The sequence below is a fragment of the Jatrophihabitans sp. genome, assembly GCA_036399055.1.
In the GTDB taxonomy this organism is placed as follows: Bacteria; Actinomycetota; Actinomycetes; order Mycobacteriales; family Jatrophihabitantaceae; genus Jatrophihabitans_A.
Genome location: DASWNX010000004.1, coordinates 56,248 through 113,918, shown reverse-complemented (window position 1 = coordinate 113,918; position 57,671 = coordinate 56,248). Strand labels below are relative to the sequence as shown.

At 67.8% G+C, this 57,671-nt stretch carries 52 protein-coding genes and 1 tRNA gene (2 of these 53 only partly in view); 17 read left to right on the top strand and 36 right to left on the bottom strand.

Features of this window, described 5'->3' with window-relative positions; all coding sequences use genetic code 11:
• The 4 genes from VGB75_01480 to VGB75_01465 form a co-directional block, all read left to right on the top strand.
• Nucleotides 1-864, top strand: the 3' portion of a protein-coding gene (locus VGB75_01480; GenBank protein HEY0165688.1) for a DUF362 domain-containing protein. 333 nt of this gene lie to the left of the window's left edge; 864 of the gene's 1,197 nt are visible here — the last part of the coding sequence; its start codon lies off the left edge, out of view; it ends in the stop codon at nt 862-864.
• Nucleotides 865-868: 4 nt separating this feature from the next.
• Nucleotides 869-2,227, top strand: a complete 1,359-nt coding sequence (locus VGB75_01475) for an anthranilate synthase component I family protein (GenBank protein ID HEY0165687.1) — start codon at nt 869-871, stop codon at nt 2,225-2,227.
• Nucleotides 2,224-2,826, top strand: coding sequence for an aminodeoxychorismate/anthranilate synthase component II (locus VGB75_01470; GenBank protein HEY0165686.1), 603 nt, complete (start codon nt 2,224-2,226; stop codon nt 2,824-2,826). Before VGB75_01475 ends, VGB75_01470 begins: the two co-directional genes overlap by 4 nt.
• 79 nt (nt 2,827-2,905) lie before the next feature.
• Nucleotides 2,906-3,745 (top strand): ATP-dependent sacrificial sulfur transferase LarE, encoded by an 840-nt coding sequence (locus VGB75_01465; protein HEY0165685.1) that lies wholly within the window; start codon nt 2,906-2,908, stop codon nt 3,743-3,745.
• A 69-nt stretch (nt 3,746-3,814) separates the two neighbouring features.
• Here VGB75_01465 and VGB75_01460 read toward each other — a convergent pair whose 3' ends face one another.
• The 6 genes from VGB75_01460 to VGB75_01435 all read right to left on the bottom strand — a co-directional run bounded on the left by VGB75_01460 (nt 3,815) and on the right by VGB75_01435 (nt 11,700).
• Entirely contained in the window at nt 3,815-5,062 is a 1,248-nt protein-coding gene (locus tag VGB75_01460; GenBank protein HEY0165684.1) for an ATP-grasp domain-containing protein, read from the bottom strand.
• Nucleotides 5,063-5,080: 18 nt separating this feature from the next.
• Nucleotides 5,081-5,701, bottom strand: coding sequence for a DsbA family protein (locus VGB75_01455; protein HEY0165683.1), 621 nt, complete (start codon nt 5,699-5,701; stop codon nt 5,081-5,083).
• Nucleotides 5,702-5,707: 6 nt separating this feature from the next.
• Nucleotides 5,708-6,556 carry an isocitrate lyase/phosphoenolpyruvate mutase family protein gene (locus tag VGB75_01450; protein ID HEY0165682.1) on the bottom strand — a complete coding sequence of 283 codons (849 nt, stop codon included), beginning with the start codon at nt 6,554-6,556 and terminating at the stop codon, nt 5,708-5,710.
• A complete protein-coding gene (locus tag VGB75_01445) occupies nt 6,553-7,662 on the bottom strand; it encodes a branched-chain amino acid aminotransferase (protein ID HEY0165681.1) in 1,110 nt (369 codons plus the stop codon). The genes VGB75_01450 and VGB75_01445 overlap by 4 nt, the downstream gene beginning before the upstream one ends.
• Before the next feature lie 306 nt (nt 7,663-7,968).
• On the bottom strand, nt 7,969-9,639 hold the full coding sequence (locus tag VGB75_01440) for a class I adenylate-forming enzyme family protein (GenBank protein HEY0165680.1): 1,671 nt from the start codon (nt 9,637-9,639) through the stop codon (nt 7,969-7,971).
• 258 nt (nt 9,640-9,897) lie between these two features.
• Entirely contained in the window at nt 9,898-11,700 is a 1,803-nt protein-coding gene (locus tag VGB75_01435) for a BTAD domain-containing putative transcriptional regulator (GenBank protein ID HEY0165679.1), read from the bottom strand.
• 306 nt (nt 11,701-12,006) lie between these two features.
• On the opposite strand from VGB75_01435, the gene larB reads away from it, so the two are divergent.
• Complete coding sequence (gene larB / locus VGB75_01430) at nt 12,007-12,732, top strand: nickel pincer cofactor biosynthesis protein LarB (GenBank protein ID HEY0165678.1); 726 nt, start codon at nt 12,007-12,009, stop codon at nt 12,730-12,732.
• Complete coding sequence (gene larC / locus VGB75_01425; protein HEY0165677.1) at nt 12,729-13,940, top strand: nickel pincer cofactor biosynthesis protein LarC; 1,212 nt, start codon at nt 12,729-12,731, stop codon at nt 13,938-13,940. Before larB ends, larC begins: the two co-directional genes overlap by 4 nt.
• Before the next feature lie 63 nt (nt 13,941-14,003).
• Here the strand turns inward: larC and VGB75_01420 are convergent, their stop codons facing one another.
• The 6 genes from VGB75_01420 to VGB75_01395 all read right to left on the bottom strand — a co-directional run bounded on the left by VGB75_01420 (nt 14,004) and on the right by VGB75_01395 (nt 20,700).
• Nucleotides 14,004-15,332: a hypothetical protein gene (locus VGB75_01420; protein ID HEY0165676.1), complete on the bottom strand. Its 1,329-nt coding sequence runs from the start codon at nt 15,330-15,332 to the stop codon at nt 14,004-14,006.
• A 136-nt stretch (nt 15,333-15,468) separates the two neighbouring features.
• Entirely contained in the window at nt 15,469-16,011 is a 543-nt protein-coding gene (locus VGB75_01415) for a hypothetical protein (GenBank protein HEY0165675.1), read from the bottom strand.
• Nucleotides 16,012-16,169: 158 nt separating this feature from the next.
• Complete coding sequence (locus VGB75_01410) at nt 16,170-16,853, bottom strand: hypothetical protein (GenBank protein HEY0165674.1); 684 nt, start codon at nt 16,851-16,853, stop codon at nt 16,170-16,172.
• Between the two features lie 203 nt (nt 16,854-17,056).
• The gene (gene uppS, locus VGB75_01405) at nt 17,057-17,776 is read right to left on the bottom strand and encodes a polyprenyl diphosphate synthase (GenBank protein HEY0165673.1); all 720 of its coding nucleotides are present in this window, start codon (nt 17,774-17,776) and stop codon (nt 17,057-17,059) included.
• Nucleotides 17,777-18,572: 796 nt separating this feature from the next.
• Nucleotides 18,573-19,088, bottom strand: coding sequence for a DUF4430 domain-containing protein (locus tag VGB75_01400; GenBank protein ID HEY0165672.1), 516 nt, complete (start codon nt 19,086-19,088; stop codon nt 18,573-18,575).
• Nucleotides 19,089-20,187: 1,099 nt separating this feature from the next.
• Nucleotides 20,188-20,700 (bottom strand): DUF4430 domain-containing protein, encoded by a 513-nt coding sequence (locus tag VGB75_01395; protein ID HEY0165671.1) that lies wholly within the window; start codon nt 20,698-20,700, stop codon nt 20,188-20,190.
• Nucleotides 20,701-23,264: 2,564 nt separating this feature from the next.
• On the opposite strand from VGB75_01395, the gene VGB75_01390 reads away from it, so the two are divergent.
• The 3 genes from VGB75_01390 (at nt 23,265) to VGB75_01380 (ending at nt 29,959) form a co-directional block, all read left to right on the top strand.
• Nucleotides 23,265-24,584: a site-specific integrase gene (locus VGB75_01390; protein ID HEY0165670.1), complete on the top strand. Its 1,320-nt coding sequence runs from the start codon at nt 23,265-23,267 to the stop codon at nt 24,582-24,584.
• A 2,271-nt stretch (nt 24,585-26,855) separates the two neighbouring features.
• Nucleotides 26,856-27,278 carry a hypothetical protein gene (locus tag VGB75_01385; GenBank protein HEY0165669.1) on the top strand — a complete coding sequence of 141 codons (423 nt, stop codon included), beginning with the start codon at nt 26,856-26,858 and terminating at the stop codon, nt 27,276-27,278.
• 92 nt (nt 27,279-27,370) lie between these two features.
• A complete protein-coding gene (locus VGB75_01380; GenBank protein ID HEY0165668.1) occupies nt 27,371-29,959 on the top strand; it encodes a ParB N-terminal domain-containing protein in 2,589 nt (862 codons plus the stop codon).
• Nucleotides 29,960-30,270: 311 nt separating this feature from the next.
• On the opposite strand, the gene VGB75_01375 is transcribed toward VGB75_01380, so the two are convergent.
• The 6 genes from VGB75_01375 to VGB75_01350 form a co-directional block, all read right to left on the bottom strand.
• Nucleotides 30,271-31,227 carry a nucleotidyl transferase AbiEii/AbiGii toxin family protein gene (locus VGB75_01375; GenBank protein HEY0165667.1) on the bottom strand — a complete coding sequence of 319 codons (957 nt, stop codon included), beginning with the start codon at nt 31,225-31,227 and terminating at the stop codon, nt 30,271-30,273.
• Entirely contained in the window at nt 31,217-31,777 is a 561-nt protein-coding gene (locus tag VGB75_01370; protein HEY0165666.1) for a type IV toxin-antitoxin system AbiEi family antitoxin domain-containing protein, read from the bottom strand. Before VGB75_01370 ends, VGB75_01375 begins: the two co-directional genes overlap by 11 nt.
• A 132-nt stretch (nt 31,778-31,909) precedes the next feature.
• Entirely contained in the window at nt 31,910-32,185 is a 276-nt protein-coding gene (locus tag VGB75_01365; protein HEY0165665.1) for a helix-turn-helix transcriptional regulator, read from the bottom strand.
• Nucleotides 32,186-32,222: 37 nt separating this feature from the next.
• Nucleotides 32,223-32,666 (bottom strand): hypothetical protein, encoded by a 444-nt coding sequence (locus VGB75_01360; GenBank protein ID HEY0165664.1) that lies wholly within the window; start codon nt 32,664-32,666, stop codon nt 32,223-32,225.
• Nucleotides 32,667-32,909: 243 nt separating this feature from the next.
• Nucleotides 32,910-33,053, bottom strand: a complete 144-nt coding sequence (locus VGB75_01355) for a hypothetical protein (protein HEY0165663.1) — start codon at nt 33,051-33,053, stop codon at nt 32,910-32,912.
• A gap of 119 nt (nt 33,054-33,172) precedes the next feature.
• Nucleotides 33,173-33,523 carry a hypothetical protein gene (locus VGB75_01350; protein HEY0165662.1) on the bottom strand — a complete coding sequence of 117 codons (351 nt, stop codon included), beginning with the start codon at nt 33,521-33,523 and terminating at the stop codon, nt 33,173-33,175.
• 43 nt (nt 33,524-33,566) lie between these two features.
• Between VGB75_01350 and VGB75_01345 the strand changes: the two genes are divergently transcribed.
• Nucleotides 33,567-33,821 (top strand): hypothetical protein, encoded by a 255-nt coding sequence (locus VGB75_01345; GenBank protein ID HEY0165661.1) that lies wholly within the window; start codon nt 33,567-33,569, stop codon nt 33,819-33,821.
• A 297-nt stretch (nt 33,822-34,118) separates the two neighbouring features.
• Nucleotides 34,119-39,479 (top strand): RHS repeat-associated core domain-containing protein, encoded by a 5,361-nt coding sequence (locus VGB75_01340; GenBank protein ID HEY0165660.1) that lies wholly within the window; start codon nt 34,119-34,121, stop codon nt 39,477-39,479.
• 460 nt (nt 39,480-39,939) lie between these two features.
• Here VGB75_01340 and VGB75_01335 read toward each other — a convergent pair whose 3' ends face one another.
• The 16 genes from VGB75_01335 to VGB75_01260 form a co-directional block, all read right to left on the bottom strand.
• Nucleotides 39,940-40,575 carry a hypothetical protein gene (locus VGB75_01335; GenBank protein ID HEY0165659.1) on the bottom strand — a complete coding sequence of 212 codons (636 nt, stop codon included), beginning with the start codon at nt 40,573-40,575 and terminating at the stop codon, nt 39,940-39,942.
• 4 nt (nt 40,576-40,579) lie between these two features.
• Complete coding sequence (locus VGB75_01330) at nt 40,580-40,876, bottom strand: hypothetical protein (GenBank protein ID HEY0165658.1); 297 nt, start codon at nt 40,874-40,876, stop codon at nt 40,580-40,582.
• Nucleotides 40,873-41,478 carry a hypothetical protein gene (locus VGB75_01325; protein ID HEY0165657.1) on the bottom strand — a complete coding sequence of 202 codons (606 nt, stop codon included), beginning with the start codon at nt 41,476-41,478 and terminating at the stop codon, nt 40,873-40,875. Before VGB75_01325 ends, VGB75_01330 begins: the two co-directional genes overlap by 4 nt.
• Entirely contained in the window at nt 41,475-42,596 is a 1,122-nt protein-coding gene (locus VGB75_01320; GenBank protein ID HEY0165656.1) for a TraM recognition domain-containing protein, read from the bottom strand. Before VGB75_01320 ends, VGB75_01325 begins: the two co-directional genes overlap by 4 nt.
• Nucleotides 42,593-42,988, bottom strand: coding sequence for a hypothetical protein (locus tag VGB75_01315; protein ID HEY0165655.1), 396 nt, complete (start codon nt 42,986-42,988; stop codon nt 42,593-42,595). Before VGB75_01315 ends, VGB75_01320 begins: the two co-directional genes overlap by 4 nt.
• The gene (locus tag VGB75_01310) at nt 42,988-44,277 is read right to left on the bottom strand and encodes a hypothetical protein (protein HEY0165654.1); all 1,290 of its coding nucleotides are present in this window, start codon (nt 44,275-44,277) and stop codon (nt 42,988-42,990) included. Before VGB75_01310 ends, VGB75_01315 begins: the two co-directional genes overlap by 1 nt.
• Nucleotides 44,278-44,324: 47 nt before the next feature.
• Nucleotides 44,325-45,866: an SCO6880 family protein gene (locus VGB75_01305; GenBank protein ID HEY0165653.1), complete on the bottom strand. Its 1,542-nt coding sequence runs from the start codon at nt 45,864-45,866 to the stop codon at nt 44,325-44,327.
• Nucleotides 45,863-47,359 (bottom strand): hypothetical protein, encoded by a 1,497-nt coding sequence (locus VGB75_01300; GenBank protein ID HEY0165652.1) that lies wholly within the window; start codon nt 47,357-47,359, stop codon nt 45,863-45,865. The genes VGB75_01305 and VGB75_01300 overlap by 4 nt, the downstream gene beginning before the upstream one ends.
• A complete protein-coding gene (locus VGB75_01295; GenBank protein HEY0165651.1) occupies nt 47,356-48,207 on the bottom strand; it encodes a hypothetical protein in 852 nt (283 codons plus the stop codon). Before VGB75_01295 ends, VGB75_01300 begins: the two co-directional genes overlap by 4 nt.
• Entirely contained in the window at nt 48,207-48,347 is a 141-nt protein-coding gene (locus tag VGB75_01290) for a hypothetical protein (protein HEY0165650.1), read from the bottom strand. The genes VGB75_01295 and VGB75_01290 overlap by 1 nt, the downstream gene beginning before the upstream one ends.
• Nucleotides 48,348-48,543: 196 nt before the next feature.
• Nucleotides 48,544-49,272, bottom strand: coding sequence for a hypothetical protein (locus VGB75_01285; protein HEY0165649.1), 729 nt, complete (start codon nt 49,270-49,272; stop codon nt 48,544-48,546).
• A 793-nt stretch (nt 49,273-50,065) separates the two neighbouring features.
• A tRNA-Ala gene (locus VGB75_01280) sits at nt 50,066-50,142 on the bottom strand.
• Between the two features lie 89 nt (nt 50,143-50,231).
• Nucleotides 50,232-50,969, bottom strand: coding sequence for a hypothetical protein (locus VGB75_01275; GenBank protein HEY0165648.1), 738 nt, complete (start codon nt 50,967-50,969; stop codon nt 50,232-50,234).
• A gap of 190 nt (nt 50,970-51,159) precedes the next feature.
• Entirely contained in the window at nt 51,160-51,783 is a 624-nt protein-coding gene (locus VGB75_01270; protein ID HEY0165647.1) for a GNAT family protein, read from the bottom strand.
• 1 nt (nt 51,784) lies between these two features.
• On the bottom strand, nt 51,785-53,125 hold the full coding sequence (glp, locus tag VGB75_01265) for a gephyrin-like molybdotransferase Glp (GenBank protein HEY0165646.1): 1,341 nt from the start codon (nt 53,123-53,125) through the stop codon (nt 51,785-51,787).
• A 72-nt stretch (nt 53,126-53,197) separates the two neighbouring features.
• Nucleotides 53,198-54,118, bottom strand: a complete 921-nt coding sequence (locus VGB75_01260; protein HEY0165645.1) for a UTP--glucose-1-phosphate uridylyltransferase — start codon at nt 54,116-54,118, stop codon at nt 53,198-53,200.
• A gap of 18 nt (nt 54,119-54,136) precedes the next feature.
• Here VGB75_01260 and VGB75_01255 point away from each other — a divergent pair, with 18 nt between their 5' ends.
• The 4 genes from VGB75_01255 to mscL all read left to right on the top strand — a co-directional run bounded on the left by VGB75_01255 (nt 54,137) and on the right by mscL (nt 56,505).
• Nucleotides 54,137-54,688, top strand: coding sequence for a 5-formyltetrahydrofolate cyclo-ligase (locus tag VGB75_01255; GenBank protein HEY0165644.1), 552 nt, complete (start codon nt 54,137-54,139; stop codon nt 54,686-54,688).
• A 123-nt stretch (nt 54,689-54,811) separates the two neighbouring features.
• Complete coding sequence (locus VGB75_01250) at nt 54,812-55,228, top strand: FmdB family zinc ribbon protein (GenBank protein HEY0165643.1); 417 nt, start codon at nt 54,812-54,814, stop codon at nt 55,226-55,228.
• A gap of 104 nt (nt 55,229-55,332) precedes the next feature.
• Entirely contained in the window at nt 55,333-56,007 is a 675-nt protein-coding gene (locus VGB75_01245) for an SAF domain-containing protein (protein HEY0165642.1), read from the top strand.
• Between the two features lie 57 nt (nt 56,008-56,064).
• On the top strand, nt 56,065-56,505 hold the full coding sequence (mscL, locus tag VGB75_01240; protein ID HEY0165641.1) for a large conductance mechanosensitive channel protein MscL: 441 nt from the start codon (nt 56,065-56,067) through the stop codon (nt 56,503-56,505).
• A gap of 21 nt (nt 56,506-56,526) precedes the next feature.
• Here mscL and VGB75_01235 read toward each other — a convergent pair whose 3' ends face one another.
• Nucleotides 56,527-56,673 carry a hypothetical protein gene (locus VGB75_01235; GenBank protein ID HEY0165640.1) on the bottom strand — a complete coding sequence of 49 codons (147 nt, stop codon included), beginning with the start codon at nt 56,671-56,673 and terminating at the stop codon, nt 56,527-56,529.
• A 118-nt stretch (nt 56,674-56,791) separates the two neighbouring features.
• Here VGB75_01235 and VGB75_01230 point away from each other — a divergent pair, with 118 nt between their 5' ends.
• Both VGB75_01230 and VGB75_01225 read left to right on the top strand, forming a co-directional pair.
• The gene (locus VGB75_01230; protein HEY0165639.1) at nt 56,792-57,304 is read left to right on the top strand and encodes an Rv0909 family putative TA system antitoxin; all 513 of its coding nucleotides are present in this window, start codon (nt 56,792-56,794) and stop codon (nt 57,302-57,304) included.
• Entirely contained in the window at nt 57,304-57,546 is a 243-nt protein-coding gene (locus VGB75_01225) for a MoaD/ThiS family protein (GenBank protein HEY0165638.1), read from the top strand. Before VGB75_01230 ends, VGB75_01225 begins: the two co-directional genes overlap by 1 nt.
• 87 nt (nt 57,547-57,633) lie before the next feature.
• Here VGB75_01225 and VGB75_01220 read toward each other — a convergent pair whose 3' ends face one another.
• Nucleotides 57,634-57,671: the 3' portion of a molybdenum cofactor biosynthesis protein MoaE gene (locus VGB75_01220; GenBank protein HEY0165637.1), read on the bottom strand. Its footprint extends 382 nt past the window's final position; the window shows 38 of its 420 coding nt (coding positions 383-420); the start codon falls outside the window, past its right edge — the gene reads right to left on this strand; the stop codon is at nt 57,634-57,636.

Below are 57,671 nucleotides of genomic sequence, written 5' to 3'. Positions count from 1 at the left end.
GACGACCTGCCGCTGCGGATCACCAGCATTGCGGAGGCGACCTCGCTGCGGGTGCCGATCGCGGTGCCGGAGCTCATCCTCGACTGCGACTACTTCATCGGGGTGCCCCAGTTGCGCACGCATGCCAGCGTCATCTACTCCAACGCGATGAAGAATCTGGTCGGGCTGCTGCCCGGGTACACCACCCGGATCGTGCACATGGCCGGCGTCGACGAGTCGACGGTCGACCTCAACCTGATGCGACCGCAGGACCTGGTGATCTGCGACGGGACGACCGTGATCGAGGGCAACTACCCGATGGACGGGCAGGCGCGCGCGGTGGGTTTCCTGGCCGCGAGCCGCAACGCGGTCGCCCTCGACGTCGCGGTCGGCGACCTGGCCGGATTCGACCCCCGGGAGGTGGCCTACCTGCGCGACGCGCATGCCCGCGGGATGGGACCGATCGATCTGGCCGACATCGAGATGCTGGGAACGGCCCCGCAAGAGCTGGCTTTCGACATGGTCAAGGCCCCGGTCCAGATCCGCTCGCCCAGGGTGGGGATCCACGTGTACGCCGAGCACGCCTGCCGGGCCTGCAGCCGGTTCCTGGCCGGGGCGCTGCACGCGCTGGCCGAGGAGATGCTGGCCTGGGACGGGGAGATGACGATCCTGTGCGGACCGCAGATCGAGACGCCGACGTTGCGTGGCGCTGTCGTCCTGGTCGGCAACTGCCTGTACGAGAATCGAGAACTCGGCATCTACATCGAGGGTTGCCCGCCGCGGGCGATCCAGAAGGCCGCCTTCAGGTACGCGATGGGTCAGACCGTGAGCGCGCACGAACGGACCCAGTTCCGGGCGCCGAGCCTGGTGGGGGGCAGGGCGTGACCCATTGACGATCTCCTCGACCCTGCGTCCCGGTTCGCGGCTGTACCGGCATGTCCTGCCGCTGCAGCCGGTGCAGCCGGTGGCCGCGGCCGCCGCGCTGCGCCCGGCCGGTCGGGTCATGCTCAGTTCCGGGACCGGCGGCCGGGGACCGGTCACCCTTGCCGTGGGCGAGCTGGCCGTGCTGTCGCATCCGGGTGGCGCCGGCTCGGCGCCGCTGGCCGACGCCGTGGACTTCCTCGCCGGGCTGGAGCTGCAACCGGACAGTCCCGACTGGGAAGCGGCCTGGTACGGCGTTCTCGGCTACGACGCAGTGCGCGACATGGAGCGGCTGCCCAGCCGGCACCCCGCCGAACCGCTGCCGGTGTATGAGTTCTTCCTGCCCGAGGTGCTGGTGCGCTTCGAGGACGGGCACGCTCAGGTGATCGGCCGGGGGTCCTCACCGGCGGCGGCACGCGCCGCGGCCGGGCAGGTGGTGCGGATCCTCGACCGGCTCAGCGTGACAGCGCTGGGCGAGGTCAGCATCGGCGCGGGCCGGTTCAATCTCAGTTACGAGGAGTACGCCGACGCCGTCTGCCAGGCGCAGCAGCACATTCTTGACGGTGACGTCTTCCAGCTCGTGCTGTCGCTCAGCTGGACCGCGCCGGCCACCACGGACGCGCTGACCATCTACGACCGGCTGACGTCGATCAACCCGTCCCCGTATCACTTCTGGTACGCCGGTCCGCAGTTCGAGGTTGTCGGCGCCTCACCGGAGCCGTGCCTGACCCTGGGCGGCGGGACGGCCCTGATCCGCCCGTTGGCCGGGACCCGCCCACGCGGCCTAGACCGGCCGAGCGACCGGTTGATCGAGGCTGAATTGCGTTCCTCGGTCAAGGAACTGGCCGAGCACCGCATGCTGGTCGACCTGGCCCGCAACGACCTGGGGCGGGTCTGCCGGCCGGGAAGTGTGCGGGTGGACCGGCTGATGGAGGTGGAGCGTTACTCCCACGTCATGCACCTGACCTCGGATGTGCGCGGCCGCATCCTCGCGGGCAGCCGGACCGACGAGTTGATCCGGGCGACGTTCCCGGCAGGCACCATGACCGGCACTCCCAAGGTCCGGGCGATGGAGATCATCGACGATCTCGAGCCGAACCGCCGCTGGCTGTACTCCGGCGCCGTCGGCTCCTTCGGCCTGGCCCACGTGGACCTCTTCCTGACGATCCGCAGCCTCGTCCTGTGGAACGGGCTGATCCGCCTGCAGGCCGGCGGCGGAATCGTCCATGACTCACAGCCCTCCGACGAGTACGCCGAATGCCTGGCCAAACTCGGCTCCGCCGCGCGCGTCATCGGCGTGTCCGTAGCAGAAGAAGCAGCCGCATGATCTGCGTGATCGACAACTACGACTCGTTCGTCTACAACCTCGTGCAATACACGGGGGAACTGGGCGCCGAGCGCGTCGTGCACCGCAACGACGAGGTGACGGTGCAGCAGGTCGCCGACCTCGCGCCCGACCTGATCATCATCTCGCCGGGGCCGGGTGACCCGTTCGACGCGGGCATCTCGGTCGAGGTGGTGCGACAACTAGGTCCGCGGATACCGGTTTTCGGAGTCTGCCTGGGCCACCAGGCGATCGCCGCGGCGTTCGGGGGCCGAATCCGGCACGGGGCCGAGCCGATGCACGGCAAGTGCTCGACGATCACCCATGACGGAGAGGGCGTCTTCGACGGGGTGCCGCAGCTGATAACGGTGGCGCGGTACCACTCGCTGGTGGTCGAGGCCGAAGCCTTGCCGGCCGAGCTGGTCGCGACCGCCTGGACCGACACCGGCGAGATCATGGGCCTGCGGCACCGCACCCTGCCAATCGAGGGCGTCCAGTTCCACCCCGAATCGTTGTTCACCGAGCACGGCATGCAGATGGTCGGCAACGCGCTGCGCTGCCTGCAGAGCCGGGTCCGGGCAGAAGGGATCGTGACCGCGTGAGCGCGACTGTCACCGCACCGCAGGCCCCATCGACGGCCAGACTCGAGCGCGTCGTCCTCGACGGCGGACGGCACGTGCAGTGACCGAGGTGGCGCAGGATCCCGGCGAGCTGTCAGAGCGGCTGCTTGCCCGGATGCGGATGCTCGACGGCGTCGTCGTGGCCTTCTCCGGCGGGGTCGACTCCGCCCTGGTGCTTGCCGCGGCCCTGCGGGCGCTGCCTGCCGACCGGGTCCGGGCCGCGATCGCCGACTCCCCCAGCCTCGCCCGCACCGAGCTGGCGCTCGCCCGCGAGGTGGCCGGGGAGCTGGGCGTCGAGCTGATCGAGATCGGCACTGACGAGCTGGACGTGCCCGGCTACCGCAGCAACGCCGGAGACCGCTGCTACTTCTGCAAGCACACCGTCCTGACCGCCGTGTCCGCTGTGGCCGCCCGCCAGGGCATCCACCACGTGGCCACCGGCACCCACGCCGACGACCACCGGGCCGCACACCGGCCGGGGCTGCGGGCAGCCCAGGAGCTGAAGGTGATCGAGCCGCTGGCCGAGGCCGGCCTGGGAAAGCAGGAGATCCGCCTGCTGGCCAGGTCCTGGTCCCTGCGGGTGGCCGACAAACCAGCCATGCCCTGTCTGGCCTCACGGATCGCCGTCGGGGTACCGGTCTCGCTGACCCGGCTGAACCTGGTCGAGCGGGCCGAGGCGGCGCTGCGCGAACAGCTGACCGGAGCCGGTCTCACCCCCCGCGACCTGCGAGTCCGGTTACTGGGTCAGGGTTTCCGGGTAGAACTGGACCAGGCTGCGCACGATGCGCTCATGACCCGGCCGGCCCTGGTCGATCAGGTGCTGGTCCGTCTGCAGGAGCTGATCCGGACCGGTCCGGGGCAGCTGTCGACCTACCGGGCGCCGGCCACGTCCGGACCCTGACCGGCGCCGGATCACCAAGGCGCCGGATCACCAGCAGGCCTGGCGCGCGGGCCATCGAGCGTGCATCGGTCATGCTCGGCCGGTGGTCACCACGATCTGGGCGGCCGCGGTCTCGGCCAGACGCTGTGCCAGGTAGGGGTCATCGGCGGTGGCCAGGACGTGGCCGATCCGGTCCTCGTTCACCCGCAACGGCCGCACGCTCATTCCCGGGGCGAGGTAGACCACGGCTTCCTGCACGCCCGGAACCGCCCGGGCGATATCCAGACCGCTCACACTGTCCACGACGCCGGGATCTGCGCTCAGGTACCGGATCGCCGCTCCGGAGACGGGCCCGGTGACCGGGCCGACGGACTCGCCGAGGTATTGGCGGACCACGAGTTCCATGCTCGCCACACCGAGGCTGCGGTCCATCAACTCGGTGATCCGCCCACCGGCCGGGCGCGGGTTGATCTCGACCAGCTTCGGACCGTCGGCGGTGTACTTCAGCTCGACGTGGGCGATCCCCAGGTCGAAGTCCACGGCCCGGGCCGCGGCCACGGCGGCGCCGGCGAGGTCCTCCCGCACCCCCTCGGGCAGGACGGAGGGAAAGGTGTGGCCGAGCTCGACGAATCGGTTGCCTGCGCTGACAGTCTTGTCGGTCACCCCCAGGACGCTGTGCGAGCCGCCCTGGGCCAGTACCTCGACGCTGACCTCGAACCCGACCAGGCACTCCTCCACCAGGACCTCCGGACGCGTGGCCTGCCCGCGCCGGTTGGTGGGCCGGGCCACGATGGCGGAGAAGGCCATGCTCACCTCGTCCACCGTGGTGCAGCGCACCACGTGAACCCCGCTGGTCTCATCCGCGGCCTTGACCACGCAGGGCAGGCCGATCTCCTCGGCCGCCGCGGACGCCTCCGCGAGCGTGGTCACGACCTGGAAGGCCGGCCCGGGCACCCCCCGCTCCCGGCAGCGGCGCCGCTGGTCGACCTTGTTGCGGGCGATGCTGATCCCGTCCGGGTCCGGGCCGGGCAGGCCGAGCTGGCGAGCGGCCTGCGCGGCCGGCACGACTTCGTACTCCGCGACCGACAGCAGCGCGCTCAACGGCGCCTGCGCGTCGACCTCCTTGACTGCCTCCATCAGCGGGGCCAGTTCATGCGTCTGACAGGACACGAACTCGTCCACGCAGGTCCGCAGGACCTCGGTGCCACCGGCCGCCGCGTGGTACCGGTCCAGACCGCAGTTGAAGAAGACGACGTGCAGGCCCAGCTTGCGCGCGGCCCGCAACGCGTCGAAGCCGGAGCCGGAGAGGTTGGACTCGACGAATCCGATCCGTCTCATGAGTGAGACTCCTTTCGGTCAGTCGTAGTTCAAGCCACCGGAACGGGCACGCTTGATCTCGAAGAAGTGGGGGTTGCGCGCCAGGGCCAGGGCAGCGTCGAAGACCTCGACCGCCTCATCGCCGCGCGGGATCGCGTTCAGCACCGGACCGAAGAACCCGATCCCGTCGATGTGGATGGCCGGTGTGCCGAGGTCCTCACCGACCGGGTCGAGGGCCCGGCGGTGGCTGGCCCGCAGTTCCTCGTCGTAGTCGGTGCTGCCGGCCGCCGCGGCCAGCTCGGCCGGCAGCCCGACCTCGGCCAGCGCCTGGGGGATGACTTCGGTGTAATCCTTGTTGCCACCGTTGTGGATCCGGGTCCCCAGCGCCGTGTACAGCTCACGCAGCACACCGTCGCCGTGATCCTTGGCCGCCGCGACACAGACCCGCACCGGCCCCCAGGCCCGGTCGCAGAAGGCGCGATACCAGTCCTCGATCTCGCGGTGCTCGTTGAGGACTGACAGGCTCATCACCTGGAAGCTCAGGTCGATGTCACGCTTCTGCTCGACCTCGAGCATCCACCGGGAGGTGATCCAGGCGAAAGGACAGGCGGGGTCGAAGTAGAAGTCCACCTTCGGAATGGCGGACGCAGACAGAGACATGGTGATCTACTCCTTGGTCGGGACGGTGGGAAGGAGGGCGTTCAGCGAGTCGTAGCCGAGCCAGGGCGAGGAGGCGGTCAGGGTGCCGGAGTCGAGCAACTCGTGGGCCAACTCACTGGCCGTGGTGTAGGCGGCCCGGGCCAGAGCCGGGCCCACGGTGATCCGGCGGACTCCGGCGGCCTGCAGTTGCGCGACGCTGGCGCCACCGGCGGTGGTGACCACGCTGATCGGCAGCGGGGAACGCCTCACCAGGTCAGACAGGACCTGCAGGTCCGACAGGGCCGGGACGAACACGCAGTCGGCGCCGGCAGCGGCGAAGGCGTGGGCCCGGCGCAGCACTTCGGCCGGGCGCTCGGCCGGGTCGCCGATCCCGCGCATGTACACGTCGGTCCGGGCGTTGATCACCAGGTCGGGGACGCCGGCGGCGACCGCGGCATCCCGGGCGGCGGCGACCCGACCGGCGGCGACCGGCAGATCGAACAACCCGCTTCCACCCGGAGGGGCGTCCTCGATGTTGATCCCGACGACCCCGGCCTCCAGGACCGCGGTGACGGTCTGGCCCACCTGGGACTCATCCGCACCGAAGCCTGCCTCGATGTCCGCGCTGACGGGCACGTCGACCACCTCGGCGATGCGGCGCAGCAGCCGGAACAAGTCAGCCCGGGGCACCTGCTCGCCGTCGCGGTAGCCCAGGCTCCAGGCCAGGCCCGCGCTGGTGGTGGCCACGGCACGGGCGCCGGCCTGTGCGAACACGGCGGCGCTGGCCACGTCCCACGCGTTCGGCATCACCAGCACCCCGCTGGAATGCAGCTGGAGCAGCAGCTTCGCCCGGTCCTGCGGGCCGAGGCGACTCATGTGGTCCTCGTTTCGGTGTCCACGGTCTGCATCCAGCCGAAGGTGTCTGGCGCCTGGCCGTATTGGATGTCGGTCAATTCCTGTCGGAGCTGGGCCATCACCGGACCGGGACGGCCGTCCCCCACCGTCCACTCACGACTGTCGGAAAGCACCTCAACCACGGGCTGGACGACGGCGGCGGTCCCGGTCGCGAAAGCCTCGATGAAGCGTCCGTCCCGGCATCCCTGTTCCCACTCGTCAAGGGCCACCCGTTCTTCGCTCACCTGATACCCGGCACGCTCGGCCAATCGCAGGACGGAGTCGCGGGTGACGCCGGCCAGCAGCGTGCCGGTCAGCGGAGAGGTGATGATGCGGGGTCCGGCGTCGGTCCGCTCCACGAAGAACAGGTTCATCCCGCCGGACTCCTCGATGTGGCGGCGTTCGTGCGCGTCCAACCAGACCACCTGGTCACAGCCGCGCGCGAGCGCCTGCCGCTGGGCGATGTAGGCGCCGCCGTAATTGCCTCCGCACTTGATCTCCCCGGTGCCGCCGGGAGCGGCGCGCACGTACTCGGTGGAGGCCAGCAGCCGAAGCGGCTTGGGACCGGAGGAGAACGACGGGGTGCCGAGCACCGTGAACAGGAACTGCTCTGCCGACCGGTTACTCAGGTGAGTCTCCGAGGCGATCATGAACGGCCGCAGGTAGAGGCTGTGCCCGCGGGTGGACGGAACCCAGGCCTGGTCGACCCGCAGCAGCGCTCGCAGCGCCGCCACGAAGTCCACCTCCGGCAGGGTCGGCATCGCCATCCGAGTGGCCGAGCGGTTGAACCGGGCCGCGTGATCGTCCGGACGGAACAGGGCCCGCTGCCCGTCCGGTCGCCAGAACGCCCTCAGACCCTCGAAAATCGTCTGACCGTAGTGGAAGGCCATGGTCGCCGGGTGCAACGAGAACGATTCCAGCGGCCGGACCAGGGCGTCGTGCCAACCGCGATCAGGCTGCCATTGAATGGTCACCATGTGATCGCAGTACGTGGTGCCGAACCTCGGTTGTGCCAGCAGTTCAGAACGTCGTTCGGGCGAGACCGGCTGCGCGGGCTGCCAGGTGAACTCCAACCCGGTGACGGTCATGCGGACTCCTTGTGGACGAGGTCGAGGTCGAGGCGGCCCCGGGCCGATCGACCAGCCCCGCGCTGATTGGGGTATATCTTGCCGGATCGATCAGATCGGACAGGTCCGACTCCTCCCGATCGCAGCCCGACGGCGCACCCCCGTCCGGCGACGGCTCCCCCGATCACGGTCGCGCACCCGCCGGAACGGCAGGCTGGACGGCCTCCGGATCAGCGACCGGCAGCAGCTGGACGTGGTTGTGGGGCACAGTGACCTCTCTGGAAAAGAAGGAGACGCGGCCCGGACCGGCTCCGGGGCGCACCTCGATCAGGTGACCGAGTCGCTCGTGGCGAGGTTCTTGCCGGCGCGGTTGCTCAGGTACGTGGGCAGGTCGGCGTACTTCTGCCGCAGGAAGCGCTTGAGGGACTTTCCGGTCAGGCCGAGCGGGTAATCGCCGTCCTCGCCGGCTACCACCTCCACCATCGCCAAGGCCGGACGGCCCAGCGAGCGCAGCGCCGCATTGGCCGACACCAGGACCTTCTCGGGGTCGACGCCTCCGATCACCACCGCGATGGCGACGTTCTCCAGGCCGATGACCCCGGCCACGACAGTGCATTCCTCGACTTCGGGAACCTCGTTCAGCACGAGTTCCTCGGTTTGCACGGAGTAGAGCGGTCCCTCGACCGTGTGCACGACGTCGGTCGCCCGGTCCACCTGGTAGAAGTTGCCTTCCTCGTCGCGGTAGGCCATGTCGCCGGTCAACCAGTAACCGGCCAGCATGCTGCGGTAGGTGGTGTCCGGGTTGCCCCAGTAGCCGGGGGTCCGCGACGGCGGCTGGGCGCCGAGGTACCCGACCTCGTAAGGCGCTGCGAGGGTCCCGTTCTCGCGGACGATCGCCACTTCGGCGAAGCCGACCGAGCGGCCGACGCAGCGGTCGTTGCGCTCGGTCTCCAGCGTGCGCGGCTTCATCAGCACGCCCCAGCCGAGTTCGGTGGTGCCCAGCCGGTCCAGGAAGGTCGAGGGCTCGCGTTCGGGGGACCGTCGCCTGAGCACATTCTTGATGTGCCGCTCGTGCACCGCGTCACCGATGGACACCCAGATGTTCACCGAGTCCAGGGCGTCCTGCGACGGCGGCAGCGCGGCCATCTCGGCGTAGGCGTGACCGAAGGCCATCACCATCGTCGGCTGGTGTTCGGCGATGGCCGTGGCCAGCTTCTGTCCGTTCACATCCCCCCAGGGCAGGAACGGCTGGCCGGCGAGCACGGCGTACGCGGTGAAGGAGATGCAGCCCTGATGTGACTGCGGCAGCGCCGTCATGATCAGGGCGTTCGGTTCCTCCTTGTAGTCCAGGGCCCGGAACTTCGGCCCGGCCATGATGGTGCGGTGGGTGTGGATGATGGGCTTCGGCAGGCCGGTGGTGCCGGAGGAGTGCATCAGGCCTACCGGATCGTCCGGGTGGTGCTGGAAACGGGCCTCCTCCGCAAGGGTGGCCGAGGCCGGGCCGGGCACCTCCTCCATGGTCCTCGTCCAACCCAGGGTCAGTTTCCCGAGGTCGGGAGCGATCCGATCGAGCCGCTCGGCGTCGGTGTAGAGGCCGATGGCGCCGGTGCGCTCGCACAGCGCGACCGCCGTCTCGCGCGGGGCCTTGCTGTTGATGAGCACGGCGATGGCGCCCAGCTGAGCGATCGCGGAATAGTGCACGAAATAGGCGATGGAGTCAGGCAGGAAGACGGCGATCCGGTCCCTCGGGCGGACTCCCTGCTCCCAGTACCAGGCCGACCAGCTCTCCACCAGATGGTGGAGGTCGCGCAGGCTGAACTCGGTGCGGGTCTCGCCGTCGATGTATGGGATCGGGACCAGTGACTTGATGAACGGCTCGTCCGGGAAAGGGTTCAGCGCCAGCAGCGCGGGAAGCAGGTTGCCTCCGCCGATGGTGGGGTCCGCAGCCACCTGAGCGCGCAGATCCGGCGGGAGAACGGTGTTGTGCGTCAGGATCATGTCATCGCTTTCTGATGTGGGCCGCAGAGTCGATCAGGGCACGAGCCGTGGCCGGGGCGGCGCGATCCACAGTGATCTCCTCGGGCCTGCGGCGCCGGCCAGGGCGGCGGCGTCAGGTGGACACCGCCGCCCGGACCGGCGATGGGCTACCGCCAGCATCACAACCGGAGCCATCGGCACTGCCTTTGTCAGGCATCCGTCGAACATCGGCACTCACCGGACAGCATCGGTTCGGCTGCGCCCCGGCGCTCGGGGTGACTACCCGTAGCGGACGTCGCTCAGCTGGAGTTCGGTGGCCACCTGGGTAAGCGCGTACTGCCGCAGCAGCTCGTGGAAGTGGTACCGCCCGGCCGCGCTCTGCCGGAGCAGGTGCACGTCGAACAATTCCTCCAGCAGCCGATCCGCTTCTGGCACAGAGATGTTCGCCAGGGCAGCGGCTGCGCCGGCGTCGAACTGCTCACCGGGGACATGGGCCAGGCCGAGGACGCACAGCAGGCGCCGCTGCTCCGGCGACAGGTGACGGTAGGAGGCGGCGAAGAGGGCGCTCAGGTCGCGCTCTCCCAGAGAGAACTCCCTCAGCCGTGTCCGATCGTCACGCAACCGCGCGATCAAGTCCGTGAGCGTCCATGCCGGACGGCTGTGGAAGCGGGAGGCGGCGATGCTGACCGCCAGCGGAAGCTTCGCGCAGAGCGCGACAACCTCGGCGACCGCCTTCGGCTGCCCACCTACCCGGCCGGCGCCGGCGATGCGGGTGAACAGCTCGACCGCGTCCGCCTCCGGCATCATGTCCAGCGAGCAGAACGTCGCTCCGTCCAGGCCGACCAGCCGCCGCCTGCTGGTGATGATCACTTGGGCCTTTCCGGTGCCGGGCAGCAACGGACGGATCTGCCGCACATCCAGGACGTCGTCCAGCACCACCAGAACCCCCCGCTCGGCGACCTCGGCCCGCCAACGGGCCGAGCGCTGCCGCGCGTCCACCGGGATCTCCTCCGGCCGCAGCCCGAAGTCCAACAGCAGCCGTTCCAGGGCGGCCTCCGGCTCCAGCGGCTCCTGGCCGGGGGTGTGACCCTGCATATCGATGAAGAGCTGGCCGCCGGGATAGTTCGGCGCCAACTGGTGGGCCAGCCGCAGGGCCAGCGTGGTCTTGCCCGCACCGGCCATTCCGTCGACAGCGACGATGCGCAGCGCGGTCTCCGCGGCCGGGCAGGGCACGGCGAGCGAGCGCAACTCTTCGGCCCGGCCGATGAAATGAGCTGTGTGGTACGGAAGGAAGGAACGGCCGCTGAGGGGCTTGCTGGGTGGGTGCACGACTTCCACCGGTCGCGGCCTCGCCGCCGGCGCGGAGGCGGCGGCATCCCGACGTCCGGCCAGGGCCGCCGGATCGTCCCGGAGGATCTGCTCGTACAGCCGGCGCAGTTCCAGGCTCGGCTCGACCCCCATCTCGGCCCGCAGCAGCCGACGGCCCTGCTCGTAGGCGGTCAGCGCGTCCGCCTTGCGGCCGCTGGCCAGCAGCGCAAGCATCAGCAGGCGCCGGGTTTCCTCCCGCAGCGGGTTCTGCGAGACCAGCACGCCCAGTTGCGGCACCAGCACCCCTCCCGGTTCACCGCTTCTCAGACGCAGTTCGAGCAGTTGCTCGGTCGCGCCCAGCCGCTTTTCCTCCAGGCTGGCAGCGATGATGTCGAGCACTGACCCGTTGAGCCCGGACAGCGCCGGGCCCTTCCACAGCGTCAGCCCCTGCTCAAGCAGGTTGATGGCCTGGGCGGATTGCTTTTCGGCAGCCGCAGCCGTGGCCTGGCCGACGAGGCTGACGAACCGGTGGGCGTCGACGTCCTGCGGGGGGACGTCGAGGCGGTAGCCCGGGCCGTCCTTCAGGATCATCGACTTGGCTGACCCGAAGCTGCGCCGCAGTCCGGAGACGGCGTTGTGCAGCTGCCTTCGGACCGTCGCCGGTGGCCGGTCGTCCCAGACCGCCTCGATCAACCGGTCCGCGGTGACCACGCGGTCGGGCTCGAGCAGGAGCACGACCAGTAGCTTCTGCTGCCGCAGCCCACCGATGTCCACCGGGCCGTCATGTTGAGCCCGAAGATTTCCGAGCAGCTCGAAATACACTTACACCCCTGACTCGACACGTACCCCGTGGTGGAACGACCGGCAGCTTCAGTCGGAGCGCTGGAACAGCGCGGATGTGGCAGGTCGCCGGTTAACGGGCTCGGCGAGCGAGCCCTGGACCAATATGCGTCGTCGTTAAATCGGCAGGCTCCCATAGGAGCTTACCGCTGTAACCCCGCAATTATTAACATCTGCGCCATATCGGCACAATAGGATAATTAGGTTTACACCTCCCCGTATCAACACTAAGGTCGCGTTATGCCGAGACCTGATATCACCGGCGTCGGACCGTCTACCGCAGACCTGGGCTTCGCCAGACTCGACCTGGACCGGGCCACCCGGACCGGAGACCCGGAAGTGGTGTTCGGCGCAGGCAAAACGCCGGAGCAGATCGTGGCATCGATGAGCCGACTGCACGAGGCGCATCCCGATCGGGCCATCCTCGCCACCCGCGTAGACGCCACCGGCCGCGAGCACTGCCGGCGCCACCTGCCCCAGGCCCACGTCGATGACCTGGCCCGGACCGTCGTCTTGGGCGAACCGCCCACCGGCCGCGGACGCGTCGCCGTGGTGTGCGCCGGGACGTCGGACCTGCCGGTGGCCCAGGAGTGCGCCACCACAGTGACCGTCTTCGGCGCGGAGGCCGACCTCATCGTCGACGTGGGGGTCGCCGGAATCCACCGGCTGCTGTCTCAGATCGAGCGGATCAGCACTGCCGATGCGATCGTCGCCGTTGCCGGCATGGAGGCGGCCCTGCCGTCCGTGCTGGGCGGGCTCTGCGGCGCCCCGCTGATCGCGGTCCCGACCAGCATCGGATACGGCTGGCACATGGAAGGGCTCACCGCCCTGCTGGCGATGCTCAACACCTGTGCCGCCGGCGTGGTCACGGTCAACCTCGACAACGGCTTCGGCGCGGGGGTCGCGGCCGCCCGCATCGCCCGTGCCTCACACCGGGCTCTGGCCACCGCCCCAGCAGGCTCATGAGCATCGCGTGGATCGACGCCGGCAACGGATGCGCCGGGGACATGCTGCTGGCGGCCCTGGTCGACGCCGGCGCGGACCTGGGCGCCATTCGCGCCGGCCTGTCACGGATTCCGTTGCAGGGTGTGCACCTGCAGGACAGCGTGGTGCGCCGGCACGGGCTGCGGGCGCGACACATGAGTGTGCAGGCGCCGGCCACCAGCCATGCCCGGCACCTGCCCGAGATCGTCGAGCAGATCACCGCCGGCGCGCTACCGGAGGCAGTCGAGCGCTTCGCGGTCGCGGTCTTCCAGCGGCTCGCCCACGCCGAGGCCCACGTTCACGGAGTCGACCCGGCGGAGGTGCACTTTCACGAGGTCGGGGCGCAGGACGCCGTCGTCGACGTGGTCGGCTGCGCGATCGCCCTGGACCTGTTGGGACTGCTGGACGCGACGGTGACGGTGTCCCCGATCGCAGTTGGCGGCGGCACGGTGACGGCCGAGCACGGCCGGCTGACCGTCCCGCCGCCGGCGGTGCTCGCCCTGCTGAGTGCGGCCCGGGCCCCGGTGGCCGCGCACCCGGCGGCCCGCGAGCTGTGCACCCCGACCGGCGCCGCCCTGCTGGTCACTCTGGCCGACGGGTACGGCCCGATGCCTGCCTGCACGCCGGTCACGGTCGGCATCGGGGCCGGGACGGCCGACCCGCCGGGGCACGCCAACATCGTGCGGGTCGTCATCGGGCAGTCCTCGTCGGCGACGCCGACCTGGGTGAGCACCGACCTGGTCACTCTCGAGACCACCGTCGACGACCTCGATCCACGGCTATGGCCGGACGTTCTCGCTGCCTTGCGCAAGGCGGGCGGGGCCGATGCCTGGTGCGCTCCGATCACCGCGCACAAGGGCCGGCCCGGCATGCTCCTGACCGTTCTGGTCGCGCCGGACCGGGTGGACGGCGTCTGCGCGGCGACCTTCGCGCACACCTCGACCCTTGGCGTGCGGCTCTACCCGGTCCAGCGGCGATCGCTGCACCGCGACAGCGTGAGCGTCCAGCACGACGGCGGGATCGTGCAGGTGAAGCGGGGATACCTGGACGGCGCCGTGGTCACGGTGCAACCGGAGTACGACGACGTGAAGGCGGTGGCCGAGTCCACCGGCCGGCCGCTACGCCAGATCATCGACGAGGTCCGCTCAGCGCTCACCCCTTCTGTGGCCGCCGATTCCGCTCGCAGCTGAGGGGTGGGGGCCAACCACGACCAGGCACAACCGGGTGACGGAGATCTGAAACCGTCAGTGCGGCTAGGGCGATTCGATGTACGTCAGCGTCACATCCCCGCCGAGCTCGCCGCTGAGCCGCACCGTTCCCGTCTCCACTCCGGAGACCAGCACGTTGCTGGTTGCGGGATTGATCGCCCAATAGGACACACTCACCGACGCGGTGGACTCGATCCGATCCTTTCGTAAGAACAACTCCTCGATGCGCTGGTCCACTGAGCCGCCTGCGCTCTTGACGTAGACGACGGCATCGAACTTCTTGCCGTCGACGGCCACGCGCAGTGCCTCGTGGAGCGCGCCCGATACGAATGCCGAGCGTTTCGCTCCGGCGGCCGTGGTATGGATGGCGATGAAGAATGCATCGATAGCGGTCACCAGCGCATTGACCGTGTCAGCGGTCACGGATGCCAACGAGACCTCGGCCGTCACCGAGTCTCGGGCGGCTGTCACCTCTGCGATCTCGGCCAGCAGGCCCTGGGTGGGCGCGCCGTTAGACGCGTCCTTTTGCTTGTTCAAAGCAGTGAGTCGTTCGGCCAACTCAGCCCGACGGGTCTCCCCGTCGATCCTGACCCGGTCCTGGCTCAGCTTGTATTGCGCGAGCAGATTTCGCCGTTGCCGAAGGTAGCGCTCGCGCTCGAGGAGACCGGCGGCAGGCACGAGACGGAAGTCGTCGATGTGGACGTCGCATTGATCAATGAGGGCACCGGAGATCGCGGCGACCGCAGCCGTGTCGTCGTCAGCGATAGACCGGCTGCTGAGCGTCTGGCGCGGCGCGAGCATGGAGAGCAAGCCCGGCAGGACGTACGCCGCCGCTGCTGCAAGCGTGATCCCGAAATCTGCGCCCTGCGCGACCGGCAGCAGGCTCTCGGCCGATTCGGTGAGGTGGGTCAGGCCCGCGTCGACCTCGACGTACGCGCCGTCCGCCGTCGCCAGGTCCTGATCCGACGTGACGAGGACGAGCGGTCTGAGGCCACTTCCCGACACTGCGTTCTTGATCTGGTCCGCAGCTTTGGAGGCTGCGCCGCGCAACGCGTGCCGTGCCAGATCGTTGCCACGGACCGCCTGGTCGCCTTCGATCTTGGCGGCGGGAACCGACACCTTGCTGAAGTCCGGGATCAGCGATGCGATCTGCGTCTGACGTGCGTCCGAGACCGCCTTGTCCGCCTCGGCGACCGCCTTACGGCGTTCGGCCTCACGCTGCGCGAGTGCCGCCTCGCTCATCGCCTCCCGCTCCTGACGCTGGGCCGCGGCGGCCTCGGTGGCGGCCTTGAGCGCCGCAGCCTCTGCCTGCTGCACCTCGGCCGCGACTATCCGTGGGTCTTTCGCTTGGTTTCCAACGCCACCGGTCGTCATATCGCCCCCATTGACACCTATTGGATTGTCGCGTCACTGCAGTGTCCGCCGAAGATGGGTCGGGAACAAGCAGGTGTTCGTGCCTCGGGGGCGCAGGCCTCGGACGCGGGGACAAGTCCGGAAGTGACTCCGCAGGTCAGGCAGCGGCGCAGCCGGCCGGGAGCACGTCAGCGGCGCCGGGCTGAGTGATGATGGCAAACCAATCCGAGCTGATGAGACTGGTCCGCTTCCAGCTGAACAGCACGCGCGCCCGCCGCTCGGGTTCGCTCTTGCACGGCACGAGGAGCTCCAGATCGCCGGTGTCGCCGAACTCGCCGGTTTGGAGGCTTACGACGCGGACGTCGCGGTGTCCGAAGGCTGTGACGAACGCAGAGACGTTGTCGCTGTCCTCCAGCGTGAGCGACATAGCTCTCAGACGGCTCTCGTCGCCTGACCGTAGCGCGGCCACGAACTCTTGGGCGCGACGCTCGATCGCCGAGTTGACCTGCTTGCTGTCGGAGTCGAGTGGTAACCGGTGTGCCGTGTTCGGGTCACCGCTTCGCTGATGGAGCACCAGGACCGTGACACCGGCAGCGACCAGGATCGCCACCACCAGGCCGGCGACCATGAGCAACCGGCGGCGGGTTCCGCGTCCTGCGGGCGACTGGGTAGACCGTTCCGCGGGCGACTGGGTAGACATCGACCGCTCCTTAGCTTGAGACCCGTGCGGGCGGTAGACGTGGACCAGCCGGGCTAGCTTCGGGCTGGAAGCGGCACGGAGGCGCTAGGCAGATCCAGATGGAGCGGTAGGCGAGCCTAGGACGCGTGCCTTCGCCCAACGGCGCGAGACGACCCTGCTTACCGACCAAGCGGACGACTGACGATCTGAGCGAACTTCTCCTGGCCGTACTGCTGCTCCAGGGCGGCGTCGATGAACTCGTTGACGGTCATGCCCTGTTGCTTGGCGGCCGTCTCAAATCCCCGCGTGCCTACGTCGAGCAGGGGCAGCAGGTCGAACTTCCACTGTCCATCCTGGCGGACAAAGGCGAGGTCAAAGTCAGTCGCGGCCCCCCGCACCTTGGCGGCTGCGGTCGCCGACTCACCTGAGACCTGCACTTGGCCGATCTCAAGGCTCTTGACCCCGTCCTCGCCGATGAGACCGGCGTCTACAGCGGCGACCAACAGTTGCTTGGGAGTGGACGACCGGAGAACGTCAGCCTGGAGGGACCCGCGCATGACCAATGCGGTCATGCGCTTCGCCGGCGCCAAGGCGGCCAGCTCTTGCTTTGACGCGTCCAATGCTGAGACCCGGGCTTGGTCGTAGAACTCATAGGTCGTATTCGCCACGACGTCAACCGCCGCTGGGCCGTCCTTAGCGAGGACCGCCGCCTTGTAGGTCTTGAAGACAAGAGCGACCGCTGCCGTCTGGTCCGCGCTGGGCGTGGCGCTCGCGCTGACGCTGGGCGTGCCGCTGGCGGTCGCGGCCTTGGCGTTGCGCTTGTCGGCCGAGTCGCTGCCGCAGCCGCTGACCGCAAGTGCCACGACGCAACACATCGGGACGAGCCGCCGAAAAGGGATCATGGCGCCACCATACGTGGCAGACCACCCGGCATCGGCTAGTGCAGTCTCATGTGCAGCAGAGACGCACGACGACCTTCGCCCAGCCGGGAGCCGGGGGTCGCGCAACGCGACCAAGAGCCGGGCTACATACGACAGACATGAATTCAAGCCGACTAGCGTGGGGCCTACGTAAGCCCCCCAAACGTCGCCCGTCGAGCTGCGTACGACTGAATGGCGGAAAGAAGATGCTCTTTGCGGAAGTCAGGCCAGAGCTCGTCGGTGAACACAAGCTCCGCATACGCACACTGCCATAGCATGAAGTTAGACAATCGCAGCTCGCCAGCCGTCCTTATGTATAGGTCTACGTCAGGTATATCCGGCGAGTAGAGATAGCGACGGAAGTCCGACTCTGTGGCAGTGGACAGCTCTAATTGGCCTGCTTCGCTTGCGCGCGCCATACCCTTTGCCGCATGCAGTATCTCTGCGTGACCGCCGTAGTTGAGACAAAGCTGCAGGCACAGTCGCGAGTTGTCTGCGGTTGCAGCCTCCACCCTGGCGATAGCGTTTAATAACTCCGGCGGCAGGTCGGCTTCCTTCCCTGCCCACACAAACCTGATACCTAGGTCTAAAAATGTTTCACATCTCTTCTCTAAAACCTCTGTGAACGCACTGACCAGGTCCCGTACCTCGTCCGTTGACTCTCCCCAGTTCTCCGAAGAGAAAACATGAAGCGAAAGATACGGGAGGTTGATCTCAAGGCAGGTAGCCAGGACGGCGAGAAACGCGTCTTGGCTTTTCTCATTACCTGCTGATGGGGGAAGGTTCCGTCTCGTGGCCCATTCGCCATTGCCATCCGCAGATATCGCAATGTGCCTAACGCCGTGCAGATCATCCGTGCGAGACATAAACTGAGCTCCTCAAAATGGTTCACCGCAGGCGGCCGGTCGAGCCTGACTATTCATGGCAAGGTGCCACAATCATGGCGCCACCATACGCGGCAGACCACCCCAGCGTCGGCTAGTGCAGTCACATGGGCAGCAGAGACGCACAACGACCCTCGCCACAGCCGGGAAGCGAGGGTCGAAGGCAGAGGGGCCCCAACGGCGCAGACGCTAGGCCGCACGTCCGACATGTCGGACCTGCGTGTCGCCGTCGGACTGCGTGCTGGTCGTGACCCGCGCCCCCAGCGGACTGCCTAGACAGATCCGGATGTGCGACAGACACGGCGGGGCTAGCTCGGCCGCGCGGTCGCTCCACGCTGGCACGGCGACCGCTTCGGGCGCTGGCCGGGCAGGCCGGGGTGCCGGTCGCCAGCCGGCACGACGCCCGGCACGGCTACGGGTCGCACCTGATCGACCTGGGCGTGCTCACCCCCTGGTCAGTCAGACGCTCGGGCACAGCAGCCCGAAGGTCACGATGGCGTTCTACGCGCACGTCGTGAAGAACGGCGCGAACAACCGCCTGCGGGAGGCCCAGCGCGCCATGAGCCTGTGACACTTCGCCCCCGGAACGCCGTCAGAGGCCCGTCCCGATCGCTCGGAAGGGCCTCTGACCTGCGGCTTTACGGGGTGGAGGTACGGGTAGATCGCCCATGCCGGTGTCGCCAACCTTCGGCGACACCGGCAGGGGTGATGATTAAGCTTTGCGCAACCGTTACCACCGCACTAGCGCGACGGTTCCGGCGTGCTGGTATTCAGTCCCTCAGAAGGTGGTCATCGTGAACGTGATGGTGTCACCGGTGCGGACCTGGTACTGGCATCCGCCGACCTGAAGGTATTCCCCGTTGACCGTGATGGCCCAGTAAGAGTTCGAAGTGCCTGACTGACCATTGATCTCCGTGATGAAGAAGTCGTCGAATTGCGAGTAGTAGACGCCGTCCCAGGTAAACCCGTAGGCACTGGCCGCATCGTCAAGCGCACCGGTCACTGTCGGTCCGGGCGTGGAGTTCGCACCGCCGTTGGTGCCGTCACAAGTGTGCGTGCCGCCGGATTCGGTAGTGACGTCGTGCGTACGCGTTACCACCCGCTCTGAGAAGAGGACGGTGCCGTCGGTGTCCACGATTTGCACCGTGACCACAGCGACTGGCGGGACCGCCGAGGTGTTGGATGATATGGCCTGTGCGGGTGCTGCGACCAAAGCCGGCAGCATCAGGAATGCGAAGAGCAGGCCTAGCATCCAGCGCATACGGCTAGCACCTGAACGATTGACATCTTGCATGTGTGGTCCTTTCTGTTGTGTGCGATATGCACGGGTTAGTGGCAGTCGAGCTGGCAGTCGTTCGAGGGGCCATGGAGATGCAGTGGCGTCTGCTGCCGAGCCCCGTTTAGGTGACGTTCATACATCCTCTGCAAAGAGGTGTCATCTTCCTGTCGCCGGTCAAAGTAGCACATCGTGCCGGTTAGAATACAACCAGGAAAAATCTGACACGACGTCACTACCGCATCGGACGGCACGCGCACTAGTGACGGCACCAGCAACGATGCAAACCCCACTCCCGGACCGAGCGTGACCCGGTGCGCTTGACGATGCAGCGAGTGCCTACGGGTTTACTGGGGACGGCACCCCCCACGCGCAATACGAGGACTACTTCATCGAGACGATCAATGGGTGAGTCAGAGTCTTCGAATTCATACTGGAGTATCTCGGTCACGGGCAGGATCTTTGAGTCGGTGGATTCCTGGTTTAGCAACTCGCCTTCGCCGACCCTGCGCCTAGGCAGCGAAGTTTCTCCTCAGCAGCGGCTCGTGACCCGTATACCGACGCGCGAGGCCTAAGCCAGCCTGATTATCGAGTCGAGCCTTAACGCGGTTCAAGCAGTGGCGGCGTCCTGAGGGTAAACACCCATGCCGGTGGCGCCAACCTTCGGCGACACCGGCATGGTGATGATTGACGTTTTGCGCACCGTCAGCACCGCACTAGCGCGGGGCTTCCGGCACGCTGATCCTCAGTCCCTCAGAAAGAGGTCATCGTGAACACGATGGGTATCGCCGGTGCGGACCTGGTACTTGACACTGGCTGACCCGGAGCCCAACACGCGCCCGATAAGACTCCTGCCCGCTCGGAACCCGCCCCCAGACACGGCGCTCAGCAGGAACCTGTGTTCTGGGTCCGGTGACTCACGTCGGCGTGACGCTTCTAATCCGGGAACAGCGCAAGTCGGCCGGTTCACTCAGTGGCAGGGTCCTGGGGTAAACCGCCATGCCGATGTCGCCAAAGGTCGGCGACACCGGCATGGCGACGGTTAGCGATTGATTCAAGCAGCCGTCCAGTACCGCATTTAGCTCGGAGCTTGCCAGCGCACTGGTCTTCAGTTTCCTTAGAAGGAGTCCATCTTGAACAGGATGGTATCGCCGGTGCGGACTTGGTACTGGCATCCGCCGACCTGAAGATATTCCCCGTTGACCCAGAGACTCCAGTACGTGTTCGAAGACCCTGACTCACCCTTGATCGTCTCGATGAAGAAGTCGTCAAATTGCGCCCAGTGGGTGCCGTCCCAAGTAAACCCGTTGGCACTCGCCGCATCGTCAAGCGCACCGGTCACGGTCGGTCCGGGAGTGGGGTTTGCATCGTAGTTGGTGCCGTCACAAGTGCGCGTGCCGCCGGATTCGGTAGTGACGTCGTGCGTTCTCGTCACCACCCGACCTGAGAAGAGGGTGCCGTCGGCGCCCTCAATTTGTACCCACACCACCGCGACTGGCGGGATCTTCGGGGAGCGTGACGGTGTGGCCTGCGCGGGTGCTGCGACCAAAGCCGGCAGCATCAGGAATGCGAAGATCAGACTGAGCATCCAACGCATCCGGTGAGTTCCTGTGCGTTTGACATCGTGCATGGTGCATCCTTTCTGTTTGTGTGCGAGGTGCACGGGTTAGGTGGACAGTCGGACCGCCAGCCGTTCGAGGCCGCGGACGACAATCTTGGACCGCCAGCGCAACGAGGCACTAGCCACGGTTGCCAAAAATTTCCTCCGGGCGTGCCGGTGCCGAGTGAACCGTTCTTCCTCGGCCATCCAGTGGGCGCCACCATCTGCGTCAACCAACGCGGCAGCGTGGCACCACCAATTCATGCCTCGTATCACTTGAGCCACGGGTGCCGACGCCATAAAACTGGCCGGAGAATAGAGGACCTATGGGCCTCGTCAGAATTAATCACATGCCGATGAACATTGAAATGACCAATAACAAGCCGATAAAAATTGAAGTGATGTTTTACCTTCCGCTGCCGAGCCCCGATCAGGCTCACGGTCATATGTCCTCCGTATCGAGCATGAGCACACCATCACTAAGCAACTTGCACATCTGCTTATATAGGACAATAGTAGCCAAGTTTAACCCAAGGGGCAACAGGGCAGTTACATGACTAAGAGTAACGGTTGGTGATGATGCAGGGCAGTTAGTGGGCCCTTGGGCGGCGGTCTGGTCATGATGATTCGGGTCAGTCGGTTCAGCGGGAGCTGGCTGCTGCTCCCGGCAATGGTAAGTGCGCTCGATCCAAATCACGATCGCGATGTGCAGCCGGTCGCGGCCGACCCACACGGCGTTCGAGGACATTGCTCCCACAGCGGCGACAAAGAACTCTCCACGGCGGCGGCTGGGCTGAGAGCTGGGGCGACCTTGCCCATGGTGCGACCCAGCGAAGGCAGCTGCGCCGGGCCGTCCTGGGCGCCGAACGCCGCATGTCCTACGAAGCACTCAACGACCACGCCCGTTTACGTTCCTTGACTGAATGCATGGAAGCCGCCGACCGTCGGGTGTGAGTGCCGATTAGCTTTGCGTGGACAAGCGAGCGGTTCATCACCCACCCCTTACAGATTTCACATTTGCTGGCAGGCGGAAATTCACGAAGCCGCGCAGTAGAGCGCCAGCCAACCACATGCCATAGCCGCCCGGTACAACAGCCAGATGGCGGCTATAGGCACCGCATAATGGCGCCCGTCCGAAGGTCCCTGCGCAGCCAGCCCACTCGGGCCACAGTCCGCTGATCGTGCGCCCCGAGGACTAAATGATTCTTCGAACCGTTTCGAGATCGCCGGACAGACGAGGTACAGAAAACCCCTCCGGTTCTGGCAGATGGCAGGGTGTGCGTGGCCGGCGGGGCAAGTCGGACGGGCTTGCGCACGCGTCTGGCCGTTCTCTGCCAGATGGTCTTGCATCCAATTGAAGGCGGTCAGCGCCGCGTCCATCGGGTTAGCGGTGCCATCTTCAGCGGTGACCGTTCCAGAGTCGCCGGGATCGAATACCAGTGCCGTCCCCGGTTGGCGTGGGGACATCGCCGGGTGCCACGCTGACGGCCCCGATCGTGGCCGAGCCGACCGCAGTCAGCGTCAGTGCGAGGGCGCTGACACCGGTAGCTGGAATCCCGGCCACTCCAGCCGCGGTGACCGTCCGCACCGTCTGCGCGGGCATCGGGCTCGAGTACCCACCGGTGCCGTTACGTGTGTCGAGCAGGCGGCCCGCCGCTGGCATGAACAAAGCGCCTGTGCCAGCCGACGCACCCGCCCGCGCCAGGCCCACGCGCAGCGCACCCGACCGCCGCTTCACCCCGTACCCCGCAGTCGGGACAGATCAGGAGACACCCTGCTTAGGGGCGGACACCCTGCTTAGGGGCGGAGCACTGTCAGAAGACAGCAAGTTAAACCTTGCAGTGATCGAATGTAGACACTTCGGAAGATTCATTAGATACCCGTGGGTACAGGCATTTCATCTACAGGCGAGCAGTTCAGCCGCCCTCCCGAGCTGACGCACGCCGATTTCGCCGTGATCGCGCGGGGTAGTCCGCGCTCGGACAGCGGCTGACGGGCCAGCACCGAACACGTCCGCGTCCAGGCCAACCTGCAAACCTGCATCGCCTACTTGCCGGACTGCCAGGCCGCCTACCCGGGAGCGTCACCGACAGCTCAACCGACAGCTCAACCAAGCCTTCTTCGACAAGATCTACGTCGATGAAGACGGGACTGCCCGGTTCAACAAATGGCCGATCCGTTCGCGCTCCTGCTTGGCCCGGAGGTCCGCTCAGCAGCCGTGATTTCCCGCGCCGTAGAAGCTCAGGCAAGGGAAACGCCTCAGTTGCCCGAAACGGATGATTCGATCCAAAACCCGGCCGGTCACCGATTTGGCCGGGGTTTGAATAGACAACGATGGTGGAGCTGAGGGGATTCGAACCCCTGGCCCCCTCGATGCGAACGGTGATTTAGCGTCCACCCCGCCCCGCCCGTACCGGGCTGAGACGTTCTGAGCCCCCTATTCAGCTGGGGTTCAGTCGGCCGATGTCATCTCGTATTGGTTGGTGCTGACCCATGCCGCAGTCTCCGCTCAGGGTCAAATGAGGGTCAACACAGCTTACGATCACCACATCAAAAGGACGGGGTGTCAGGGCATGGGTCAGTCTCGAAAGCGAGTGGGTCGGAGCGGCGACGTCCGCTACACCGCCTACTACGAGGATGCCCGCGGCCACCGCCGCTCCGCCGGCACATTCACCAGCCTGAGGGCCGCGAACAAGGCGTGGCAGCAGGCCGAGGCGAAGGTAGCCGAGGGCCGCGGGGGTCAGTCTCACCGCGGGCGGCTGTCGTTCAAGCGCTACGTCGAAGACGTCTGGTTCCCCAACCACGTCATCGAGCTCACCACCCGACAGAACTACACCTACAGCCTGAACCGACACATCATGCCGACCTTTGCCGAATTCCGGATGGTCGATGTACTGCCCTCAGATGTGAGGGAGTGGGTCGCAAAGCTCCAGGTGAACGAGGTGAACCCGCCGACCATCCGCTACGCCATGACCGTCCTCTCCGCCATCTTTACGACGGCGTTAAATGACCAGATCACCTTCCTGCACCCCTGCATGGGCGTGAAGACCCCGACCGTCGCAACCAAGCGCCGGCGGATCATCACCCCGGACCAGTTCGGCGCCCTCTATGACGCCATCCCCACCAAGGAGTTGCAGCTGCTCGTCGAGACCGACGTCGAGACCGGGCTTCGTTGGGGCGAGCTCATCGAACTCCGCAAGCGCGATGTCGACCTCGACATCGGGGTCATCACCGTCTCCCGCGTCGCCGGCGAGCTCGCCGCGAAATTCAACCCCGCCGGGCAGCGGTTCTTCGTCAAGCAGTACCCGAAGGACACCGAGTGGCGCGCGGTCACCCTGTCCGAGCACATGTTCGGCCAACTTCGCGAGTACGCCCGGGGGATGGAGCCGGACGATCTGCTGTTCCGCGCGCCGGATCAGTCGGAGTCTCGCCGCAGGGTCCGCCCGGAATCACTCCCTGATCCGGAGAAGCTTGGGCTCACCGAACCCAACGAGAAGGGGCGGCAGTACCGGCACGGCACCACCAGCGCCTACGGCCCGGGCAGGTGCCGCTGCCAACACTGCAAGGACGCCTGCGCCGCCTACCGCGCCGACCGCCGCGCCGCCGGCAACGACAGCCCCCGCCAACCTCGACGCCTCGACACCGACGGCCACATCCCCCGCGCCTGGTTTCGCCGCATGATCTGGAACCCCGCCCTCCAAGCCGCCGGCATCACCTTCCAGGTCCGCTTCCACGACCTCCGCCACGCCCACGCCTCCTGGCTTCTCGCCGGTGGCGCCGACATACAAGTCGTAAAAGAACGCATGGGCCACTCTTCCATCACCACGACTCAGAAGTACCTTCACACCCTCCCCCACGCCGACCGCGCCGCCGTCACCGCCCTCAACACCATCCGCAAGCGCACGCCGGCCTAGGCACCGACTCGTTGATCGCCGCATGCCTAATGACATGAGCGGGCTCGGCGGAGGTCTGCGTCGGGGTAGGCCAGGACGGTCACACCGTCGCCCAGGTCGCCGGCGAGCTGGGTGTCGTATGGGGCCACCGCGGCGGCGACGATCCGCTGTTTCAGATCCGCCGCCTGCTGCGCGCCGACGGCTCACCCAGCACGCCTGGGCCGGGCTACTGACCGGCCCAGAGGCCGGGACGCCCACTCGCCGCAATCCGTGACATCATTTCCGCCAGCGGATAGGAGTGGCCGACGCTGGCCGGGTCGGTAAGCACTTTGTTCTGTGGCCTGGACAGGGGACGAACGTGACTGATCCGAGTGCGGGTAACGCAAGCAACCCGACATCCACACCACCAGCCAACCCCGCAACCCCACCCACACCACCAGTCAACCCCGCAAACCCACCCACACCATCGCCCACACCTCCGGGCTCTGCTGGCGGCTCAACGTGGCGTCGAAAGCTCGCTATTGTTACGTTCGTCCTCGTCACGGTTGCTTCAGGCCTTAGGGGGATTCCTCCTACTGCACGAGAATCCGCGCCTGGCTAGCCCCCCGCAGCTGACAGGCGGACTGTTTCCTTTGGTACAAGAGGGCGACAGATACGTTAAGAGGTCTCTCGCTGTGGCGATCAGCGAAGCCTCCAGCCCTAACCCCCCTTGTCTCGGTGTCGTGGTCCTCCGAGAAGCCGTCCGTCCTCCTGCTCAGTGGCGACATGGCCCCAACTGGCCCGGTCTCCTACTTCTCGTTAGGCAGCAGTAAGAGGACTCCCTCTGCTCCGAGCTCGGACACGCACTGGCGTCCACTTGATGTCACGTCCTCGGCAGTTGCAATCACCACTCTTGGGACCTACGACAGACTGGGCAGTCCTCGCGACGTTGTCCTTGGCAGGCCGACATCTCAGTCACCGGCATAACTTCCGGTGCCCATGTCGTTTCCGTTCCTGCCGGTCGAAGCCTGCTCCAGTGGTCGTTACCGAAAGCCGTCAGCGTAGAGGGACGCGGAAGTGCAGCAGGGGCACTGCCGGCTGTGGGAGCTCAGAATGAAGCAACCCTAACCAGGGAGATCTTGACCTCGTCATTGACGGCGCCGCCCTTCGAGGAACTTTCTCCCTCCGAGGTTCCATCATCCGGACCCGCGCCGGACGGAAAGGGTAGCTTCGCGGACTGGGTGCAGCGAAAGGATGAGCAACTGCGACGGATGGGCAAAGCTCTTCAAACGCTTATGCCTGCTCTTGAGGCCAACGACCGCGGGAACGCTAATGCCCAGAGCACCGGCACTCTGCCAGTAGCTCTGTCGAGTAGCTTTGAGTTGGCGAAGGTACCCAATAACAAGTACTACCTTCCTCTACGACTGACCACCACACTGACTCTGGGTCAATTGCCGTCAAGGCAGCAGTTAGACTTCGCCTCACCTTCTGTTGCACAAGAGTCTGAGCTCCTGTGGACTTCCGCCAGCGGCAGCGGACAGGTACCACCGGTTCGATGGACGTCGAGCGATGCTTCTAACCAGCAACGCAGTAACGACGCGCTTTTCTTCGCAGGGCTTCTCTTGAGCGTTCCGTTAGCGGCCATTCTCGCCGTCATTGACAGGCTGTTGGGCTAACCCGCCGACCGTTCTGCTCCGGTCGTCGACCGACGCTGGGATAGCAGACGGAACAGGTGCATGAAGGGCCGTCGGCGGGCGCGTATCAGCCGTCTGTCATGGCTGGCATACCTCGATAAACTCGGCTTTACCCCCTCAAACCTGCCGTCCTCACTCACCAGGAAGGGCGAATCTCGCAGCCGGAGTGAGCGGCTAGGGCTCCCGTTTTGCATGCCGGCGTCCTGGCTGACGCCCAGCATCGAGGGGGTGGAGTACGCGGCCACGCTTGTCCGCCCACCGTTGGATATCGGTAGTGCGGTACAGCTTGCCCGCAACTAGCTCCTGGACTGCCTCCGGCCAGTCCGGCTCCTTCTGGAGCTGTACGAGGCGCGACGGGCTGATGCCCAGAAGCTGAAGTAGCTCCGCGCGCATCACGAACTCCGGAAGTGTGCTCACCGCGCCGTCCTAGACATGCGCGCACTGTAGCAAGTCGCACTAAAGATAAAGACCTGCCTTCATTGCCCTGTTGCTTGCTACCTTTAGCATGCTACACCATAGCTATCAACAGGGGCGCTCGATCCCCTGCCCTACGAGCAGGAGGTAACCAACAAATGTCAGCCGCAATCACCGAGTGGCGCGCCATTGCGCGGGTGCCACGATGACCGACAGGACCGGCGAAGAAGTCGCCGCCGTACTGCAGTCGGTCGGAGCGCGCGCGGTCGAACCGCACCGGGTACTCCGCGGCCACGACTTCTTCCCGCCGCCGGACGAGCTGGCCCAGATCCCGGCCCTGTATGCCACCGACGGAGTACCGCTCGCCTGTAAAACGATCATGCTCCACTACTTCACCGCCGGCTGCGACTGGTGGATCTGCGAACTGGACCGCCGCAGCGGCACAGCGTTCGGCTACGCCTGCCTGGGTAACCCCGAAGGCGCCGACTGGGGATACGTCGACCTGTACGAGTTGTGCAGGCTGGCCATCCCCACGCTTTCCCCGGTGGTGGTGCAGCGCGATCTCGACTGGCGCCCAACCCCGGTCGCCGAATGCCGGCTGCCGGGTCACCTGACCGCAGTCGTTTAGCTCCCTGCAGTCGTAAGGGGTGCCCGGCCTACTGGAATTAGGCCGGGCACCCGCTCCAACAGAATCCCATACCCGAAAGGAACCCATCAGACATGCCCAGCCCCACGAAAACCGCACCCGCCCGCACCGCCACGCAACCGGACCCGACCAGCGCCGCGACGGCTGCGGCCGAGACCTTCGAAAGCCGCAGCGAACTCGTCCACCTGGACCCACGCGCCCTGCTGATAACGGGCAACATCCGTCGCAGAGGCGACCTGACGGAGGAGTTCGTCGCCTCTATTCGCGAGCACGGGGTCCTGGTGCCCATCGTCGCCCTGAGCACCAGCGAGGGGGCACAGGTCCGCTACGGCCAGCGCCGCACACTGGCCGCAATTGAGGCTTGCCGACCCACCGTGCCGGTCATGCTCCTCTCGGGCGAGATCGGCGAGGACTTGGACCGCATCGTCGAGCAGTGGCACGAAAACGAACACCGGACCGGCCTGTCGGTCTTCGATCAAGCCGCCGCCGAGCAGCTCGCCGCATTCGGCCTCAGCGCTGAGATGATCAGCAAGCGCCTCCGCACGCCCAAGCGGCGGATCGACCGAGCGCTGGAGGTCGCCAAGTCCGAGCTGGCGAGCCCCGATGACTTCGAGTTGGCTTACGAGCTGTTTCAGCGGATAGGGCCAGAAGCCGAAAGCATCGCATCGCTGTTCACAGGGATGAGTGTCGACTCCTGGGCAGCCCGAGCTTGGCGCAGGCAGCGTGACGCCGAGTCTACCGACGATTCGTGGGACGGCGCCGACGGCTTCGCGAGCGGAGCGCGCCAGCTACTGGCACGCATCGAATCCGGCAGCCCTGAGCTGTTCTGGCATCTGGCTTACCAGCTTCAGTTCGACCCGCGCACCGGCACGGGACACGACCCGACCTTCAACGACGACCTACTCACCTACCCCGGCATCTCGGTGCTTGGCCCGGACGGCCCGGACCGGCTTCGGGCAGCAGCACGGGCCTACCTCTCGCACGAAGACGACCAACGCACGGAATGGCTGGGCACCAGCCAGTACGACAAACGAGCGTGGGCTGGCTATCTCGCCCTGTGCATCGTCGACCGAGACACGGAAACCCCTTCGGTCGTCCCATGGGAACGCTGGGTCGGCGCGATCATCTGGTATCTCACCGAATCCGAATCCGCCGACAGACACACCCGCCTCGTCCGCGCTGCCGCGGACGCCGCACCCGACGCCTTCGCCGAAGCGTTCGCCCTGTTCGTAAAGAACACCCTCGAACGCGGCAGCATCCCTTACGGCATCGACACCATCGGCACCGTAATCCGGCCCGAACTCGGCCAACAACTCCTCGCCCTCCTGCGCTCGATCCGCGCGGCCATCGAACATCGATCCGACGCCGACATCGTCCTTCCCCAGCAGGACGCCGCCGAGAACCTGGCTGTTCAAGCCTGGCGCGACCTCGCATCGCTTCTCATCCACGCCGAGGTCGACGGGGGCGTCGACGAAGCTCGGGCTGCACTCACGTTCCAGCAAGGCAACGCGCCGACGCCGCTTGCGCTGGCGGCAGCGGCGGTGCTGATGAGCACCGAACCGTCATCTGCGTGGCCAACAATTCGTGACGCCGCGGGCACCGACCCCGTGACCGCTCGGCCAGTCGTGTACGCCATCGCTAACCACAACTACTACGGCGTCAACCTACCCGCACTCGATGACGACGATCTCGTCGCCTTCTACCTGTGGCTACGCGAACTCCTCCCCGAATCCGACGACATCAACGTCCAAGGCGTCCACGTGGTGGACGAGCACGAGGAGGCTCAACGGCTCCGAGGCCGCACCCTCGAAGCGGTCAGCCAGCGCGCCACAGCCAGGACTCTCGAACTGCTTCGCGAAGCAATCGCGACCGAGGACGCGATTGAACTGGTCAGCGCGGAACGCAGAGTCCGGAGCCAGCTTGCCGAGATCGGCTGGGCCGCACCCGAGGTTGCCGAACTCACCGAAGTCATCGACGACCCTTCGCGGCGCCTCGTACGCAGCGACAGTGAGCTGGCACGTCTCGTCGTCGAAACGCTCCACGACATCGCGAACCGTATCCCGACACACGGGGAACTCCTGTGGGACCGCGTACCCACCGCCGTCGCCACGGCCGCCAAGGACAAAGGCATACGGCTCCGTCACCCAGAGGCGGACCCACGCGACGACCTCTGGTCCCCAAAGACGGAAAGTGCGCTGGTCGGCTACCTGGCCAACCAGCTGGAACTACGCCTACACCGCAGAGTCGTGGTCAACCGAGAGGTGTTGATCAAGCCGACGAACGCCTACGGCGCCGGCGACCATCCCGACCTCCTCATTCAGGTCCGGCACCAGACCGCAGCCCCCTGCACCGTGCCCGTCGAGATCAAGGGGAACTGGAACGCCGGCGTCGCAGCCTCGATCACCACACAGCTCGCCGATCGATACCTCCCCGAAGCGAGCGCGAAAGCAGGCGTCTATGTCGTCGGCTGGTGGCCCCTCGATCAGTGGACCGTGAAAGGAAGCCGCCGGACTGCTGCAGCAGCGCGAACAGGCCCGGAGCTGATTTCCACGCTGACCGAGACGGCCGCCGACCTGTCCCGAAGCCGCGGCGTGTCCATCACGCCGATGCTGCTGTCCATCCCCCGGCCAGCAAAAGCAACACCAGCCGCCGATCGGACGTAAATGACCTCCGCCGGCCGCCGGACCCATCGATGGCAGCGGTCGGTCGGATGAGGACCGAGCTCGGCGAAGCCATCGCCCTTCAGCGCATCCACCAGCCCGGTGATGTTGCACGGGGTCACCCCGATCAGATCAGCCAGCTCCCGCTGGGTGATCAGGCCGCGTTGATGCAGCGCCCACAACACCGATGCCTGCGCCCGCGTCAGGCCCCGCGCGAGCATGCCGCGCTCCATGAGCTCCGAGGTCAGCACCGCCAGCGCGAACAGCCGCTTCAGAGCGCTGGCCACTCCGGCCACAGACGCTGACCAGCGTGGTTACCCGGCCGCGTCTATCAAGGCAATCCACCTGTTGAGTTCGCCGACCGCGTCCGCGAGCGACACCGTGACGCCACCTGCTGTCGCGGCTACCGAGTAGTCACGGGACCAGTGCTCATGGGCAATCGCAACGGGCGGCCACCTGCGTTCCGGGCGCCCAAGCTCACGGGCTTCCGCGGACCGTGACTCGAACAACGAGACGCAGGCCTGTCTTACTTCCGCAGCAGTGGGCGACTGTTCTGCATGTACCAGGTCGCGCAGCAGTAGCAGGTCGACGATGTCACGGGCCCGGTCGTTGCGCAGGTCAGGTGGATCGTGTGGGTCGGTTCCGGCGTGAATTTCTGTGCGATCTGGAACCGCATGGCGATTCCGACTAGGTGGTCCGGACTGGGCAGGCCGAAGTGGTGCAGGCCCGGGGCGGCGAGGATGTCTTGCTCCCCAGATGGCCCCTGCCTCGTCGGCTGCGATCTCGATCTGGATTCTTCGCCAGACTTGACCCTTGAGGGAGACGAGAACGTCGAACCGTCGCGGTTTGATGATCTTGCCGGGGGTATTGATGACCTCGATCGCGTCGCGGGTCAGTACGAGCGGGCCCCACGGCAGCCGTAGCGCGTCGTCGAGGGCGGCAAGGAACTCATCGATATCGCCTCGCACCATTCCGTCGATGTCTTTCGTCGGCCGGCCGCTCCAGGACAGGCGGTGTTGCAGGTAGGTGCCTCCTTTCAGGAGGAAGCGTGTCCGGCCCTCCTCGTCGATCGCGCGCTGAAGGGCGGCGACGACCACGGTCGAGGCGACCAGCCAGCCGAGCCGGCCTGTGTCGAGGCCGACCTGCGCCTGGGCTTGGTTCACCCAGGCGTTGAGGATGCTCTTAGAGGCCGGCTCCTTGCCGCGCTCACCCAATGAGGTGAGACGAGTTAATGGATCGGATCCTGCTGGGACGAGGTCATCAGCCGCCATCCCGCGCCTCCAGTTCCTGGGACAGGCCATCCGCAGCTGCCTGCGTGAGCAGGCCCCGGTCACGAGCGGTGGTCAGCGCTTGCCGCACAAGATAGCCAGGCACACCGCTGGTGATGCACTGCGCGATGGCGGTTGCCAGGGTCACCGTCGGGATCTGCTGCCACCACCCGATCTGCTCAGCGGCGAGGTCCTCGTGATGCACCACGTACAGCTCACCGCCACGGCGCCGGATCCGGCGGTCCCTCGGCAGCGTCACGTGGATGCGGTCAGGGTTGATGTCGCACACCTCGTAGGAGGCAAGGGCAGTGTCATGGCTGAGACACGCGCCCGCGGCGCCGGTCCACAGCACGGCCAACATGTACGGGTCATACTCGCCGGCCGGGAACTGCGGGAACCGGTACACACCATGCGCCACCCGGTCGAGCTGTCCCCGGGCGGCCAGCATCCGCACGGCATACCCATCGATAGCGAGGTCGTCAGCGTTCCGGAGCGTGACGTAGCCATACTGGTCGACTGCCACATCCCACAGCCGCTTCCGCGCTAGATCCACCTGGCCACCTCCGTCAAAACCATAACGCTTCCGTTATGGTTTTGGCCATCGACTCGCTCGCCGGTGTTACACATTCCCAAGACGGCAGGGATGCGAACGCCTCACCTGCCGTCGTGGTGGTGGTCGCCGGGGTCAATGCCACCAAGGCGTGCGGCAGGCCGCGCATAGCGGCCGTGGTTGTCGCAGTACCTCGGCGCCTAGCGGGGCGGCCGGGGTGCGCCCGTCGCACCAGAACCCGTAGAACAGCAAGATCAGCTCCTGCTGCGAACTGACGCCCAGCTTTCGGTACACCATGGACAACTGGTTGCGGACAGTGCTGGGCGACAGGTAGAGCTGCCGAGCGATCAGGGGCGCCCGGAGACCGGACAGCAGCAGCCGTACCACTTGCGCCTCACGGTCAGACAGCACGCACGCCTCAGCGTGCGTTTGGCCGGGCTGCACCGGGCTAGGAGTCAGCCAGTCCTTGACCGACGTGCCGGAGTGGTCGCCAGCCGTCCTCTACATCGGCCGTGTGGGCCAGGTACGCCGCGAGGTTGCGGATGCTGGCGGGGTGGACGGTGCACCGGAACGGCTCCCCACCGGTGTCCTTGGCCGGTTCGAATTCGATAGCAAACCGGGTCTGATCCGGCGCGTGCCCGAGCTGGCCGAACCGGAACGGGCGCACCAGGTAGGCCGAGAAGTAACCCGGCCGTCCGGCAACGTCCAGGGCGCCAAAGAAGCCGTCATAGCTGCGGCACTCGGTGTGGTGGTGGTTCGGTGACGGGTACCCGCCGTGGAACTGCGGATGGCTGGCCCGGTCAACGCACCAGTCCGCGCCGTAGTCGAATTGGTAGCTGTCTCCGTCCTCGCCGTCAGGGATAGGTCGCCACGGCTGGTCCGGTGTGGGCACCCACTCCGGGGTATCGCCGGGGCCCGACGAGCTGGAACGGTCGGAGCGGTTAGATTCGTTCATTGGGTCGTTGCCTATCTCGCGTAGGTAGCGATCAAGGCCCTGGTCGGTGCTCGCAACACCGGCCGGGGCCGCCTAATGGAATGGTTCTAGGCCCGTTAACCCGACAGGGCCACTCGGCTCCTTCCGCCGCGCCGTCAACATGGCGGGAAAGTAGGCCCTACGACAACTTCGGCCGGCGGATCACACCCCGCCGCTGGGTTCGTCAGCCCGCATAGCGCCGGTGCAGCGAAGCCACCACGGGGTGTGGTGCTCCAGGTTCGGGTGAACGAACTCGTCGCTGGCACCGCGGCCGGGTGGGGGTTGGGGGTTGGGTAGTTTCGTCATCGGGTCGTCTCCTGTGAACGCAGGGTTCGATCAAGGCCCGGTCCGGTGCTAGTAACACCTGGCCGGGCCGCCTCACGGGCGGCCTCCCTAACCTATTGAACGCGATGGGCCAGCTCGCGTTAGAACGGCAGAGGTCGTGGACAACCAGCTGTCTGTCCACAGGCGCACAGACGATCGGGCAAAGATGCGATTTCGTCTTCGGTTTTAGCTGCCCGCAAGTGCATGCTGCCTTGGTAACGCTGCAACTGCCGGCGGATGTGTAGCCGCTCGGACGCGAAGTCGACGTCGCACAAACGTCGCGCGCCGTTGGTGCCACGACGGCTCACTGGGGACTCCTCTGCTTTAGGGACTCCTCTCTGCTCTAGCGTCGCCACAAACTCGGTGAGCGCCGTAGGCGGTACTCGCCGGCTCCTGCCGACCGTGACCGTGCGCAGTTGATTGCGCTGCACCAGCCGGTAGAACAGGATCACCGATAGTCGCCTTCCGAGCGGTCCTCCAAGGCACACTGGTGGCATGCCATTCACTTTTGACGAGAGAGCCATGCTGAAGGCTGTCCGTGAGTCGGACGCATTCGACCAGCTGAAGGAAGACGCCAGCGCGCGGGTTGGAGCTTTGGTGCGGGAGGTCGAGTCGACGCACGCAGGCATGCCGGTCGCCGACGTCGATGCCGAACTGCGCCGGAGGTTTGAGGAGAGCGGCGTAACGCCGGAAGAGCCCGGCTTCACCGAGGTAGTGACCGCAATTGCCAGCGGCGAGCGAACTGGCTAGAAGTAGCAGTACCCGGGCCGTACCTGCTCGCAGGCAACCTGGCTAGCCGCAGCGCGGCTGCAGCCTGTCTCCGGAAGCAGGCAGCCTGCCCCCGCCGCGCGGTTCGTGGAAGCTCGCGGGTGGGAATCAGCTGTAGTCCCTGCGGTAGACGAAGTGCCTGTCGCGTGAGTCCAAAGCGATTGGTCCGAACTGTCTGCAAACCGTCTGTAACGGTGTTAAGTTGCTGTTCCTAACATTCTTGCCCAGAGCGCTGGTTGCCTGTGTGATTGGCCTGTCTTGACTGCGGGGGACCAGGGCTTGAAGCGTGGATCTGGCGTGCTGCGAGCAGTCGTGGTGCTGAGCTTGGTGGCTGGTCTGATGTCGGCGGTGCAGCTGGCGGTGTCGCCTCGGGTGAGTCCGGCCAGAGCTGCGGTCGCCACCGGAACTGCTGGGTTGTTCGTGCCGACTCAGGGTTCGGTCTTGGACACCCGGACCGGGATTGGCGGCGTCAGCGGGCCGGTGGCGGCCAACACCTGGTACCAGGTGCAGGTCGCCGGCCAGGCCGGGGTGCCCACCACCGGTGTCTCCTCCGTGCAGGTGTCGGTGACGGTGCTGACCCCGGCGGCGACCGGGTTGGTGAAGGTGGCGGCCAACGGCACAGCGGTGGTGCCTATAGCGGCGCTGACCTACACCGGCGGCGGCGGGTCGATCTCGGCCAGCTCCATTGTCGCGGTGGCCGCGGACGGCAAGATCCAGGTGCTGGCCCAGACCTCGGTGACGCTGCTGGTGCACATCCAGGGCTACTACACCGCCGGCAACGGAGCCCCGACACCCGGCGGCTACGTCCCGGTCAACCCGGCCCGGATGGTCGACACCCGGATCGGGACCGGGCTGCCGCAGGCCAAGCTGGCCACCGGCTCGACCACCGCCATCTCGGTCGGCGGCCTGCACAACGTGCCGTCCGACGCCTCGGCGGTGTTTCTGATGCTGACCACCATCTCGACCAGCGCCACCGCCGGCTACTTCTCCCCCTACCCGACCGGCGCGACCCGGCCGGCGAACGTGTCGCTGAACTACCTGGCCAACACCGCCACCATCCTGGGCGCGGCTGTGGACCTGGGCGCCGGCGGCCAGTTCAACCTCTGGATCGGCCCGGCTGGCACCGCGATCGACGTCATCGTCGACGTCGTCGGCTACTACACGGCCACCCCGGGCACGAAGGGCGCGTTCACCCCGGCCTCGGCTCGGGCCTATGACTCGCGGACCGCGCCGAGCACCCAGCTGGCGGCCAACAGCAGCCGGCGGGTGCAGGTCGGCGGGGTGGCGGGGGTGCCGTTACCGGGCAGTGGGATCAGCGCGCTGGCCATCAGCGCCCAGATTGCGCACTCGGGCACCCATGCTGGCTACCTAGCGCTGGGGCCGGGAGATCAGCGCTTTCCGGTGGCCGCCTCGGTCTACTTCTCAGCCGGCTCGAACGTCCGCAGCAGCCTGGCGATCGTGCCGAGCGCCGGCGACGGCACGGTGCTGCTGGTCAACTCCTCCGCCGATCCGGTGCACGTCATTCTCGACGTCGAGGGCTGGTACTCCGCGGTCGGCGCAGCCATTCCGGCCGGGCAGTCGCGCATCCAGGAGCGCCTGACGCTGCAGGCCGATCCGTTCGGCGGCGGCGCCTGGGTCACCTACCAGTACCGGGTCGGGGTCACCGGCGGCTGGTCCAACGTCCCGACGGCGGAGGTGACCGTTCCCGGCACTAACACCCATCCGGCCTGGCCGGTGCAGCGGAGCGGCAGCCCGGCGGTATTCGCGCCCTACACCTGGGACGTCGGGGCGACGCTGAATCACGGTGATCAGCTGGTGCAGGTGCAGGCCTGCTTCGGGTCCTCGGCCAGTGATCCGAACCCAGTGTGCTCGATGGCCTCGACGGTGCAGCTGGCCAGCCACGCTTTGGGCGACTCCTACGCTGTCGAGGCGGTCGGGCCGGGCAGCGTGTCGCTGCTGACCGGGGACTACCAGGTCAGCGCCGCGGACGTGTCGGTACCGACGTATCAGGGCTCGCTGTCGATCGGGCGCAGCCTGAGCACCCTCGCCCCGGCCGGCGAACGGGCTGACGCCACGGGGGTGTTCGGCCCTGGCTGGTCGGCGTCGCTACCCGGCACGGATGCCGGCGCGGCCGACCTCACGTTGGTCGATCACAGCAGTGACGGCTACCTCAGTCTCGAAGGCAGCGACGGCGATGTCAGCCTGTATCAGGCGACCAGCCCGACCGGCAGCTACCCCGTCAGCTATACCGGCGTCGATGACGCCGCCGCCGACGGCGCGGCGATAACCAAGCTCAGCGCGAGCGAGGTCCGTCTGCTGGACGCCGACGGCGCCACCACGGTATGGCTTCGCAACACCGCCGCGAACGCCTGGGGCGTCGACCGGGTGGTCGAGGCCAGCTCCGGCAGCTTGACCAGTTTCACCCGGGACGCTGGCGGCCGGGTAACCCGGATCCTCGGCGCGGTGCCTGCCGGGGTGAGCTGTGCCAGCCCGGACACCACACCGGGTTGTCGCAGCCTGACCCTGACCTACGGCACGGTTCCGGTTGACGGAGCGAGCGTTAGCCGGCTGCGGTCGGTGGTGTTCCACACCTTCGACCCGACGACTGCGGCGATGACCGCGGTGCCGGTCGCGGCCTATGACTACGACAGCGCCGGCTGGCTGGCCGGCGCCTATGACCCGAGGATCACCCCGAACCTGAAGACCGCTTACAGCTACGACGGAAACGGCCGGTTGGCCTCGCTCACCCCGCCCGGGCTCGCGCCCTGGACGATGGCTTATGACAGCAACGGCCGGCTGGCCACCGTCTCGCGCTATGACGCCACGCTGGCCCAGACTGCGACCAGCACCGTCGCCTACGGGGTGCCGTTCACGGGGCCGGGCGCGCCGATCGAGCTCGGCGTTACCGCCGCCGCGGCCTGGGGGCAGACTGCCAATGTGCCGGCCGTGGCCACGGCGGTGTTCGGGCCCAACCGGGTCCCGGCCGGCGCGCCTACCGCGGCTGACTGGCCCTACGCCACCCTGCACTACCTCGACGCCAACGGCCGTGAGACCAACACCGCCGCCTACGGTGCCGGGGCCTGGCAGTACGGCGCGACCAGCTACGACGCCAACGGCAACGTCGTCTCGAGCCTGACCCCGCGCAATCGCACGCATGCGCTGAACCCGGTCGCCAGCACCGACCCGGCCGTGACGGCGCTGACCAGTCCAGCGGCCCGGGCGGCGCTGTTGTCCAGCAGCCAGGTCTATGACCCGCTCAACCCCGAACGGATCACCGACAGCTACGGCCCGGCCCATCCGGTGGCGCTCACCGACGGCTCGACCATCGACGGGCGAAGCCACCAGCACGTCACCTACGACCAGGGCGCGCCGCTCGACGCCAGCGGCAACCCGGTGCCATTCGGGTTGCCGACCACCGTCACCTCCGCCGCCTGGGATCTGGCCACCGGCGCCGACCGGGACAGCGTCACCGTGAAAACCGGCTACTCCGCGGTCGCGGTCGGCGGCAGCAAGACCGGCTGGGACCTGGGCCAGGCCACCTCCACCACCGTCGGCGCCGGCGTCGGCGGCACCGACCTGGTCAGCAACACCCGCTACAACGACGCCGGCCAGACCGTGCAGTCCTGGCTGCCGGGCTCCACTGGTAACGACGCCCGCTCGACCAGCACCAGCTACTACACCGCCACCGGCGCCGGGCCCTGCGTCTCACCTGCCCTGGCAGGGCTGGCCTGCTCGACCGGCCCGACCGCACAACCGACTACCGGCAATCCGCTGCCGGTCACCACCACCAGCTACAACCGCTACGACCAGCCGCTCAGCGTCATCGGGACCGCCGGTGCCACCGTCCGTACTACCACGACCAGCTACGACGACGCTGGCCGCCCGACTGGTAACTCGATCACCGTCACACCCACCGTCGCCGGTGGCGCCGCCCTGCCAGCCGTGACGACGACCTACGACACCGGCACCGGTCTACCTCTCACCCAGGCGGCCGGCGGCAGGACCGTCAGCGCCGCCTACGACTCCCTCGGCCGGACCACCAGCTACACCGACTCCACCGGCAGCACCGCGATCACCAGCTATAACCTGTCCGGCCGGCCATCCACGGTCAACGACGGCAAGGGCGCCACCAGCTACACCTACGACTCGGCCACCGAGCACCGCGGCCTGATCACCGTCCAGGACGTCGGCGTCGGCTCCACGCCCGGCGTCTTCACTGCCGCCTACAACGCCGACGGCGCAGTGGCCTCGCAGACCTATCCCAACGGCCTGATCGCGACCAGCCGATTCGACAACGCTGGCATCGCCACCGCCCTGACCTACGCCAAAGCCGGCGCCACCTGGATGAGCTTCACCCAGACCAGCAACGCCCAGGGCGACACCGCCACCCAGACCTCGCCGATCTCAGCGCAAACCTTCAGCTACGACCCCGCTGGACGGCTCGCCAAGACCGAGGACACTGCGGCCGGTACCTGCACCACCCGCACCTACATGCTCGATAACGCCTCCAACCGGAAAAACCTTAAGTCCTACCCGGCCGGTCTCGGCGGCGGCTGCGTCACCACCACGACCCCGAGCACCACTACGACTTCCACGTTCGATGACGCCGACCGGATCACCAATCCCGGCTACGGCTACGACACCCTCGGCCGCACCAGTGCGGTTCCCGCCGGTGACGCTCTGGGCATCGGCAGCCACGCCGCCACCACCGGCGCGCTGGCGATCGGCTACTACGCCAACGACATGGTCGCCAGCCAGACCCAGAGCGGCCGCACCCTCGGCTTTGGCCTCGACCCGCTGCAAAACCGGATCACCGACACCACCGACACCGCCGGAACGACCAGCGTCAACCACTACGCCGACAACAGCGACTCACCCGCCTGGACCAGCACCGGCACCGGCTGGACCCGCAACCTGGTCGGCATCACCGGCGGCCTTGCCGCAACGGTCGACCACGCCGGCACCGTCACCCTGCAACTGGCCAACCTGCACGGCGACATCGTCGCCACCAGCACTGACGATCCCGCCGCGACCGGCCCGATCGGCTACGGCGAGGCCACCGAATACGGCGCACCCCGCGAGGCCGCCACCGCACCAGACAGCTACGGCTGGCTCGGTGCACAGAGCCGGTCCTCCGATGCACTTGGTGGCGTAACCCTGATGGGATCGCGCCTCTACAACGCTTCCACAGGGCGATTCCTGTCAGTTGACTCGGTGGCAGGCGGTAACGACAACGCCTACGTCTACGTCGCGAATCCAATCAACCAGTTCGACCTCAATGGTCAATGCAACTGGTGGAAATACTCTGCCCGCTGCGCGCGCGGACTCCTCGCGAACAAACTCGCATACACCGTAATGAGCGTTGGCCTTGGCGTGGTGACGCGGGCGCTTGCAATCGCCCTCCCAGGCTGGGGATGGCTGGTCGGGATCATCGCGGGCGCAATTGGGCAGGGCGCTTTGAACGCATTGCATCAATGGGCGCAGTCCGGTCGCGTCAATGCCTATCAGGTGATCATGGCAGCTGCAGCAGGTGCGTTCGCGTCATCGGGAGCCGCAACCTGGATGTCAGCGAGGGCGGCGGCCAGGTTCCAACGTGCCATCTTCAGCACGAGCATCTGGGTCTCCCGGATGATCCCCTAGGAATAAGGAAATTCAGACATGGGATGGTGGCTGCCAGATCCTGAACTTGAGGGTCAAGAGACGGTGCTGTGGAGGGCTACGGCGAATCGTGCGCAAGACGGTGGGAGGCGGCACATCGGGGGTGTGCTTATGCTGACTGAACGGCGACTGCTTTTCACGCCTGGGCGGTTCGACGCGGTAACCGGTGGCCAACCCTGGTGGGCGCCGAGGGGTGCGATCGTTGCGATTGACGAAGTGCCTCGTAGTGCGGGGTTCCACCTGGGGTCAGCCGCTGCCGGCAATCGTCGTCGTATGCGGCTATCGACTGCCTACGGGGGCCAAGAACTATTCACTGTCAACCAGGTCCGTCAGAAGGTGGCAGAGCTAAACTCACTGCTCGGTCTGCCTACCGCTTGACGGAACGGCCTCATCGGCAACTTCTCGCATCACGCTCACCATAAGCGCTCGTCTGACATTGCTGTCATCCGGGAACTAGGTCCGCGCTTGTAGAGGTTAGGACTACGCGACGCTGGGTGCGGACAGGCCGGGTGTGGTGTGCCAGTGCGACCATCGCGTCGCCGACCGTGTCTCGGGTTGCTTCGTGGGCAGCAACCGGTGATGGCAGCGGCCGGTCGAGTAGCCATGCCTGCCGGGCGGTTGGGGGTTCGATCGCGCCGGTCTGTTCGACGAGAACCGTTGTCCGGCGCAGGTAGGCAAGCTGCGGGCCAGCCGTGGGCTGCTCGCCGGCGCTGAGTACGGCGGCGACCTGCCTGGCGGTTTCAGTGACTGCCAGCGCGGCGGCCCACCGGCCAGCGTGGCTCCATTCCGGGCGCAGGATGCCGACGAGGTCGGCGGCGGCGCCGCAGAGCAGGCTGAGCGGTGCACCGCTGAAGGCAGCATCACCTGCCACGGCGACGCAGGCGTTTGCGAGTTCAGAGACGAACCGCTCGCGGTATCCGCCGACGTCTTGAGACAGGCCGTCATTGACTAGCAGCCGCAGTGCGCGGCCGAGGTGTCCGATCGCGCTTGCTGCGTCCGCGAGGCCGGCTGGGGTGCGGTCCGTCTTTGTGGCATGGAGGTTGGCGGCATCGAGCAGGTCATGGATCGAGGTGGCCACGAGGCTAGCCCAGGTGGAGCAGGGCGCGCCGGCCAGCTGCGGCGGCGTCGAGGATGGCCGTCTTGTCGAACTCCTGCGAGGGCAGGGTCGCGAGCAATCGGAGTGCGGCCCGGATCAACGCTTCGACATCGGCGTTCTCCGTCGGCACCGTTGCGGGTGGGCTGGGCGGATTGAGGTGCTCGAACGCCGCTAGGCAGAGCAGCCGGGTGCCGTTGTCGAGCTCGGTGACACTGGTCGCGGCAGCTCGGAACAGCGCCGCCGCAGCTGATTTTATTGCAAGGTTGTCGGCGTGGCTGGTCATCGGCGGGTTCCTTCCGGTGAGAGATCAGCGGTGAGCATGCCGCCGCGGCGGGTACTGAGTAGGGCGCCAGCCGGATCTGTGGATGAATCGCTGTCGGCGGCAAGGACGGCCCGCCGCTCCGCGCTGGCCGCCGGTTGGGTGTAAGCGGTCACTCGGCTTTCGGCGGGCCAGTCCTGGTGCTTGCCGGTGCGGCAGGTGCTGTCGCCGAGCCGGCTGGCCATCCGTTCGCAGAACATCGGATAGCTGTACCGCTGCCAGTCCTCGAGCAGATGCGGACCGGTCGCCTCTTCGGCCTCCCAGCGCAGAAAGGCCAGCACCGCCAACTCACGGGCGATATGGGGGTGGTGTGGCCAGCATGCTGGGATGAGGTGAGCTGGTCGCCAGGCGTAGTCGGTGTTGAGCCACACCGTGACCGCGTCGCACCAGCGCCACACCGCGGCCCGCAGGTGTTCCGGGCACGTCGCCGGCTCCCACGGTCGTGGAAGCTCGGACAGGTCTTCCAGGGCTTGCATCTGCTCAGGGTCGCCCTCGCGCAGCATCGCCAACATCTCCAGGGCTTTCAGAATGGAGCCGGATGGCTGCGGAAATCGGTTCAGGATCACCAGGACCACCCCGCTGGGGTGGAAACGCCGCCGTGCGGTTGGTCGTCCTCAGCGATGACTGACGGTGTCAGCCGATGCTGGCGCGCGTAGGCGATGGCGTCGGCGGTTCGCCGGGTGAGATCCGACGTTGCGGCCCGGTTGCCGTTGACCAGCGCGCGGGCGTCGTCCAGTTCGGCCTTGAGCAGTAGGCCGTCCTTGCCGTCGAAGCAGCGGCGCAGCTTGGCGATGATGGGCGGGGCGTTGCCGGCGACGACGAGGGCGTGTCGCTCGGGAATGCGGCGGATGTCGCCGGGGCGCAGCACGCGCACGTCCTCACCGGAGCGGGAGGTGCCGATGCCTCCGGGGCCGTCGCTGATGGTCTGGCGGCTTATTCTCACGTCGTCGATCAGGTCGGAGATCTCCTTGTAGAAGTGGATGTCCTTGCCGCCGCCGAAGATCACCAGGTTGTTGGTGAGCCCGAACAGCGATCGGGCTTCGTCCTCGCCGTAGGACACGACCATCTGCTTCCAGGTCTGGCTGGCGTAGATGAAGGACAGCCCCAGCGCGCGCTCGTTGGCCATCCGCACCCGCAACGTCGGCAGCGGAGTGGTGGAGGGCAGCTCGTCCAGGCAGGCCAGGAAGCAGGGCGTCATCCGCCCGTATGGAGAGCTGTTCGCGGTGTCCAGCGCGGTGTCCAGGACGTGCTCGGCGACCGCCGTCATCAGCGGCGCGGCCGAGGCGTACGGGTCTTCCCGACCGAGCAGGTACACCGTGCCCTGCTTGGCGATCAGGTCGGCGATGTCAGTCGCCGGCCGCTCACGTGACGGCACGCAGCGGGCTCGGATCTCGGGTTGGAAGAACAGCGACATCGCCTGCTGGACGGTGGTGACGGTGTTGCCGACGGTGTCGGCCGAGCCGTGCAGGGCACCGGCGAGCAGGCCGTCCCAGAACTTCGCGGCATGCGGGTGCTGCTGAAGTAGCTCGGCGGGCTGCTCCGCCGCGACGGGATTGGCCACCCACTCCAGAACGTGCTCGAGCGTGCGCCCAGTCAACGCGGCGGCGTGCAGGAATCCCTGCAACACCTTGGCCGTCTCAGCGGCGTAGAACCGGGCCGCGCTGTCCTGCCGGCCACCGCTCACCGCTCCGGTGACGGTTCCGGCGCGAACGCCTTCGCTCGCTTCTCGGCGACGATCGGGTCGACACAACCGGCGATCGGGTCCCACACGAACTCCGGCAACCCCGGGGCGGCGCCGAACGGGTCCAGCACGGCGATCGGGCGCGGCGGGCCACCAGGGGTGAGTGGCCGGTGGCGCCTATGAGCCGTCAGCAGCAGGTCATCCACCTTCGTCAGGGTGGCCATTCCGGCGCCTCGGTGCGCGAGCAACGCCGGTGCTAGGACGTCGAGGGTTTTGCCCGAGCCCTGCTCGCCGTAGACGCCGGTGGTCCGGTCATACCGACACCACAATTCCACGCCGTGAGGGGTCCGCGACCGCCCTAGTCGCCAGCCGATGTCGGTCGGTTCGAAGCTCATCAGCCGCTCCCCTTCGATGCTTTTGCCCCGTGAAGATCAGGACGGATGATCGCGCGAGCAGCGCGCAGGCGGCTGATTCCGAGCACCTGCTCGGCCTCGCTGCGGGTGGCCATGCCACCGCGTGCGTCACCGGGTCGCCGGTAACGCGTGACCAGCACGGCACCGGTGATCGATGCGGCGATGGCCGCCAGCTCGCATACCGCAACGCACAGGTATACCGCTACCGGCCCGGCCACCAGCGTCGCTTGGCGGTCTCCGAAGCCCTGGCCGGGACGTCCGGTCAACAACCCACCGATGACGTGACCCATGGCATCTGTCCCACTCGGCCACACCCAGCCCCGCCCGAACAACGCCGACGCTACGCCCAGCCCACACAGCGCGGCGAGCCCGAGCACCAGTAGCGCGCTGCCGAGGATCGCCACCGCGGTCTCCCAGCCCTGGCCGATCGACTGAGGGTCCCGGTGTCGCTGCTGCGGCGCGGTCATCGTGCTAGCTCCATGAACTTCTCCTGATCCACGGTCATCAGCCGATGCGCCGGACGTGGGTGATCTGCCCGGACCATTGGGTGGCCTCTCGGCCATCCGGTCGGCGCCGGACGCGTAACCGGTGAGGTCACGGATCACCTGGCCGACCGCGGTCTCGGCGCTCGGGTCGAACGGCACGTGTTGGGAGCCGACCAGGCCCCGGACCAGCAGCAGCCATCGGGAGAACACCATCGCCGCGCGGCGCTGCGCCTCGGCGCGGGGCAGCGCGGTCCAGTCGCTGCCCAGCGGCCCAAAATCGAGGGGGTTGATGCGGGCGGGCAGGCCGTGCCCGACGGCGTGCGGCTCGACCCCGAGCGCGCGGCACAACGGCTCGTACTCGTCCTTGACATCGCCCAGAATCAGAGTGCGGTACCCGAAGGCCATCATCCGCAGGCAGAACATCTTCACAGCGCCGGACTTCCCTCGCCCGGGCGCGCCGAGAAACATGATGTTCGGGTTGGTGACCCCAGCGGTGCCCTGCAGCGTCCAGGCGATCGGGTCGACGTGGAACGCGCCACCGGACAGGAAGTCGATGCCCATCTGCGCGCCGGTCGACGGGAGCCCGTCACCGGCGATCAGCGGCCACACCCCGCCGACCTGCTCCGATGTCATCCGGTAGGCCGCGACCGGGGCAGGAACCGGAGCCCAGCCGCAGGCACGGCCAGAGCGACCGTGCCTGCCGACCATCACCTGAAAGGGGTCGACGTCCTTCGCCCGGGCCGGAGCCGGTGCCAGCGGCGGCAGTTGATGGCCGAAGTCCGCCACCAGCTGCGCAACCCCTCTCCCATTGCGATGCTTCTGACCTCGGAAGCTCATTTGGAACCCCGTCGCTTCGGCAAGCCGATCTCGAGCGGGATGCAGGCGGCGGCGAACCCTGAGTCCTGGGCCAAGTCCAACCGGAGCGGCTTGAAGCCGGAGCCGGTGATGTCAGATTCCAACCGTCTGCCGAAGTCGGTGATCGACAAGGTGTCAGGCACGGTCACCGCGGCGGCGATTCCCACCCGCACGAAGGCGTTGCCGTCGGCCAGCCGGACGTCCTGGCCTTCGACCTTGGCGGCGTCGCGGCGGTGGGAGGCGCGAACCTTGAACCCGCTCTTGCGGCGGATCTCGGCCGCGAGGTCTGATGACATCGACTCAGCTCCGACCATCCGATCGGCCTTGTCGTGGCTGATCGGCTCGAAGAACACGGTCACCGAGCGCCTCTGCCCCGCTGTGGTCGGCGTGAAGACCGGTGCCAATGCCCCCATCACTGCCCCCTTGTCGGGCAGGAGGATCGTGCAAGTCGCCGAGTGCCAGGCGTCGTGGGCGTAGTAGCGCCGCTCCGGGTTGGGCGTCGACGTAGGGCCGGCAGCGGCCATCGGCAACGTCGCCGCGACGTGAGGGTCGCTCTGGGCGACGATGTCAGCCGCGGTGAGCCCAGCCCGGTCACCCGGCGCGAAGCCGGTTCGGATCGCCGCCGCCAGCGCGGGTGAGTCCAGCCAGGCCACGCTGGTGCAACCGACCGGCCCCATCAGTCGCGCTTCGATCCCGCCCATCACCCCGTACAGCACCCGGGCGCGGCCGTCGACGCCGCCGCCGGCCTCTTTGGCCTGCTTCGCGATCCGCCCTTCCGGCACGACGACCGTCACGAACGCCTCGTGCCGCACCCCGGCCTGGGTCATCAGCTGCGCCAGCTCTGCGTTAACCGCCAGCGCCAAATTCGGTGCGTCCTTGCGCAGGTTGGCCTGCAGCCATGCGGAGCGTTCGGCGCCGTCGTCGGGGACAGTGCGGATCTGTAACGCGATCACCGACACCAATTCCGCGGTCGCGGCACCATCGAGCAGCTCGGACAGGCCATTGCCCATCCGAGTCCGCGCCAGCACCTCCGACAGGCCGATGCCAGGGTGCGTGATGCGGGCGACGACCGCCCAGGTGCGCTCGCGGTTGTCGGCGACGATCGCCGGACGGGCCAACAGCGGACCGAACGGCGGCTCGTCATGGGTGCGGACACCTGACAGCACGCCGGGCAGGTCGGCCTCGTCGAACCTCTCCACGGCACCCGCAGCAGCCTTCGACTGCCAGTCAGTCCAACGCATGACAACCCCCATGCAACGAAGGAGGGAATCAATCGCCCAGCGGAACGCCGAGCGGCCCCGAACGGGAACGGCGACAAGCACAATCAGCACCGCCCACGCCGGCAGCCAACCCAGCGCGGCCAGCCACTGGCGCGCTCCTGCGGCGATCAGCAGCGGCAGGCCACCCAGCAGGATCGCGATCCACGACCCACCACCGAGGCCGAGGAACCAGCCCTGCCTATCTTTCGACCAGCCGCCGTAACGAACCGGGCTGACATGGGCATCGAATTGGCGAGTCACAGCGCGACCACCGCGGCCGTTGCCTCAGACCCGCCCGCCACGCCCGCGCCACCGGCGCCGCCGCTGGGACGAGCGCCGCCTGGCATGGGAGGCGTTGGGAGCTCAGGCATCGACCCGCCGCCAGATTCACTGCCGGCACCGCCGGGTCCGCTCCTTGAACCAGACGACCCCTTGCCGGAAGACCGACCGCGGTCGGAGCTGCGGCTGCTGCGCTCGTCGGTCGGGGTCATGCTGTAGCCCGGTGAGCCGACGCCGGCCTGGCCGAGGATGTCCGAGCTGAGATCGGCTGCCCTGTGCGCGAATGAGGTGGCGGCCTGCATGCCCATCCCGAACGCGCCCAGCGCGCTGGAAAGCCTCGATTGCGTCTGGGACTCGCCACCGGAGCGGCCATCGCCGCTGCTCTGAGTCGCGGCCGAGCTGCCGGCGGACTGGGCACCGCCGCCGATGATCCCGGACATGCCGCCAGCGTTGGACCACGACTGCCGCAGCGCCGCACCCGAGGCGGTGCCGGGCTCGACGAAGGCGAGCAGCCGGAACAGGATCATCGGGCAGCAGGCGCCGATCGCGATCACGATGCAGCCGACAACCGCCATCCCGGCGTGCGCGGTGTTGGTGGCGTTCGCGAAATCGCTAACCTGCTTGGCGTTCAGTGGGTCGCACAACGTGCCACCGCACATCAGCGGTTTGGGAGCGTCGATGACGCCGGTCGACAACTTCACCCCGACGCCGAGCACTAACGCGGCCATCGGCGAGATCAGCAGGCAGGAGAAGAACCAGCGCAGCGTCTTCCAGAACCACACCTTGCCGATCTCGCTGACGAGGCCGCCGGCCGAGATCGGGGCTGTGGCCACCAGGATGATCAGCGCGGCCTCGCGGACGAACATGATCAGCACGTAAAAGAACGCGGCCGGGATGACGATGAACACCCCGAGCACGCCGAGCACGGTGGCCAGCGTGATGTCGGTGATCTTGTCCGGGAACGACGCGCTCAGATCGACCTCGGACAGCTCCTGGACGTGCAGCATCTGCTCCAAGATTCCCTGCTCGAGACCGGAGGCCGCCGCGACGAATCCGGCCGCGAGCCCGAGGTAGGCGACCCACACGAGCCCGAATTGGGCGATGCCAATCAGGACGCGCCCTATGGACTCGCCGTCGCGGCGGATCAGAGCCACGCTTAGTTGGGTGAACATCATGATCACGGCCAGCGTGGCGCCGAGCCACAGCGTCGTCGGAAGCACCGAGCCCATCGGGCCGGCAGCGGATAAGTCGGGTGTGGTGAAGGCGTCGATGATCTGAAAGGCCAGTTTCAGCAGCCAGAGCGCGGCCGACCACAGGCCGGTCATCGAGGTAAGCCAGGCATCGCCCGCGGCGGCTGAAGCTGCGGTGCCGAGCCACTTCAGCGGGTTGGCATCGCCGAGGCCGAACGCCTCGACCTGCTGCCCAGGACACGGCAGGTGGTGGCAGCCGGCAGCGAGCACAGCGGCGCCGCTCATCGGAGGGCCTCCTGCCGCAAGTCGCGGTAGCCGACGGCAAGCGCGGTGTCGGTACCCGGCCAGACCGACGGGGCGGGCGCGGGCTCGGAGCCGGGGCCGATCATCCAGCGAGCGCCGGTCCAGACCATCCGCTGGCAGTCCGCCGCCGCCCCTCGCGCGGTCTGCTGCAGGGTCACGTCGACCTCGAAATCGACGCAGGGCAGCACGAAGTCCGCACCGACACTGCCCTTGATCAACCCCATCAGCGGGGTGGCCACGATCGCCAGCCGGCTGTTGCCACCGCCGGACAGCCCGGCGGCGTTGAAGAACTCGGCCATCGCCCGCACACCCGACCAGCTGCTAGTGGGTCCGCCGGGCAGAGCCCAGGCCCGGATGACTTCGCGGGCACCCGCGAGGGTGCTTGACTGCAGCGCGGTCTGGTCGATCGCGGCCAACTGCGCCATGGCTCCCTGTGGGGTGCGCGGGAAGCCAGTCGGAACCTTCGCCGGCCCGATGCTCGTCGGAGCGGGCAGGATGATCGGCACGCCGGGGTCGTGCGTCGACACCGGCCCGGGGTGAGAGGCGTCCTCATCGACGGTGGGCATCGGCTTGTCGGCTAGTGCGTCACGTGGGTCGACTGCGGTGCCGGATCGCATCGACGTCCCGGTACCGCCGCCCGTCGAGCTGCTGGTGCTGGTCGTTTTTTGTTCCGCCGTGTGCCCAACAGGGGCAACGGCGTAGACCACGGCCAGCACGATCCCGACGACGAGCAACACCCCTGTCGCGCCGGCGCCGATCAGCAGGGCGAGCATCTTTCGGCGGGACCACTCGGCAGCTGGTTGGTGGTTGGCGCCGCGGCGGCTGATCATCAGCAGCCGCTTCCGGTGATGCTGCTGATGATCACGTAGCCGACGACGTAGACGATGGCGCCAACCAGGCAGATCATCAGCCCGTCGAAACCGAGCCGGGCGCCCTTGGGGTGATGAGTCACCCGGCCCCAGATCAGCATCCCGACGGAGACAAGAACGAGATGGCCAGGATGGCCAGCACCCCCCACTTCACCCACGCCAGGACTTGGTCAGCCCAGCTCTGCATTCCTGGTGGCGCCTGCGGACAGACACCACCATTGGACGTCGGTGAGGGGGTGGGCGGCGCCGCCATCACCACTAGAAGCTTCGTCGCGAGCACGTCGCTCATCGCAGTCGTCACTCGGTTCCTTTCATTAGCGGCGCCGACTGCGCCGACGCGGTCGTGTCGCCTGAGTGGGTGGCGTCTAGCAGTTCCAGCAGCGCCCGGCCAACGGCAGCGACCGGCTTCGGTAAGGGGGAGCTAGTCAGACCGGTGACCTCGAGCCGGCGAACGGTAGGCACGGTCACGACGGCGTTACCCCCGCGCAGTGCCCGCAGCCGGGGACCGAGGCTGGCGCTCACCTCGCCGGGCCACCTGGCGGCGCCTACGGACGCGACGATCACCGGGCCGGTGACCGCGTTGAGGACCTGCTCGACCAGCCGCACTCCTGGCACGGTCGGGCGACACACGACCACCGTGGGCCAACCGCCGGTGGAGAGCCGGGTCAGGCTGTCGGACATCGGTGAGCCAAGGTCGATGACGACCAGGCCGTCATCCGAGGCAGCCAGCGCGGGCCAGCCGGTCAGGCTGTCGTCGCTCGCCCGCTGGTGGATAGTTACGCGGCCGCGACTACCGAGCCGCCACGCCCCGCTCGGGTCGACGCCCAGTTCGGCATCGGCTACGGCGACCAGGCCGGACCGGGTTGGATGAGCCGTCTCGACAAGGTGCGCTCCCCTGCCCACTGCGGCGGCCGCATCGGCGATCGCCAGCGCGACCGTGGACGCACCGGCTCCCGCGTGAGCCGCGACCACACTCACCCACCACTCCTCCAGCCGATAGACCGGCTGCCCGGAGGACGCGTCCACCGGCCAGCCGCCTCGTGCGGCATCGGTGAACGGGTCGGTGCGGGTCGAGGCCGCCCCACACCCGTGAGAGGCGGCCCCGACCTCCCCCTGCTTCGACGCGGCCAACGTCCCCGGCTCGGATGGCTCACGGGCTTCGACACCTGGTCAGCGCGTGTCGGGCTGCAGCGTTCATCGCCCTCGGTCGAGTCAACCGTCGGCGGTATTGGTTGGGTACCCGGTCGAGACCAGTTCGATCAGGGGTCGAGATGGAATCCTGATGAGACGGCCTATGCGCAGGACAGGTGTGGGCCACTGATCGGTGCGCACAAGTTCGTAGGCGAGCGTTCGACCGATTCCGAGCAGGCGTGCTGCCTGCGGCACGTCCAGGACGGCCGGCAACACCGCACGCTGCGAACCGCCCAGCATGGCGTTGCCCGAGGGGCCCCTCCCGACTGCTTTCCGGGTGGGAGCTCGACGATGTTGGCTACATCACTCGGGGTTGGCTGAGCTCTCATGACGATGTCCCTTCGGCCGGCCGCTTCTCGTGGCCTTCATAAGGGCAGGTCAGGAAGGGTGACCGTTAGTGCCAGACCCGGGGTCACGAATTTATAACAAATCGGGGCCAGAAGGCCCTCGCTCCTGACCACTCGCCCCTCATCGCTCGAAGCGGAGTAGCCCCAAATTCGTGCCGTTCGGATCCCAGGCGACTCGGGGAGTGCCGTGCCGTGACGACCAGTTCGAGGGTCAACTGGGGGTCAAGCCGCACCTTCCGCCTAAGCCGGAGATACGTCATCCCCGAGAATCCGGGCTTGTGTGGTGGAGCTGAGGGGATTCGAACCCCTGGCCCCCTCGATGCGAACGAGGTGCGCTACCGGACTGCGCCACAGCCCCCAACCAAGACCGAAGATTACCAGCCTGCCAATTCGACCGACCTCACCGGGCGGCGCCGTCGACTGCCCTGCGCGATCGCGGCAGCGCCGTCAGACTGCCCGGCGCATCGACCGCTCGTCGAACTGCTCCTCGACGTAGAGGCCGGTGAGGTCCACGGTGTCGGCGGCTCCGCGCAGCTGCACGTCCTCATCGTCGATCCGGACTACGGTCTCGGCGTCGGCTCGGTAGGGAAGCTGCTCGGTCGCGTCATACCCCCGGGGCTTGGCCAGGCCGGACCGCTGCTGGCGCTGCTCCCGACGTGCCCGGTCATGCAGAGCCTGGTTGCGCAGGAACAGCAGGTAGCTGGCCAGCGAGGCCGTGAAGACGAAGGTGAGAGTCCAGGCCAGCGCGCCGCCGGCTATCAGCACCCACAGCAGTCCGATGACCGTCCCGGCCGTGAGGATGGCTAGTGACCGCTGGCGGCGAGCCATCATCTGACGGCGAGCGTCGGACATGTCGGCCTTGGCGATCTGGTCGGGGTACATAACTGCCTCCAGGGCGGCGGGCACCGGACGGCGGCCCGCGGGTGGAACCTGCGGCCGCAACGGGCCCCCAGGGATGAACACTTGAGCGTGGCTGGCTGGTCGGCGGCCGGCTCGGTCCTCAGCCGCGGCCGACCGGGTGGTGTCAGCGAGGGGGCCGTGGCTGGCCAGCGCCCGCATCGCGCCGCCGAACCGGGCGACCGAGCGCTCGCCGGCGCGGTCGTCCTTGCGCTTGACGAGCATCGGTACCAGGACGATCAGCCAGAGGACGGCCAGCACCAGCACCGTCATCGTCGGCGAAATCATCCACCATCTCCTGTCACACCTGTCCCAGCTATGCAGGCAACGCTAAGACGCCGCTTCGCCCGATGTCCGCAGGCGCGCCGGGTGTCAATGTCAAGTGCCGCTTTATGGTTCGGAAGAAGGCAGAATCTCAGGCAGCTCAGGCAGCTCAGGCAGCTCAGGCAGCTCAGCGGCTCAGGCCGCTCAGTCCAGCTCAGCCCGGCGGCACCGGCAGGCCGCTCAGCCGGGACAGGGTGGTGCCGGTCTGAATCTCCTCCGTGGTGATGGCGAAGCACAGGTGGTCGCGCCAGCCGCCGTCGATGTTGAGGAACCGCTCGTGGTAGCCCTCCTGGCGCAGGCTGAGCTTCTCCACCACCCGGATGCTGGCGTGGTTCTCGGGCCGGATGTTCACCTCGACCCGGTGCAGCAGGGCCTCGGTCAGGCAGTGGTCGATGGCCAGCGCCAAGGCGGTCGGCGTGATCCCGCGGCCGGCCACCGAGGAGTCGATCCAGTAGCCGACGCTGCACGAGCGAAGCGCTCCGCGTACCACGTTGGACACGTTCAGCTGGCCGACCAGCCGGTCGCCGTAGACGATCGCGAACGGCAGCATCGTCCCGAGCCTTGCCGCCGAGCGCAGCCGTGACAGCGCCCGGTGGTACTCGGCGACCGAGTTGCGGCTGTGCCAGGACTGGCTTGAGGTCGGCTCCCACCTCGCCAGCCATTCGGCGTTGGCCATCCGGCTGCGGCTCCAGGCTCCGCCGTCGCGCCGGCGCAGCGGTCGCAGCGTCACGGGTCCGGCGGTCAGCACCGCCGGCCAACCCGGATGCAGCTGCGACATCTCAGCGCTGGGCGAGCATCAGCGGCTGAACTGTCACCCGCGAACCCGGAACCACCTCGGTCACGTCCTCATCGATGACGACCAGGCAGTTCGACGCGGCCAGCGCGGCGACCAGATGCGAGCCGGCGCCCCCGACCAGCGACACCGAGTACCGCCCGTCCGGCTCGCGGTGCAGCAGGCCCCGGCGGAACTGCCGCTTGCCCTCGGGGCTGTCCATGCGCTCCAGCGCCATCGCCTGGATGCTCTGCCGGTGCACGTTGCGCTTGCCCAGCAGCTTGCGGATGGCCGGACGGACGAACACCTCGAAGGACACCAGCGCCGACACCGGGTTGCCCGGCAGGCAGAAGATCGGCGTGCGCTCGCGGCCCAGCGTGCCGAAGCCCTGCGGCGAGCCCGGCTGCATCGCGACATCGGTGAACTCGACCGTGCCGAGCTGGCTGAGGGCCTCCTTGACGATGTCGAAGGCGCCCATGCTCACCCCGCCCGAGGTGATGATCAGGTCCGCGCGCAGCAGCTGGGAGTCCAGCACGTCGAGCAGGCGGGCGTGGTCGTCAGGGATGATGCCGACCCGGTAGGCGTCGGCGCCGGCGTCGCGGGCCGCGGCCGCCAGCATGTAGGAGTTGGAGTCCGACACCTCGCCGAACCCGGCCTGCTTGCCGACGTCCACCAGCTCCGAGCCGGTCGAGATCACCACCACCCGGGGACGCGGCTGCACCATCACCCGGTCGTGCCCCACCGCGGCGAGCAGCGCGATCTGCTGGGGCCCCAGGACCGCCCCAGGCGCCAGCGCCAGCGCGCCCGCGGCCAGGTCTTCACCGGCCCGCCGCACGCACTCGCCGCTGCGCACCGGGCGGTTGATCTGCACCCGGGCCACCCCGCGGTCGGTGTGCTCGAGCGGGATGACGGCGTCCGCGCCCGGCGGAATCGGCGCTCCGGTCATGATCCGCATGCACAGCCCCGGCCCCATTCCAGACACCGACCGGGCGCCGGCCAGCACGTCGCCGACGACCGGCAGCGAGACCGGCTCGGCCTCACTGGCCTGCCGCAGGTCCACCGCGCGGACCGCGTAGCCGTCCATCGCGGCGTTGTCGAAGCCGGGCAGCGGGGCGTCGGCCACCACCTCCTCGGCCAGCAGCAGCCCCTGGGCGTCCAGCAGCGCCAGCTGGATGGGGTCGATCGAGCCGATCGTCGCCAGCACCTTCTCCAGCTGCTCGGCCACCGGGCGCAGGACCGGCCGGCTCGCGACGGCAGGCGGCGAGGGCTGCTGCCCGGCGTCGGCAGCCTCTGCCGGCGGCGCCACCGGGATGGTCTCGGTCGGCCAATCGCTGCTGCTGTCGCTCACTTCGGTGCGCTCCTACGGCTCGGGCGGCGGTGCGGGGGCCGGTGCATGCGGTCCAGAGAGTGCTGACACCTGCTACTTCAGGGTGCGGACGAATTCTGCCAACCAGCCGGAGAAGTCCTCGCCCAGCTCAGGATGCTCACACGCCAGCCGCACCACCGCACGCAGGTAGTCCTGCCGGTCACCGGTGTCGTAGCGGCGCCCGGAGAACACGACTCCGTGTATCGGCACCCCATCCTGCCCCAGCACCCGCATCGCGTCGGTCAGCTCCAGCTCGCCACGCGCGCCCAATTCGGTGCGGCGCAGGGCGTCGAAGATTCCCGGCGGCAGCACGTACCGCCCGATCACAGCCAGGTTGGACAGCGCTTCCTCAGGCTTCGGCTTCTCGATCAGCGTCTCGATCTCGATCACGCCGTCGACGACCTCGCCGGCCGGCTTGATGCTGCCGTAGAGCGAGATGAACCGGCCCTCGACCTCGATCAGGCCCACCACGATGCCACCGGTCTCGGCCTGCACGTCCAGCATCCGGGCCAGCAGCACGTCCCGCTCGTCGATGATGTCATCGCCCAGCAGCACCGCGAACGACTCATCGCCCACGAACGCCTCGGCGTAGGACACCGCGTCGCCGAGACCGCGAGCCTCACGCTGGCGGGTGTAGTGCATTCGCGCGAGGTCGGTCGAGCGGCGGATGCGGGCCAAGCGGTGCTTGTCACCCTTGCGCTCCAGGGCGTCCTCGATCTCCGGAGCGGCGTCGAAGTGGTCCTCGATGGCCGACTTGCCCCGGCCGGTGATGATGAGGACGTCGGCCAGCCCCTCCCGGGCCGCCTCGGCGACGATGTATTCAAGCGCCGGCACGTCCACCACCGGCAGCAGCTCCTTGGGCACCACCTTGGTCGCCGGGGCGAATCGGGTGCCGAGGCCGGCTGCCGGAATGACTGCCTTGCGGGCGCGCCGCCCAGTCGAGTCAGCGGGTCGGATCTGCGCGTCGGAACTCATAACAGCGAGACTAGTCAGGTGACCGACAAGACCGCGCTGCGCTCGGCCGTCGCGGCGGCCCGGGCCCAGCGCGGCGAGCAGGAGCGCTCTGATGACCGGGCCGCGATCCGCGCCCACGTGCTGGCAGGTTGCCGGGCCGGGCGGGTCCAGCCGGGCAGCCTGATCGCCGCCTACGAGCCCCTGCGCACCGAGCCCGGCTCGACCGAGCTGCTGGCCGCGCTGGCCGAGGACGGCCACCGGTTGATCGTGCCGGTCACGCTGGCCGACCGCGACCTGGACTGGACCGGGTGGAACCCCACCGGCAAGCCCGGGCCGCGTCTGGGCCTGGACGCCATCGCCGCCGCCGCGCTGGTGATCGTTCCGGCGTTCGCGGTCGATCTGGCCGGGCGCCGGCTCGGCCGGGGCGGCGGCTCCTATGACCGGGCGCTGGCCAGGGTGAAGCCCGGCACGCCGGTGGCCGCGCTGCTCTACAGCGACGAGCTGCTGCCCGAGGTCCCCGTCGACAGCTGGGATCTGCCGGTCGGCTCGGTCGTGACGCCGGACGGCTGGCGTGACCTGACCGGCGGTTGAGCAGCGCACGCGGGGGCCGAGTGGACGGCAGAGCGGTCCATGCCGCACCATTGTTAGCAGTCACCGGACGAGAGTGCTAAGTCCGTCGAACACCGCACGATGCGAAAAGGAGTCCTGACACCCATGCCGACGTACCAATACGCCTGTACCAGCGACCAGTGCGGCCTGCGCTTCGAGCGGGTTCAGGCCTTCACCGACCCCGCTGTCAGCGAGTGCCCGGACTGCAGCGAGCGGGTCCGCAAGGTGTACAGCTCGGTGGGCGTGGTGTTCAAGGGGTCCGGCTTCTACCGCAACGACAGTCGTGAGGCCGCCAAGACCGGGGCCAGCGCCAAGTCCGACTCCGACGGCGCGGCGAAGAACGGCAACGGCGGCAAGGACACCGGCAAGGCCGATGCGGCCAAGAGCGAGTCCGGCTCGGGCTCGGCCAAGTCTGCTGAGTCCTCGGGCTCGGGGTCCTCGGGCTCGGGCAAGGGTTCAGCAGAGTCGTCTTCCAAGGGCAAGACCGAGTCCGCCAAACCGGCCGCGTCCGTCGCCAGCTGAGCACGCTCTCGCCTCAGCCGTCACCGGCTGTGGACGGCGGGGAGTTGTCCACAGATTGACCCAGGTGGCTGTCCTGGAGAGGCGCGGCGGACCACGCTCAGGTCATGGTCATCGCCGCGTCCCGGCTCCGGTCAGCCGGCCTCCTCTCAGCTCTGGCGGGCTGGCCCCGCCGAGTCGCGGCATTGCTCTGCCTCGCAGTGGCCGCGCTGTCAGCGCTGGCCTCGCCTGCCGCGCCTAGCCACGAGCACCGTTCTCCGGTGCTGGTCACGTCCAAGCCGTTGCCACCGGGCACGGTGCTGACGGCGGCAGACCTGGCGACAGCGCTCTGGCCGGAAGAGGCCGTGCCGGCCGCCGCGGTGCGCCGGCTCTCCGACGCGCTCGGCCACACCGTGGGCGCGGCCATGAGCCGCGGCGAGCCACTCACCGCCGCCCGATTGCTCGACACCGGCATCTCAGCCGCCCTGGCGCCGGGCCAGGTCGCCCTGACCATCGGCCTGGCCGGCGGCGACCAGGCAGCCATCCTGCACGCCGGCGCCCTGATCGACCTGTACGCCGCCGACGCAGACACAGCGCTCATCGGGGGCAGCCCGTCGCCGTCGGGCGGCGGGCGCCGGTTGGGCACGGGTCTGCGGGTGCTTGCCGTCCTGCCGCCCTCGCCTGAGCGGGCCGGTGACAGCGGAGGCGCCAGCCTGGTGATCGCCGCCGACCGTGCCACCGCGGCCCGGTTGGCAGACCGTCCGGCGGGGCAGTTCCTCGCTAGCCTGGTGCCTCCGTCATGAGGCCGTGCGACGCGTGGGACACCGGTGCGTTCGGGGCCTCTCCTGAGAGGGGTGGGCATGCTCAAGGGTTTCCGCGATTTCGTGATGCGGGGCAATATCGTCGAGCTGGCGATCGCAGTGGTGATCGGCTCCGCTTTCGCCAAGGTCGTCGACTCCTTGGTCTCCTCGATCATCACACCGGTGCTCAACGCGTTGCCGGGCCTGTCGGTGAACGGGCTCAGTTTCGCTATCCGAGGCGGGGCGCTGGCGCCCAAGACCACCATCGACTTCTCGGCGATCATCAGCTCGATCATCGTGTTCCTGATGACCGCGGCCGTGGTGTACCTGATATTCGTGGTGCCGATGACCAGGGTCCAGCAGCTTCGGGCCAGCGGGCTGACCCCCGAGCCCGAGGCGGTGCCCGAGGCCACCTTGCTGCTTCGCGAGATCCGGGACGCGCTCGGCGCCAGGCCGCCGGAGGGCACCGCGGGGCCGACGCCGCAGCGTCCTCACCTCTGAGGCCTGCAGCTCAGCGGCGGTTCAGCCGTGGTGGGGCGGGCGCTCGGCCAGGTACCAGTCGTCGCCGTACTCAGCCGGGCCGTCGCCCCAGCCGAGATCATGCTCATCGGTGGAGCGCTGGGGCGTCAGATCCTCCCCCGGCTGGCGGGCAGGGCCTGCCGAAGGCAATGATGGAGCGTGAAGTGTTTCGCTGTCAGAGGGCTCGGGGGGTTGCTGACTGTGCTTCGACTCGGCCACCCCATCAGTGTGCCCGTTCTGTTCTGAACATCACGAGGAGGCCAATCCAATGTTGGACAAGTTGAAGAAGATCGCGGACCAGGCGAAGGAGAAGGCCGGGCCGATGGCTCAGCAGGCCAAGGAGAAGGCCGGTCCCATGGCTCAGCAGGCCAAGGAGAAGGCCGCCCCCATGGCTGGACAGGCCAAGGAGAAGGCCACCGAGCTGGCGAGCAAGGCCGCCCCCGCCGTGTCTCAGAAGCTCGACAAGGCGGCCGGCAGCCTCGACAAGGCCACCAAGGGCCGTTACACCGGGCACATCGACAAGGTGCAGGGCGTTGTGCACCAGACCGCGCAGAAGGTCGGGGACAAGTCCTCCGCAACCGGCACGGCCGGCGCCCCGACCAGCCCGACGGTGGTCACCGGGCCTGACACGGTGCTCAGCGAGCCGGTCTCACCGGTCGTGCTCCCCACCGAGCCGGTGATCTCGCCGACGCCGCCGGCGGGCTCGATCTCCGATCCCGACCCGGTCCTGGGCACGTCGCCGCGCATCGATGAGACACCCGAGGACAAGCCGAAGATCTGATGCAGTCCCAGGTCACCGTCCGGTATTGGGCAGGCGCCCGCCGGGCGGCCGGCCTGGCCTCAGAAGTGCTGTCCGCCGGCACCCTCGCCGAGCTGCTGGCCCAGTTGGAGGCTCGTCCCGGGCTGGCTCAGGTCATCGCGGCGAGTTCGGTGTTGGTCGACGAGGTCCGGCCCAGCCGCGACGATGTGCCGCTGGTCGCCGGGACGGTGGTGGACATCCTCCCGCCGTTCGCCGGCGGCTGAGCGGGGCCGCGGGCCCGGCGCTGAGCAGGCCGTTCGCCGGCGGCTGAGCGCTGGCCGTTCGCCGGCGGCTGAGCGCCGGCCCACAAGTCAGGGGCAGTTGACCCATTCGTCGGTGCCGTCGGCGA

Coding starts and splice junctions, on each gene's coding strand:
- VGB75_01470 (HEY0165686.1), top strand. CDS start 2,224: ATGATCTGCGTGATCGACAACTACGACTCGTTCGTCTACAACCTCGTG.
- VGB75_01460 (HEY0165684.1), bottom strand. CDS start 5,062: ATGAGACGGATCGGATTCGTCGAGTCCAACCTCTCCGGCTCCGGCTTC.
- VGB75_01455 (HEY0165683.1), bottom strand. CDS start 5,701: ATGTCTCTGTCTGCGTCCGCCATTCCGAAGGTGGACTTCTACTTCGAC.
- VGB75_01450 (HEY0165682.1), bottom strand. CDS start 6,556: ATGAGTCGCCTCGGCCCGCAGGACCGGGCGAAGCTGCTGCTCCAGCTG.
- VGB75_01445 (HEY0165681.1), bottom strand. CDS start 7,662: ATGACCGTCACCGGGTTGGAGTTCACCTGGCAGCCCGCGCAGCCGGTC.
- VGB75_01440 (HEY0165680.1), bottom strand. CDS start 9,639: ATGATCCTGACGCACAACACCGTTCTCCCGCCGGATCTGCGCGCTCAG.
- larB (HEY0165678.1), top strand. CDS start 12,007: ATGCCGAGACCTGATATCACCGGCGTCGGACCGTCTACCGCAGACCTG.
- larC (HEY0165677.1), top strand. CDS start 12,729: ATGAGCATCGCGTGGATCGACGCCGGCAACGGATGCGCCGGGGACATG.
- VGB75_01420 (HEY0165676.1), bottom strand. CDS start 15,332: ATGACGACCGGTGGCGTTGGAAACCAAGCGAAAGACCCACGGATAGTC.
- VGB75_01415 (HEY0165675.1), bottom strand. CDS start 16,011: ATGTCTACCCAGTCGCCCGCGGAACGGTCTACCCAGTCGCCCGCAGGA.
- uppS (HEY0165673.1), bottom strand. CDS start 17,776: ATGTCTCGCACGGATGATCTGCACGGCGTTAGGCACATTGCGATATCT.
- VGB75_01400 (HEY0165672.1), bottom strand. CDS start 19,088: ATGCAAGATGTCAATCGTTCAGGTGCTAGCCGTATGCGCTGGATGCTA.
- VGB75_01395 (HEY0165671.1), bottom strand. CDS start 20,700: ATGCACGATGTCAAACGCACAGGAACTCACCGGATGCGTTGGATGCTC.
- VGB75_01385 (HEY0165669.1), top strand. CDS start 26,856: ATGACCGACAGGACCGGCGAAGAAGTCGCCGCCGTACTGCAGTCGGTC.
- VGB75_01380 (HEY0165668.1), top strand. CDS start 27,371: ATGCCCAGCCCCACGAAAACCGCACCCGCCCGCACCGCCACGCAACCG.
- VGB75_01375 (HEY0165667.1), bottom strand. CDS start 31,227: ATGGCGGCTGATGACCTCGTCCCAGCAGGATCCGATCCATTAACTCGT.
- VGB75_01355 (HEY0165663.1), bottom strand. CDS start 33,053: ATGACGAAACTACCCAACCCCCAACCCCCACCCGGCCGCGGTGCCAGC.
- VGB75_01345 (HEY0165661.1), top strand. CDS start 33,567: ATGCCATTCACTTTTGACGAGAGAGCCATGCTGAAGGCTGTCCGTGAG.
- VGB75_01330 (HEY0165658.1), bottom strand. CDS start 40,876: ATGACCAGCCACGCCGACAACCTTGCAATAAAATCAGCTGCGGCGGCG.
- VGB75_01315 (HEY0165655.1), bottom strand. CDS start 42,988: ATGAGCTTCGAACCGACCGACATCGGCTGGCGACTAGGGCGGTCGCGG.
- VGB75_01300 (HEY0165652.1), bottom strand. CDS start 47,359: ATGAGCGGCGCCGCTGTGCTCGCTGCCGGCTGCCACCACCTGCCGTGT.
- VGB75_01295 (HEY0165651.1), bottom strand. CDS start 48,207: ATGATCAGCCGCCGCGGCGCCAACCACCAACCAGCTGCCGAGTGGTCC.
- VGB75_01290 (HEY0165650.1), bottom strand. CDS start 48,347: ATGCTGATCTGGGGCCGGGTGACTCATCACCCCAAGGGCGCCCGGCTC.
- VGB75_01275 (HEY0165648.1), bottom strand. CDS start 50,969: ATGATTTCGCCGACGATGACGGTGCTGGTGCTGGCCGTCCTCTGGCTG.
- VGB75_01270 (HEY0165647.1), bottom strand. CDS start 51,783: ATGTCGCAGCTGCATCCGGGTTGGCCGGCGGTGCTGACCGCCGGACCC.
- VGB75_01260 (HEY0165645.1), bottom strand. CDS start 54,118: ATGAGTTCCGACGCGCAGATCCGACCCGCTGACTCGACTGGGCGGCGC.
- VGB75_01250 (HEY0165643.1), top strand. CDS start 54,812: ATGCCGACGTACCAATACGCCTGTACCAGCGACCAGTGCGGCCTGCGC.
- VGB75_01245 (HEY0165642.1), top strand. CDS start 55,333: ATGGTCATCGCCGCGTCCCGGCTCCGGTCAGCCGGCCTCCTCTCAGCT.
- mscL (HEY0165641.1), top strand. CDS start 56,065: ATGCTCAAGGGTTTCCGCGATTTCGTGATGCGGGGCAATATCGTCGAG.
- VGB75_01230 (HEY0165639.1), top strand. CDS start 56,792: ATGTTGGACAAGTTGAAGAAGATCGCGGACCAGGCGAAGGAGAAGGCC.
- VGB75_01225 (HEY0165638.1), top strand. CDS start 57,304: ATGCAGTCCCAGGTCACCGTCCGGTATTGGGCAGGCGCCCGCCGGGCG.